This window comes from Streptomyces smaragdinus, assembly GCF_009604385.1.
Classification (GTDB): Bacteria; Actinomycetota; Actinomycetes; order Streptomycetales; family Streptomycetaceae; genus Streptomyces; species Streptomyces smaragdinus.
The window spans coordinates 168,844-217,429 of record NZ_WEGJ01000006.1; the positions used below are offsets into that span (position 1 = coordinate 168,844).

A 48,586-nucleotide genomic window follows, 5' to 3' on the forward strand; every position below is an offset into this window, starting at 1 on the left:
CGATCCTCTACTGCTACGAGAAGTTCGGCCCGGGCAGGCTCCCGGCGCACGAGGAGGAGCGGTACTGGGCGGAGTGCGCGCGGTCCGCGGAACTGCAGACCATCGATCCGGAGGCGGTGCCGCGCACCCGGGCCGAGGTGGCCGCGTACTTCGCGGAATGGCGTCCGCATCTGGCGGCGTCGGAGGCCTGCCAGGACATGGTGGACTTCATCCTCCCGCTCGGCGTGGCCCTCCCGCCGACGCTGGGCCGGGTCCGCCGGACGGCCATGGCGCCGGTGCGGTGGGTGCTGAGCAAGGGTGTGATCTCGACGTACCCGAAGTACGTGCGGCAGATGTTCAACCTGCGCCAGGGGCCGGTCATGGACGCGGTGGCGCGGGTGCTGAACAAGCTGTTCCACGCCGTGACGGCCCGCTCGCTCAATCTGCAGTTCCAGATGCTGTATCTGCTGACCCCGGCAGCCGCCCCGGTGATCGGCCCGGCGCTGCTGGGAATCCCGGCGAAGAACCCGGTCACGATGACGCCCCGCGAGGCGCAGGCGGCGTACGGCTTCGACATCCCCGCCGAGGCGCATCACGACATCCGGGCGCGGCAGCACGCACGGGTCTTCGAGCGGAACGAGAAGCCCAGCGACGAGGGGCTGGTCGAGTCGCAGCAGCACATCGGGAGCATGGACCCGTACGAGTCGGCGCGGGTCGGCTGACCCGCGGGCGGCCGGCGCCCCGCGCGGGGCGCCGGCCGGCTCAGGCGCCGCGCTTGCGGGCCACGGTCTTCTTCGCCACGGTCTTCTTCGCGGCCGTCTTCCTGGCCGCCGCCTTCTTGGCGGGGGCCTTCCGCGCGGTCACCGGCGCCGCGTCCGACACCCGCTCCCCCAGCAGCTCCCGCAGGAACTTGCCGGTGTGCGAGGCCGGTACGGCGGCGACCTGCTCCGGGGTGCCCTCGGCGACCACCAGACCGCCGCCGCTGCCGCCCTCCGGGCCGAGGTCCACGACCCAGTCCGCCGTCTTGATGACGTCCAGGTTGTGCTCGATGACGATGACCGTGTTGCCCTTGTCGACCAGGCCCTCGAGCACGTGGATCAGCTTGCGGATGTCCTCGAAGTGCAGGCCCGTCGTCGGCTCGTCCAGGACGTACACCGTCCGGCCGGTCGACCGCTTCTGCAGCTCGCTGGCCAGCTTGACGCGCTGGGCCTCACCGCCGGACAGCGTCGGCGCGGGCTGCCCGAGCCGGACGTAGCCGAGGCCCACCTCGGTGAGCGTCCGCAGATGCCGGGCGATCGTCGGGACCGCCTCGAAGAAGCCGAGGGCCTCCTCGATCGGCATGTCCAGCACCTCGGCGATGTTCTTGCCCTTGTAGTGGACCTCGAGGGTCTCCCGGTTGTACCGGGCGCCGTGGCAGACCTCGCACGGGACGTAGACGTCCGGCAGGAAGTTCATCTCGATCTTGATCGTGCCGTCACCGGAGCAGTTCTCGCACCGGCCGCCCTTCACGTTGAACGAGAACCGCCCCTGCAGATACCCGCGGACCTTCGCCTCCGTCGTCTCCGCGAACAGCTTGCGGACGTGGTCGAAGACCCCCGTGTACGTGGCCGGGTTGGACCTCGGGGTGCGGCCGATCGGCGACTGGTCGACGTGCACCACCTTGTCCACCAGATCGTCGCCGTCGACGCGGGTGTGCCGGCCGGGGACGCTGCGCGCGCCGTTCAGCTCGCGCGCCAGGTGGGTGTACAGGATGTCGTTGACCAGCGTCGACTTGCCCGATCCTGAGACGCCCGTGACGGCCGTCAGCACGCCGAGCGGGAAGGAGACGTCGATGTCCTGGAGGTTGTTCTCCCGCGCCCCGCGCACCGTCAGATGGCGCCCGGGGTCGAGGGGCCGCCGTACGTCCGGGGTGTCGATCTGCCTGCGGCCGGACAGGTACTGCCCGGTCATCGACTCCTCGTTGGCCAGCAGCTCCTTCAGCGGACCGCTGTGCACCACCTTGCCGCCGTGCTCGCCGGCGCCGGGGCCGATGTCGACGACCCAGTCGGAGGTCTTGATGGTGTCCTCGTCGTGCTCCACCACGATCAGCGTGTTGCCGAGGTCGCGCAGCCGGACCAGGGTCTCGATCAGCCGGTGGTTGTCCCGCTGGTGCAGGCCGATGGACGGCTCGTCCAGCACGTACAGCACGCCGACCAGCCCGGAGCCGATCTGGGTGGCGAGCCGGATGCGCTGGGCCTCGCCGCCGGAGAGGGTGCCGGCCGCGCGGTTCAGCGAGAGATAGTCCAGGCCGACGTCGACCAGGAACCGCAGCCGCTCGTTGACCTCCTTCAGCACCCGCTCGGCGATGGTCTTCTCGCGGGCGCTCAGGCGCATGGCGCCGAGGAAGTCGGCGCAGTCACTGATCGACATCGCCGCGATCTCGGCGATCGACCGGTCCTGCACCGTCACCGCGAGGACGACGGGCTTGAGCCGGGTCCCCTCGCAGGTCGGACAGGGCACCTCGCGCATATAGCCCTCGAACCGCTCCCGGCCCGCGTCGGACTCCGCCTCGCTGTGCCGGCGCTTGACGAAGGGCACCACGCCCTCGAAGGCCGTGGTGTACGAGCGCTCCCGGCCGTACCGGTTGCGGTAGCGCACCTCGATCTTCGTGCGGTGGCCATGGAGCAGCGCCTTCTGCGCGCGCTGCGGCAGCCCGGCCCACGGCACGTCCGTACGGAAGCTCAGCTCCTCGGCGAGGGCGCCGACGATCCGGCCGAAGTACTCCTTGGTGTGGCCGTGCGACCACGGGTGGATGGCGCCCTCGTCCAGCGACTTGTCCGGGTCGGGGATGATCAGCTCGGGGTCGACCTCCATCCGCGTACCGATACCGGTGCAGTCGGGGCAGGCGCCGAACGGCGAGTTGAAGGAGAAGGAGCGCGGCTCCAGCTCCTCGAAGGACAGGTCGTCGTACGGGCAGTACAGATGCTCGGAGAACATCCGCTCCCGCTCCGGGTCGTCCTCGGCGAGGTCGACGAAGTCGAGGATGACCATGCCGCCGGAGAGCCCGAGGGCCGTCTCCACGGAGTCGGTCAGCCGGCGCTTGGCGGAGTCCTTGACGGTGAGGCGGTCGACGACCACCTCGATGGTGTGCTTCTCCTGCTTCTTCAGCTTCGGCGGCTCGCTGAGCTGGATCGTCGCGCCGTCGACCCGGGCCCGGCTGTAGCCCTTGGTCTGCAGGTCGGCGAAGAGGTCGACGAACTCGCCCTTGCGCTCGCGCACCAGCGGCGACAGCACCTGGAACCGGCTGCCCTCGGGCAGCTCCAGCACCCGGTCGACGATCGCCTGCGGCGACTGGCGGGAGATGGGGCGCCGGCACTCGGGGCAGTGCGGCTTGCCGATGCGGGCGAACAGCAGCCGGAGGTAGTCGTAGACCTCGGTGATGGTGCCCACCGTGGAGCGCGGGTTGCGCGAGGTGGACTTCTGGTCGATGGAGACCGCCGGGGACAGGCCCTCGATGAAGTCGACGTCGGGCTTGTCCATCTGGCCGAGGAACTGCCGGGCGTAACTGGAGAGCGACTCCACGTAGCGGCGCTGGCCCTCGGCGAAGATCGTGTCGAACGCGAGGGACGACTTGCCCGAACCGGAGAGGCCGGTGAAGACGATGAGCGAGTCACGGGGCAGGTCGAGCGAGACGTTCCTCAGGTTGTGCTCGCGAGCGCCACGGACGATGAGACGGTCGGCCACGCCGGTCGGCACCTTTCTGGTCGGGCCACACGGAGTGTGTGGGAGGACGGGTCGCGGGCAGCGGACTGCGGGCGCCCCGACCTCAAGCGTATGGGGGAGGACCAAATTGATGTACGAGGTTCCCCGGACGGGAGCTTATAGCACGTGTATTCGATTTGCTGGAGAATCCCGCCGGTGCCCCGGCACAGTTCTCCTGCCCTCGACACGCTAGCCTTCGGGTCTGACAATGCGTCGCCCCGGAGCGAATGCGGAGGTAGCGCAACCGCACCCGACAGCGCGACCGGGCGACGGAACAGCAGCGTTCCCGGAGGCCACCAGTGATCCCCGATATCGCCCGCGACCTCGCACTTCTTCGAGATTCGACCGACCGGCTGGTGACCGCCGCGGCCCGCCTCGACGACGCCGCCCTCGCCGCCCCCAGCCGCCTCCCCGGCTGGACCCGGGGCCATGTCCTGACCCACCTGGCCCGTAACGCCGACGCCCTGGTCAACGTCCTCACCGGCCTCCCCATGTACCCGAGCGCCGAGGCCCGCGACGCCGACATCGAGGCCGGCGCCCCCCGCCCCCTCACCGCGCAGCTCGCCGACCTGCGGGAGACCGCCGGGAAGCTGGACGTCACCTTCGGCTCCCTCACCCCCGACGGCTGGGCGGGCCGCTGCGAGCTCCGCAACGGCGTCACGGACGTCCGGGCCCGCATCCCCTTCCGGCGGCTGCAGGAGACCGAGCTGCACCACGTCGACCTGGACACCGGCTACACCCTGGAGCAGGTACCGATGGAGTTCCTCGGCCAGGAGATCGATTTCCTGACCCGGCGCTTCAGCGGCAACGACACCGTCCCCGCCCTCGCCCTCACCGCCGCCGACGGCCGCACCTGGCGCACCGGCCGCGACGAGGGGGAACCGCTGCGGGTCACCGGCGAGGCGCCCGCGCTGATGGGCTGGCTGGCCGGCCGCACGGCGGGCGGCGGTGTGACGGCGGACGGCGCGGACCTGCCCGTACTGCCCCCGCTGTGATCGCTTCGTCCCCCACCTCTGAGAGACTGATGACATGTCCGAGAAGCAGTACACAGGCAAGGTGACCGTCGGCGGCCCCGCCCAGGTGCACGAACTCGAAGCGCTGATGATCTCCAAGGTCGCGGTCGGCCCGATGAACAACAACGCCTATCTGCTGCGCTGCCGCTACACCGGGGAGCAGCTGCTGATCGACGCCGCGAACGAGGCGCACACCCTGCTCGCCCTCGTCGGCGACGACGGCATCCAGTCCGTCGTCACCACCCACCAGCACGGCGACCACTGGCAGGCCCTCGCCGAGGTCGTCGCCGCGACCGGCGCCCGGACCTACGCCGGCCGCGAGGACACCGGGGGCATCCCGGTCCCCACGGACGTCCCCGTCGACGACGGCGACGTGATCCGCGTCGGCCGCGTCGAGCTCACCGCCCGGCACCTCGTCGGCCACACCCCGGGCTCGATCGCCCTGGTCTACGACGACCCGCACGGCCACCCGCACGTCTTCACCGGCGACTGCCTCTTCCCGGGCGGCGTGGGGAACACGCAGGGCGACGCGGAGCGGTTCGCGTCGCTGATCGCGGACGTGGAGTCCAGGATCTTCGAACCGCTCCCGGACGAGACCTGGGTCTACCCGGGCCACGGCCACGACACGACGCTGGGCGAGGAGCGCCCGCATCTGCGGGAGTGGCACGAGCGGGGCTGGTGACACCGCCGCTCACGCGGGTTCGAGGTTCCCCGCGGCGGCCAATTCGGTGGACCCCCGGGGGATCTTCCGCCTAGCCTCCCGGCATGTCGACTCCCGCGTATCCGCCCAGGCCCGCGCCCGGTGACAAGGTCGCCGTGATCTCTCCCTCGTTCGCCGGGCCGGCGGTGTTCCCGCGGCCGTTCGAGACGGGGCTGGGGCGGCTCGTCGCGGAGTTCGGGCTGCGGCCCGTGGAGTACGCGACGACCCGCGCCCACGCCACGCCCGCCGAGCGAGCGGCGGACGTCAACGCGGCCTTCGCCGACCCCTCCGTGAAGGCCGTCTTCGCCAGCATCGGCGGCGAGGACCAGATCACCGTGCTCCCGTATCTGGACTGCGAGGTGATCCGCGCCAACCCCAAGCCGTTCTTCGGCATGAGCGACAACACGAGCCTGCTGCTGTACCTGTGGAACACGGGCATCGTGGGCTACCACGGCGGTCTGATCATGACCACCTTCGGCCGCCCCCACGGCATCAGCCCGCTCTCCGCCGACTCCGTGCGCGCCGCGCTCTTCGGACCGCGGGAGTACGAGCTGCGCCCCGCGCCCGAGTTCAAGACCGTGGACCAGGACTGGGCGGCGGAGGAGACCTGGCGGACACCCCCGCCGATGGAGCCCGGCACCGGCTGGATCTGGCACCGGCCCGACCGCGTCGTGGAGGGCGTGAGCTGGGGCGGCTGCGTCGAGATCCTCGCCTGGCATCTGATGGCCGACAGCGAGATCCAGGAGGACCCCGCCGCGTACGACGGCTGCGTGCTGTTCCTGGAGACCTCCGAGGAGATGCCGCCCGGCACGGAGATCTACCGCACCCTGCGCAACATGGGCGAGCGCGGCCTCCTCCGGCGCTTCCCCGCGCTGCTCTGGGGCCGCCCGAAGACCTGGGCGTTCGACCGCCGCAACGAGCCCGCCGAGCGGGCGCGTTACGCCACCGAGCAGCGCGAGGCAGTACTGCGGGCGCTGGCCGAGTACGCCCCCGGCACCATGGCCGTCTTCGACGTCGACTTCGGGCACACCGACCCGCAGCTCACGCTGCCGTACGGCGGCCGGATCCGGGTGGACGGCCCGGCGCGGCGGATCTCGGTCACGTACTGAGTCCTACGGGGAGGGGGGCGCCCCTCGAGCCACCCCCTCCCCCGCCTACCGCTCCATCCGTTCACGCAGATCGCAGTTGGAGAAGACGGGCTCACGGCTGCACAGTTCCGTCATCCGGGCGGCGAACTCCTGCACTTCCGGCCGCCCGCTGTTGGCCATCGCCTCCTCGTACGACGGGAACTCCAGGAGCGTCACATAGCGGTCGGGGTTGTCCCGGTCGTGCAGCCACATGACGCGGCTCGGGCCGCCGGGGACGCCCTCCTGCTCCTTGCGGAACCGCTCGCCGAGGGCCTGCACCGCCTCCGGCTGGGTCGTTTCGTAGTCAATGATCTGGATGAACTCCACGGCTGCGCCTCCGCGCCCTGCGGCGCCCGCCGGCCGGACGCCTCCCAGGTCAACGCAACCACCGGCGAACAACCCGGACAAGTGGTGTTTTTCCTACGTACGGTGTCCTGATCGTCCGGCCGTCGTTGGGCGGGGCGTGAACGCCCCCACGCACGCCCCCTCGCTGACCAGGCTGGCCGCGGCCTCGCTCGCCGGGACGGCCGTCGAGTTCTACGACTTCCTCGTCTACGGCACGGCGGCGGCGCTCGTCCTCGGCCCGCTGTTCTTCCCCTCCTTCTCCCCCGTCGCCGGCACCCTCGCCGCGTTCGCCACGTTCGGCGCGGGATTCGTGGCCCGTCCGCTGGGTTCGGTGCTCTTCGGCCATCTGGGTGACCGGTACGGCCGCCGTCCCGTACTCCTGTCGTCGCTGCTGCTCACGGGGCTGGCGACGGTCGGGGTGGGCTGTCTGCCGACGTACGCCTCGATCGGGGCGGCGGCTCCCGCGCTGCTGGTGTCGCTGCGCTTTCTGCAGGGCCTGGGCGTGGGCGGCGAATGGGGCGGGGCGGTGCTGCTGATGGCGGAGCACGCGCCGGCCCGGCGCCGGGGGCTGTGGACGAGCTTCCCGCAGCTGGGCGCCCACGTCGGCTTTCTGCTGGCGAACGGGACGGCGCTGGCGCTGTCCGCCGGGCTGACGGACGCGCAGTTCCGCTCGTGGGGGTGGCGGGTGCCGTTCTGGGCGGCGGGGCTGCTGGCGGCGCTCGGGCTGCTGCTGCGGCGGTCGCTGCCGGAGACACCGGAGTTCATGGGGCTGGAGGAGCGGTCCCGGCTGCCGGTCGCGGAGGTGGCGCGGCGGCACTGGCGCCGGGTGCTGCTGGCGGCAGGGGCGGTGTCGGTGTCGTTCGCCATGTTCTACACGGTCACGACGTGGTCGCTGGCGTACGTGACGGCGGAGCGCGGGATGAGCCGCACCCCGGTCCTGGGTCTGATCATGGCGGCGACGACCCTCTCGTCGGCCGCGGGCCCCGTGGCGGCAGTGCTGGGCGACCGCTTCGGGCGCCGCCCCCTGTGCGTCTGCGGCGTCACGCTGATGGCCCTGTGGGTCGTCCCGATGCTGCGGCTGCTGGAGTCCGCCCGTCCGGCGGCGGTGTTCACCGCGGTCCTGGTGGCGTCCCTGGCCCTGACCCCGACGCTGGCGGTCACGGCGTCCTACCTCCCGGAACTCTTCGCCCCCCGCATCCGCTGCACGGCGGCGGCCGTCTCGTACAACCTCGCCGGCGTCCTGGGCGGCGCGCTCACTCCCCTGGCGGCCACGGCCCTGACCCCGCCGGCGGGCGTCCCGTGGGCGGTGGGGGCTTTTCTGACGGGGGTCGCGGCGCTGAGTCTGACGTGCTTCCTGTATCTGCCGGAGACCCGGCCGGCGCGGGTGGCGGTGCCGGCGACGGCATGAAAACGGCTCCGGACCCGTGGGTCCGGAGCCTCTGGTGGCGGGGGCGGGATTCGAACCCGCGGCCTCGGGGTTATGAGCCCCACGCGCTGCCTAACTGCGCTACCCCGCTGCGTCGTTGCCTCCACGGTAGGCGCCTCCGGGGCGGCGGGGCCACTGGTTTTCTCCGGTATTTCGCTACTCCTGTTGCGTAATTAATCGCACGCTCTACGCTCCTTTACGAAACGACCGTAGCGAAATCCAGGAGGTCCCGGTGGCGGCGGAACGAGGGCGCGGACGGCCCCGCAGCGAGGAGGCGGACGGGCGGATCCTCGAGGCGGCGCTGGCCTTGCTGCTGGAGCGCGGTTACGACCGGTTCTCGGTCGACGAGGTCGCCGCGTCGGCGGGCGTCGCCAAGACCACGCTGTACCGGCGCTGGCCGACCAAGGACCATCTGATCGTCGCGGTCGTCGCACAACTCCAGGACGCGGTGCCGGTGCACTACACGGGCGATGTCCGCGCGGACCTGACGCGCTATCTGAACGAGATCGTCTCCGGCCTCAACCGCATGCGGCTCGCCGGCCGTCCCGCCACGTCCGGCGACACCTCGGCGGGCCTGGTCGCCGAGGTCGCGGCGGCCGCCGCCCGGCACGCCGACGTCGGTGCGGCCGTCCACGCGATGTTCCACCGCCGCAACGCCGTGGCGCTCGCCCTGCTGGAACGTGCCCGCGACGAGGGCGAGCTGCGTCCGGACGTCGAGCCGGAGGTGCTGTTCGACCAGCTCGCGGGCGCACTGTACTACCGGCTGCTCGTGACGGGCCGCCCGCTGGACGCCGCGTACGTCGGCCGTCTGGTCACTGGCGCCCTGCGCGGGGCGTCGGCCTGACACTCCCTGCTATCGAGAGGCTCACCATGCCCCGGACTTCAGCCCCCACTGCTCCGCCGACCTCCGAACCCTCGACCGGCAACGCGCCGGACGCACCCCCGGCCGCGAACTGCGCTGGCTCGGGAAGGTCGGCCCCGGCTGGATCGCGGACGGGGAACACCGGTTCGTCATCGAGCCGCTCGGCCCGGACCGCGTCCGCCTGACCCAGAGCGAACGCTTCACGGGCGTGGCCGTGCCCTTCGTCGGGGGCATGCTGCACGATCAGACCCTCCCGCAGTTCCGGGCGATGAACGAGGCGCTGGCCCGGCGGGCGGAGAACGGCTGACCGCCGTCCGGAGCCGTGGGGTTGTCGGACCCCCGTGAGAGGCTCGTCGGATGGAATCCTCGAAGGTGATCGAAACTCTGTGGGACCGGATTCAGGCACGGGACTGGGCGGGCGTCGGCGAGCTGATCGCGGAGGACGCCGTGGTCGAGTGGCCGATGAGCCTGGAGCGCATCGTCGGGCGGGACAACTTCGTCGCGGTGAACCGCGAGTATCCGCAGGGCTGGTCGATCCGGGTGCTCAAGGTGGTGGCGGAGGGCGACGAGGTCGTCTCCGAGGTCGAGGTGCCGCACGACGAGCTCGGTGTCTTCCGCGCCGCGTCGTTCTGGACCGTCCGTGACGGACGGGTCATACGCGCGACGGAGTACTGGACGAGCCCGGGGGCGGACCCGCGCCCGCAGTGGCGGGCCGCCTTCGCCGAGCCGATGTAGGACGGCGGCCGAGCACCGTCAGGCTCTGCGGGCGACGCCCACGTACGTGGAGCTGTTGAGGTTCCCCCGGTGGGCGTTCGTCCCGTCGGGTTCCGGGTGCCAGTCCTCGGCGAGGACGAGGCCCGGGTCGACGAGGCCGAGGCCGTCGAAGAAGCGCTCGATGCGGTCGCGGGTGCGCAGGGCCGCGTTGTAGCCCCGGGACTTCGCGACCTCCTTGGCCCGGCGGACGTCCTCCTCCGCGTGGAAGTCCGCGGTGACGTGCGACAGCACCAGGTAACTGCCCGGGGAGAGGATCTCCTTGACCCGGTTCACCAGATGGTCGGCGTCGCCCTCGTCGGTGACGAAGTGGAGCAGCGCGATCAGGGAGACGGCCATCGGCCGGTCGAAGTCGAGGGTCTTGGCGGCCTCGTGGAAGACGGTGTCGATCTCCCGCGCGTCGGCCCGTACGAACTCCAGGGCGCCCTCCGCCGTCCCGCGCATCAGGGCGTCGGCGTGAGCCAGCACGATGGGGTCGTTGTCGCAGTAGACGATCCGCGCGTCGGGGGCGACGGACTGGGCGATCTGGTGGAGGTTGGGCTCGGTCGGTATGCCGGTGCCGATGTCCAGGAACTGCCGTACGCCCTGCTCGGCGAGCCACCGGGTGGACCGGTGCATGAAGGCCCGGTTCGCCCGGGCCATCAGGGGGATGCTCGGGTCGAAGGCGAGCATCTGTCTGGCGAGTTCCTCGTCCACCAGATAGTTGTCCTTGCCGCCCAGCATCCAGTCGTACACCCGCGCGGGATGCGGCTTGGTGACATCGATCTCGGGGCGGGCGCCGTTGCCGTCCGATGTGGGCATCCTGAACTCCGTGGTGAGGGCGGTGCGGTGATCAACCGCTCGCCAGCATAAAGGAGTTCGGGGGAATCGGGCAGCGGCTCCGCGGGGGTCCGGGCTACGCCGACGACGCCAGCAGCGCCGTCAGCGCCCCCACCGGGTCCGGGTCCGGGGGGCCCGCGGGCCAGAAGTCGCCCGAGCCCGGGTCCGCCGTGTACGGGTACCAGCGTCTGTCGTGGCCGTAGCGGAGCTGGAGGCCCCGGGGCTCGTCCGTGAGGTGGTTGCGGTGGGGGCGCAGGGGTGGGAGGTCCGCTGCAGTGAAGGCCGGGCGGGCCCGGTCGAAGGGGCCCGCCGGGGGGTCCCAGGGGGTGTCCAGGAGGCGCAGGCCCTCGAGGCCGCCCTGGCGCCAGGCGGCCACCGCGCGGGCGATCTCCGTGGGCGTGCGGCCGGTGGCCGCCGCGAGGCGCGTGTGCAGGGCCCGGCCCGCGCCCGTCAGGCCCGCGGTGGGCAGGCCTGCCGCCAGCCGGATCGCGTCCTCCCACGGCGTCAGCGGGGCGTCGGTCAGGCCCCGGGCGAGGCCCGCGTGCGCCCGGGCCGCCGCGTCCGCCGCGAGGATCTCCAGCGCGGGGGCGTCCACGGCGGAGGGGGCGCCGGGGAGCGCCGGGCCCTGGCCGGGCACCGGGGGCAGGGGCAGCGGCGGGGGCAGGGCCGCCGGGCGCGATGCCGCGAGGACGGCCTCCCGGGCGGGGGTGCCCGTGACGCCGCCCGGCGCCCGCGCCTCCCGCGCGCCCGCGAGGGCGTTGCGCCGGCCGAGGTCGGCGAGGAGCTCCGTCTCCCCGCGCCCCCGGACCAGCAGCAGCACGAACGGATCGGCGTCGAGCAGCCGCGCCGCCTGATAGCACAGCGCCGCCGCGTGCTTGCACGGGTGCCCGTTGTCGGGGCAGGAGCAGTGCGGGTCGAGGTCGCCGGGGCCCGGCAGCAGCCGTACGCCCGCGGTCGCGGCGGATTCGGCGAGGGTCTGCGGCATGTCCCGGTCGAGCAGGGCCGCGAGATGGCCCGCGCGGCCGGCGGCCGTGGCCAGGAAGCGGTCCCACTCCGCGTCGGTGAACGTCCGCAGCCGTACCTCCGCCCGGTACGGCCGGGTCCGGCTGCCCTGGACGGGCGCGGCGATCCGCCCGGGGGTGACGGTGATGTCCAGGACGTGCCCGCCGCGCGCGTACGTACGGCCGCGGCTGAGGCGTCCCGTCTCCAGCGAGGTGTCCTCCAGGGCGTCGATCCACGCCTGCCCCCACCACGATTCGGCGAACGGGGCCCGGCTGCCCTTGCGCGAGAGGAACGGCGGGAAGTCCCGCCGCCGGTCGCCGGCCGCCCGGCCCGTGGCGCTCACGCCGTCCTCCGCAGCGCGACGAGCTCCGCCAGCTCGCCGTCGGTGAGCTCGGTGAGCGCCGACTCGCCGGCCTGGCCGAGGACGGCGTCGGACAGGGCCCGTTTGGCGTGCAGGAGTTCGTCGATGCGGTCCTCCACCGTGCCCTCCGTGATCAGCCGGTGCACCTGGACGGGCTGGGTCTGGCCGATCCGGTACGCGCGGTCGGTGGCCTGCTCCTCGACGGCCGGGTTCCACCAGCGGTCGTAGTGGATCACGTGTCCGGCGCGGGTGAGGTTGAGTCCCGTACCGGCGGCCTTCAGCGACAGCAGGAACACGGGGACCTCCCCGTTCTGGAAGCGGTCCACGAGCTGCTGGCGGCGGTCGACGGGCGTGCCGCCGTGCAGCAGCTGGGAGGCGATGCCCCGGGCGGTGAGGTGCCGTTCGAGGAGGCGGGCCATCGACACATACTGGGTGAAGACCAGCACGGAGCCGTCCTCGGCGAGGATCGTCTCGAGGAGTTCGTCGAGCAGCTCGAGCTTCCCGGAGCGGCCGGCGAGCTGATGGGTGTCCTCCCGCAGGAACTGCGCGGGATGGTTGCAGATCTGCTTGAGCGCCCCGAGCAGCTTCATCACCAGGCCCCGGCGCGCCATGCCCTCCGACTCGGCGATGTCGTCGAGGGCCTCGCGGACGACCGCCTCGTACAGCACGGCCTGTTCCCTGGCGAGGGCGACGGGGTGGTCGGTCTCGGTCTTCGGCGGGAGCTCGGGGACGATGCCGGGGTCGGACTTGCGGCGGCGCAGGACGAACGGGCCGACGAGACGCGAGAGCCGGCGCAGCGCCTCCTCGTCGCCCTCGCTCTCGATGAGGCGGGCGTGGCGGGCGCGGAAGTTCTTCAGTCCGCCGAGGAGGCCGGGGGTGGTCCAGTCGAGGATGGCCCAGAGCTCGGAGAGGTTGTTCTCGACGGGGGTGCCGGTGAGGGCGATCCTGGCGGGGGCGGGGATGGTGCGCAGGGCCTTGGCGGCGGCCGCGTAGGGGTTCTTGACGTGCTGCGCCTCGTCGGCGACGACCAGGGACCAGTCGTGGGCGGCGAGTTCGGGGGCGCTGGCGCGCATGGTGCCGTACGTGGTGAGGACAAAGCCGCCGGTCGCGTCGGTGAGGGAGCGGCCGGGGCCGTGATAGCGGTGGACGGGCAGGCCGGGGGCGAACCGCTCGATCTCGCGCTGCCAGTTGCCCAGGAGGGACGCGGGGCAGACGACGAGGGTGGGCGCGGGAGCGGCGCGGTGGACGTGGAGGGCGATGACGGTGATGGTCTTGCCCAGGCCCATGTCGTCGGCGAGGCAGCCGCCGAGGCCGAGGGAGGTCATCCGGTCGAGCCAGGTGAGGCCGCGCAGCTGGTAGTCGCGCAGCGGCAGGTCGCTGGTCAGCGGCTCGGGCGGGCGGGTGAGGCGATCGCGGAGCTCCGCGAGGGTGCCCTGCGGCTGTACGGCGATCCGCTCGCCGTCGGCCTCGGTCTCGCCGGTGAGCGCGAGGGCGAGGGCATCGACGGGGTCGAGGAGGCCGAGGTTGCGCCGGCGGGCCTTGCGTACGAGGGCGGGGTCGACGACGACCCACTGGTCGCGCAGCCGCACCATGGGCCGGTTGGCCTCGGCGAGGCGGTCCATCTCGTCGTCGGTGAGCGGCACCCCGGAGAGGGAGACCTGCCAGCGGAACTCGAGGAGCTTCGCGGCGTCGAAGAAGCTGACCTCGTTGGACGCGGAGCCGGGCGCGGGGCGGACGACCGCGGTGGCCGTCAGCCCGCGGACCAGGGTCTTCGGCCAGTGCACGGCGATGCCGGCGGCGGCCAGACGCTGGGCGGCGGGGCCCAGGAGGTCGTGCAGCTCGTCGGGCTCGAGCAGCATGGCGTCCGGCACGGGCTTGGCCAGCAGCCGCTCCAGGGGCGGCCAGAGGCGGGCGGCGCGGCGCAGCGCGAGCACGGTGTCGACGCGGGCGCGGGGGCCGAGGATGTCGCCGGCGGCGCCTGTCCACAGCTCGGCGGCGTCGGCGAGGAGGGTGGGGTCGGCGAGGCTGTGCACCTGGACGACGAGGGTGACGGGCCGGGCGTCCGGTTCGTACAGCTCCTCGGCGGCCATGTGCAGCCGCAGGCCGATCCGGACGCCCGCGTCGGCGCCGGCGGCGACCTCGGCGGCCCAGTCGGCGAGCCGGGGCAGGGCGTGCGCCTCGGCCGCGGCGTAGGGCCCGCCGGCCAGCAGCGGGGCGCCGGGGGTGCGGGGCAGGGTGTCGGCGACGGCGTCGAGGAACGCGCGGATCAGGGCCTCGGGGTCGGGCAGCAGGGGTGGTCCGTCGCCCGGCAGGGGTGTCGCACGGCCCTCCCAGGGCAGGGCGGCGGCGACGGCCCGTACGTGCACGAGGTCGTCGGCGTCCAGCGGGCCCGCGCGCCAGGCGTCGGTGCCGTCGGCGGTGAGGCCGGGGAGGAGGCGGCCGCGGGCGGCGAGCTGCAGGGCGTGCAGGGCGGCGGCGCCCCAGGCGGCCGCGGCGGGGTGGGCGGCGCGGTCGGAGCGGGCGGCGGTGAGCAGCGGCAGGGCATCTTCTACGGTGAGCAGCCGGGCGGGGACCGTCTCGCGGCGGACGTCGCCGCCGTCCGGTCGTACGACCTCCAGCTCGCCGTCGGCGTCGGGGAGCGGTCCACTGTCCGGGCACCACAGGGCTATCCGTCCCCGGCGGGGCGGATCTGCGGGGAGGAAGACGGCGGCGCTGACCACGTACAGAAGTCTAGGGCGGGGGTCCGACGCTCAGGACCGGTCGGGGAGCTTCCGGGAGGCCCGCAGGCTGGCGACCGTCGTGACGACCAGGACGCCGCAGATGACGCCGAGGGACACCGGGATGGAGATCTCGGGGACGTGCGCCCCCGATTCGTGCAGGGCGTGGAGGACCAGCTTGACGCCGATGAAGCCGAGGATGACCGACAGTCCGTAGCTGAGGTACACCAGCTTGCGCAGCAGGCCGCCGATGAGGAAGTACAGCTGGCGCAGGCCCATCAGCGCGAAGGCGTTGGCCGTGAACACGATGTACGGGTCCTGGGTCAGGCCGAAGATCGCGGGGATGGAGTCCAGGGCGAACAGGACGTCCGTGGTGCCGATGGTGAGCATCACGATCAGCATGGGCGTCAGCAGCCGCTTGCCGTTCTCCCGGATCAGCAGCCTGGTGCCGTGATAGCGGTCGGCGACCGGGAAGCGGTGCTCGATCGCCTTGATCAGCTTGCTCTCCTCGTACTCCTCGTCGTGCTCCTCGGCGCGGGCCTCCTGGATCAGCTTCCAGGCGGTCCAGATCAGGAAGGCGCCGAAGACGTAGAAGACCCAGGAGAACGACGTGATGATCGCGGCGCCGGCGGCGATGAAGCCGGCCCGCAGCACCAGCGCGATCAGTACGCCGACCATCAGCACGCGCTGCTGATAGATCGTGGGCACGGCGAACTTCGCCATGATGAGGACGAAGACGAAGAGGTTGTCGACGCTCAGCGACTTCTCGGTGATGTAGCCCGCGAAGAACTCCCCGGACGCCTGCCCCTCGCCCGCGAGCAGCAGGCCGAGGCCGAAGAGGACCGCGAGCACGACCCAGACGACCGTCCAGATCCCGGCCTCCCGGGTGGAGACCTCGTGGGGCTTGCGGCCGATGAGGAAGTCGACGGCGATCAGGGCGCAGAGCCCCACCACCGTCGCGGTCCACAGGATCGGCGAGACGTCCACGTCTTCCTCCGGAAGGGTAGGGAGGAGCGCGTCGCCCCAGGTCATCAAACCTTATAGCCTTACCCAAGAAAAGGTAAAGTTTCAGGTAAAGACGCAGGTCGGAGCGTTTTACGATTCCTTGGTACGGAGCCTTCCGTCAGCGCGGCAACGCCCGCCGCGCGGCCGCGACCTGCGCCAGCACCTGGGTGAGCACCTGGCTGCCGGGCGGCACGGTGACCGGCTCGTACGTCCAGGCGTGCCCGATCCACGGGTCCGCCAGATAGTCCTCGGGCACCGGCGTGATCCGCAGCAGCTTGCGCCACATCGGGTCCAGCAGCGGGCCGTACCCGCCGGACTCCTCGCGGTCGGCGACCATCATCAGATGGACGCCCACGGAGGCGCCCTCGTCGGCGAGATACCGCAGCTGGGTGACCGCGCGGTCGTCGAAGCCGTGCGGGAAGTCATGCACGATCAGCAGCTGGTCGGCGGTGTCGATGTCGGGCGGCAGGGAGTCGGCGGCGCCGCTGCGGATCGCCATCTGCACCAGGTCCACCCGCTGCGTCAGCTTGCCCAGCACCGACTGCACGCCCGCGGCGCCCATGGCCGGCATGTCGGCCAGCACCCCGGAGTTCAGCAGCGGCGTGAGCGCGCCGGACGCGGTGCCGGCCGGGTCGATGACGTGCACGGCGAAGTCGCCCGCCGGGTACGAGGCGAGCAGCCGGGCGGCGATCGACACGGCGAGGGAGATGCCCTGGCCGCGGACCTGGTCGGAGTCGGCGAGGCCGAAGGTGTCGCGGGTGCCCGTGTCGACCCACAGGCCGCGCTCCAGCGGCAGCCGGATCAGCATCGGGATCCGCAGCCCGCCGGCCTCCTCCAGGGAGAGGTCGCCCATCCGCAGGGCCATCGGATGCTCGGTGGGCACCTGGTACGCGTGCCAGCAGGGGTTGTCCCAGCGGGCGTACGGGGGCGGCAGCGCCGGCTCGACGACGTCCGCCTCGGCCTGGAGCTGGGCGATGTCGCGGTCGAGGGTGGCGCGGGCCTGGTCGACCAGCTGGACGTGCCGGGCGCGGGCCGTCTCGCGGGCGGCGTCGGCGGCGGGGCCGATCCGGGTGCGGGGGTCGGACAGGACGCCCTCGAGCTCCCGCTCCATCCGCGAGTCGGCGAAGTCGACGGCGCTGCGGTACGCGGCGACGGTGCGGGCCAGGTCCTCGAACATGCCCCAGACCTGGTTGTACAGCCGCTCCTCCATGGACCAGCCGGTGGCGTCGCCGGCCACGGGCACCCGGGGCCCGTCGCCCTGCGGCGGGGCGAGGGGCGGCGGCGGGGGGGTCGTGCTGCGGCCGGGGTGGCTGTAGTTGACGCCGGAGCCGGCCGTCGGCGGGGGCTGCGGCGGTGACACGGGCTGGGGCGGGGTGTCGTCGCGGCGGCCGGGGTGGCGGTAGTTGACGCCGGTCGCGGGAGAGGACGGGGAAGGCGGGGGCGTCGGGGAGGCCGGAGCGCCCCCCTGGGCGCCCGGGCGGGCGCCGTTCGACGCGGTCACCGGGGCGGCGCCGACCGCGCGGGCCAGGCCCTCGGCCACGGCGTCGTTGATCCGGGCGGCGAGGTCGGCGGCCTGCGGCAGGCCCTGGTCGGCGAGCATGGCGGCGAGGCCGCCGGCGTAGCCCTGGCCTATCGCCCGGACCTTCCAGGCGCCCTGCCGCTCGTACAGCTCCAGGGCGAACACCGCGGACTCCGAGTCGAGCCCGGTGACGGTGAAGCTGGCGATCTCCGTCCCGTCCAGGGTGGTGATCGCGGCGTGCGGGGCGGCCAGGGCGCCGAAGCGCTCCGGGCCGCCCACTCCGCCGGGCAGCGCCATCAGTACGTTCACCCGGCACACGTCGTCGGGGAGGGCGCCGAGGTCCACCGCGAGCCGGTGCTCGGCGGCGGCCTGCCGGGGCAGCTCCAGACCGGGCAGGACGGGCGCACCGGGGTGCCCCACCCATTCCGGCCGGGGCACCTGGCCCCGCTCGTCGGCGAGCGTGACCCCGGCGATCACCGGATTGCCCGCCGTCAGCCGGATCTCCAGCCGTGCCCCGGGCAGCGGATGGTTCTGCCCATGCACCAGCTCGGCCGTCATTCCTGCCCCTCCCCTGGGTGTTCCTGTCCCGGTCCTACAGATGCGGCAGGATCGCCGGCATGAGGTCCTGGAACGTACGGCCGGCGGCCGGCGTGCCGATGGCCGTCATCGTCCAGCCGCCGCCCTGGCGGGTGACCTTCGCCATGATCTGCGCCGTGGCGTTGGTGCCGCCGGTCAGCGTGTAGCGGGCCAGCTCCTGGCCGTTGGTCTCGTCGACCAGCCGGCAGAAGGCGTTCTGCACCTCGGCGAACGTCTGGCCGGTGAAGGAGTTCACGGTGAAGACGATCTGGTCGATGTGCACCGGCACGCGCTGCAGGTCCACCAGGATCGACTCGTCGTCGCCGCCCTGGCCGGCGCCGCCGACGAGGTTGTCACCGGTGTGCCGGACGGAGCCGTCGTCGCTCACCAGGTGACGGAAGAAGACGACGTCGACCGGCTGCTTGTCGGCGAAGAGCACCGCGGAGGCGTCGAGGTCGATCTCCCGGGTGCGCGAACCGAACAGACCCCTGCGCGGCGCCGCCTGCCAGCCGAGTCCCATCCGGACCGCGGACAGACTGCCGCCGCCCTGCTTCTCCAGGCTGATCGCCTGTCCCTTGGACAAGTTGACGCTCACGCGGGTCCCCTCCTCGATCGCTTGGGCCTGCGGCCCGGGTTTCGCACCCACCCTATGGGGCAGGACGTACGCCGCGCCGGGGGGGTTTCGTCTTTTGTGGCGTTCTTGAAACAACGCGCGCCCCCCGACGCCCACACAACCCGGACGACCTCAGTTAATACGGGTCCGGGCGCATGGAACGCGGACATTCGGCATCAGGCCAGCCCCGCCTCCTTCATCTGGCGCAGCTCCTTCTTCATCTCGTGCACCTCGTCCCGCAGCCGGGCCGCCAGCTCGAACTGGAGCTCGGCCGCGGCGCCGCGCATCCGCTCCGTCATGTCCTCGATCTGCTGCGTCAGTTCGGCCACGGGGGTCTCGGTGGGCGTGCCGGCCTCGGCCGCGGCCTTCTTCGCCCTGCCGCCGAGCGCCGGGACCGGCGCCCGGGTGCCCGCGCCGTCCTTCTTCGCCGCCGCGGGGCGCGACGAGCGGTAGCCCGTGCCCAGCAGCTGCTCGGTGTCGACCTCCTCGCGGGCGATCTGCGCGACGATGTCGTTGATCTTCTTGCGCAGCGGCTGCGGGTCGATGCCCTTCTCCTTGTTGTACGCGACCTGCTTCTCGCGCCGCCGGTTCGTCTCGTCGATCGCCTTGGCCATGGCCGGGGTGATCTTGTCGGCGTACATATGGACCTCGCCGGAGACGTTGCGCGCGGCGCGGCCGATGGTCTGGATCAGCGAGGTCCCCGAGCGCAGGAAGCCCTCCTTGTCGGCGTCGAGGATGGCGACCAGCGACACCTCGGGCAGGTCGAGGCCCTCACGGAGCAGGTTGATGCCGACGAGGACGTCGAACTCGCCGCTGCGCAGCTCCCGCAGCAGCTCGATACGGCGCAGGGTGTCGACGTCGCTGTGCAGATAGCGGACCTGGATGCCGAGCTCGAGGAAGTAGTCCGTGAGGTCCTCGGCCATCTTCTTGGTCAGCGTGGTGACCAGGACGCGCTCGTCCTTCTCGGTCCGCTTGCGGATCTCGTGCACCAGGTCGTCGATCTGGCCCTCGGTGGGCTTGACCACGACCTCCGGGTCGACCAGACCGGTCGGGCGGATGATCTGCTCGACGACGCCGTCGCCGCGGGACAGCTCGTACGGCCCCGGGGTGGCCGACAGATACACCGTCTGGCCGACACGCTCGAGGAACTCCTCCCACTTCAGCGGCCGGTTGTCCAACGCGGAGGGGAGGCGGAAGCCGTGGTCGACCAGCGTGCGCTTGCGGGAGGCGTCGCCCTCGTACATGGCGCCGATCTGCGGCACCGTGACGTGCGACTCGTCGAGGACCAGCAGGAAGTCGTCGGGGAAGTAGTCGAGCAGCGTGTACGGCGGGCTGCCGGTCTCGCGGCCGTCCATGTGCAGCGAGTAGTTCTCCACGCCGGAGCAGGTGCCGATCTGCTGGAGCATCTCCAGGTCGTACGTGGTGCGCATGCGCAGCCGCTGGGCCTCCAGCAGCTTGCCCTCCTTCTCCAGCTGCCGCAGCCGCTCGGCGAGCTCCTGCTCGATGCCGAGGACCGCCTTGTGCATCCGCTCGGGGCCGGCGATGTAGTGCGAGGCCGGGAAGACGTACAGCTGCTCGTGGCTCTTGATCACCTCGCCGGTGAGCGGGTGCAGCGTGGAGAGGGCCTCGATCTCGTCGCCGAACATCTCGATGCGGACGGCGAGCTCCTCGTACACCGGGAAGATCTCGACGGTGTCGCCGCGGACCCGGAAGGTGCCCCGGGTGAACGCCTGGTCGTTGCGCGTGTACTGGATGTCGACGAAGCGGCGCAGCAGCTGGTCGCGGTCCAGCTCGGCGCCGACCTCGAGCGGCACCATCCGGTCCACGTACTCCTGCGGGGTGCCCAGGCCGTAGATGCACGAGACGGAGGCGACGACGATCACGTCGCGGCGGGTGAGCAGCGCGTTCGTCGCGGAGTGGCGCAGGCGCTCGACCTCCTCGTTGATCGAGGAGTCCTTCTCGATGTAGGTGTCCGTCTGCGGGACGTACGCCTCGGGCTGGTAGTAGTCGTAGTACGAGACGAAGTACTCCACCGCGTTGTCCGGGAGGAGCTCACGGAACTCGTTCGCCAGCTGGGCCGCGAGGGTTTTGTTCGGCGCCATCACCAGGGTGGGCCGCTGCATCCGCTCGATCAGCCAGGCGGTGGTCGCCGACTTGCCCGTGCCGGTCGCGCCGAGCAGGACGACGTCCTTCTCGCCGTCGCGCAGGCGCTGCTCCAGCTCCGCGATCGCGGCGGGCTGGTCACCACTGGGCTGATAGGGGCTGACCACCTTGAACGGGGTCGCCATACTGCGTTCGATCTCGGATACGGGCCGCATGGCTCCACGGTACGACCTGCCACCGACAAAGCCCCCTGCGACCGGAACGTTCGGTACGGACCGGGACGAACCGGCGTGTCACCCGGCCCCCCGGCGCCTTCGGCGGTGACCCTCTGCATGTGCGAGATCACCGACAACAGCCGACACGGCGAGTGAAACGGACGCGTACGCGCGCCACGACCTGTCTGGCGGGCACCGTCGCGGCGCTGGCCGCGCTGCTCGCCGCCGTTCCCGTGGCCGCCGCCGGACACGACGGGCGCGTGGTCACCGTCGCCCACCGCGGCGCCTCCCACGCCGCGCCCGAGAACACCCTCGCCGCCGTCGACCTGGCCCGCAGCCTGGGCATCGCCTGGGTGGAGAACGACGTGCAGCGCACCAGGGACGGCACGCTGGTCGTCCTGCACGACCCGACGCTGGCCCGCACCACCGACGTCGAACAGAAGTTCCCCGGCCGGGCGCCGTGGAAGGTCGGCGACTTCACCTGGAAGGAGATCTCCGCCCTCGACGCGGGCGCCTGGAAGGGCCCGCGGTGGCGGGGGCAGCGGGTGCCGAGCCTCGCGCAGTACCTGGACCGGGTCGAGCGGACCGGCCGGAACCTGGTGCTGGAGGTCAAGCAGCCGCAGGACCATCCGGGGCTGGCCGCCGACATCGTGCGCACGCTGCGCGACCTCGGCTGGCTGGACCGGGCGCACGTGGCGCGGCGGCTGCTCGTCCAGTCCTTCGACGCGGGGTCGATCCGGACCGTGCACCGGCTGCGGCCCGATGTGCGCACCGCCTTCCTCGGCACGCCGGCGGTCGCCGACCTGCCCGCGTACGCGCGGTTCACCGACCAGATCAACTCGCTGCACACCACGCTGTCGCCCGGGTACTGGGCCGCCGTGCACGCGCTGACCGGTCCGCACGGGCGGCGGCTGGAGGCGTACGCCTGGACCGTGGACGACCCGGCGCGCGCCGTGACGCTGGCGCGCTGGGGCGCGGACGGGATCATCACCAACCGGCCGGATCTGGTGGCCGCGGCGCTGCGGAGGGCCGGATACCCGGGCTGAAACGCGCGGCGGCGCCCCCTCCCGGAGGAGGGGGCGCCGCCGTACAGCGCTCAGGAACGCGGCTCGAACGCCGAGCGCTCGAACAGGGGCGGCTCGGAGGGCTCCTCCTTCTCCTCGTCACCGCCCTTGCCGCGGTGGCGCCACTCGCGCTCCAGCGGGTCCATGCCGACGAAGAGGCCGACGAAGACCAGCAGCAGCACGGGGCCGATCAGGATCGGCGCCAGGATCTCGGCGGGGGTACGGCCGGTGAGGGTGCCCGTGGCGCTCGTCAGATGGACGCTCAGGGCCTCCATGCCGGTGTAGTGCATGCCGCAGACGGCGATGCCCATGATCAGGGCGGCGCCGATGGCGACACCGAACTTCTTCACCGTCATGGCCAGCCACAGCGCCGCCGTCGCGGCCACCACGGCAATGATCACCGACAGGGTGACGACGCCCGCCGAGTACACCTGCTTGGCGCCGTCCATCCGCATGCCGGCCATGCCCATGTAGTGCATACAGGCCACGCCGACACCGGTGATCACGCCGCCGGTGGTCAGGGCCACCGGGGTGCGTCCCCGGTAGCCGACGAGGAACACACCCACGCCGGTGACGACAACGGCGACCAGCAGGCTGGCCAGGGTCAGGGGCAGGTCGTAGTTGATCTGCACGTCCCGGGCGGTGAAGCCCATCATGGCGATGAAGTGCATGGTGAAGATGCCGGTACCGATGGCGACCGCGCCGAGCGCGAGCCAGCCGAACCGGCGTGACTGGTCCATCGTCAGCGCGCGCATCGTGCATCTCAGGCCCAGGGCGCTGCCGAGCATCGCCATGCAGAACGCCGCGAGAGGCGTGAGGAGGCCGTAGCTGAAACCGTCGACCGGTACCGCATCTTGCACGGGGTGACTCCCAGATTCCGGACAGGGTCCGTGGGGGGACAGAGGGGGGACAAGCGCTTGCTAGGGGCGCCCGGCGACGAGTGGGTCCGGGGGGGGAACCCCTGGAAGTCACCGGCTGGAGCAACCGATGATGTTAGTGGCACTGGTGTACGGAACACTCAGTTTTGGACAACGGGACGAAAGCCGTGGCGGAAATCATGCGTCTTTCGATCACTTCTGACCGGGGGCACCGCGAGCAGCCCGGAGGGTGTCAGTGGGGCGCCCTAGGCTGACCGGCATGGACGCTTCCACGCTCGGTTGGCTGGTAATGGACACCTCAATCGGCCCCCTGCTGCTCGCCGGCACAGAGTCGGGGCTGGTCAAGGTGGGCTTCCACACGGACGAGCGGGCGGCGGGTCCCGTATTGCGGCGACTGGGCGAGCGGCTGGACGCCGTCCCGGAGCCCGGTGCCGTGCCGTGTATACCCCAGGCGGCCCAGCAGTTGGCCGAGTATTTCGCAGGACGGCGGAAAGTGTTCGATCTCCCGCTCGATTGGTCCCTGTCGTCGGGCTTCAATCTCCGGGTTCTGCGGGCGCTCGACGCCACAGTGCCGTACGGGGCGGTCGTGGGGTACCAGGATCTGGCCGAGCGGGTCGGGGAGCCGGGCGCGGCGCAGGCCGTGGGACGGGCCATGGGGTCCAATCCGCTGCCGGTCGTGGTGGCCTGTCACCGGGTGGTGGAGAGCGACGGAGGGCTCGGCGGCTTCGGCGGCGGGCTCGAGACCAAGCGCCGGCTGCTGGCCCTGGAGGGCGTGCTCCCGGAGCCTCTGTTCTAGTCCTTCGCGCGCAGCTTTCCCCGAACGCACGTTCTGAGACACTTCCGGGCGTGAGCACCCTCGAACCGACCCGCCCGCAGGACCTCGCCGCGCTGACGGCCGGCCTGCCCCGCGTCCGCCGCCGCACCACGATCGTGCTGCTCGTCAGCCAGGTGCTGGGCGGTCTCGGCGTGGCGATCGGCATCGCCCTGTCCGCCCTGCTGGCCGAGGAGGTGTCGGGCTCCGAGGCGATGTCCGGTCTCGGACAGACCTCGACGGTCGCCGGCACCGCCGTGCTCGCGCTGCCGCTGGCCTCGCTGATGAGCCGCCGGGGACGGCGGGCGGGGCTGGTGCTCGCGTATCTGATCGGCGCCGCCGGGGCCGCGCTGGTGGTGCTGGCGTCCGTGATCGGCAGCTTCGCGCTGCTGCTGACCGGGATGGCGGCCTTCGGCGCCGGCTCCTCCGCCAATCTGGCGGCCCGGTTCGCCGCCGCCGACCTCGCCGAGCCGGCCCGCCGGGGCCGGGCGATCGCCACGGTGGTCTGGGCGACGACCATCGGCGCCGTCCTCGGGCCGAACATCGCCGCCCCCGCCGGACGCAGCGTCTCCGGCGCGGGCGTCCCCGAGTCGGCCGGCCCGTTCGTCTGGGCCACCGGGGTGTTCCTGGTCGCCGCGGCGGTGATGGCGGTGGCGCTGCGCCCCGACCCGCTGCTGACGGCCCGCGCCCTGGCCACGGGGGACGGCGCCGGACCCGAGGACCGGTCGCTGCGCGCGGCGCTGGCGGCGGTGCGCGTCTCGCCGATGGCCCGGCTGGCGCTGCTGACGGTGGCCGTCTCGCACACCACGATGGTCGCGATCATGGTGATGACGCCGCTGGACCTCGTCCACCACGGCGCGGACATCGAGCTGATCGGCCTCGTCTTCTCCAGCCACATCCTCGGCATGTACGCGTTCTCGCCGGTGATGGGCTGGCTCGCGGATCGCCTGGGCCGGATATCCGTGATCGGCCTGGCGGTCGCACTGCTCGCCCTGGCCGCGCTGCTGGCCGGCACCGCGCGGGGCAACCATGTGCAGAGCGCCGTCGGCCTGTTCGTCCTCGGCCTGGGCTGGTCGGCCGGCCTGGTGGCCGGATCCGCACTGCTCACCGACTCCGTGCCGCAGGCCGCCCGGGCCGGGGTACAGGGCCTGGCGGACCTGTCGATGAGCTCCCTCGCCGGCGCCGGCGGAGCCCTGGCCGGGGTGGTCGTGGCACAGGCGGGTTACGGCTGGCTGAACACCGTAGGAGCGGCGTTGCTCGTCCCGGTGGCTGTGCTCGCCGTACTCACTCGTGGCAGGATGCCGCGGACGGCAAAGGAATGATCGACTCCAGGGAGGGGTGCGGGCGTGAGCAAGCAGATTGCCCTGCTGCGCGGGATCAATGTCAGCGGCACCAACAAGATTCCCATGGCTCGGCTGCGTGAAATCCTCACCGAGCGCGGCTACGCGAACGTCGTCACCTACGTCGCCAGCGGGAACATCGTCTTCGACGACCCGGGCACGGCCCCCGAGAAGACCGCCATGTCCATCGAGCTGGCCATCTCGGAGGAGTTCGGCCTGCAGATCCCGGTCATCGTCCGCACCCGCGACGAGATCCTGGAGCTGATCGAGAGCAACCCGCTGCCGGACGCAACGGCGGAACCGGCCAAATTCCTGGCGGTGTTCCTCTCCGCGGTGCCGCGCGACACCTGGTTCCAGACGGACGACCCCGAGAAGTACGAGCCGGACCAGTACGTGGTCGGCGACCGGGTCGTCTACGTCTGGTGCCCCAACGGCCTCGGCCGTTCGAAGCTGGCGGCGAACTTCGCCAACAAGAAGCTGGGGTTCACCGCCACGGCCCGCAACTGGAACACGGTGCTGAAGCTCCGCGAGCTCACCGAGGAGCACTGAACCGTACCGGGAAAACGGCTGTCACCCGGCCCCCCGTGCGCCCTACCCTCGGTCGGGTATGGATGAGAAGAGACTGATCAGGACCTCCAAGCGGCTGTCGCACTGCCTGCGGCACGATCCCGCGCACTACGGCGTCGCGCTGGACGGCGCCGGCTGGGTGGAGGTGGACGTCCTGCTGAAGGCCCTGGCCGCGCGGGGCATCCGGGTGAGCCGGGCCGACCTCGACGAGGTGGTCGCCGGCAACGACAAGAAGCGCTTCGCGTTCTCCGCCGACGGCCGCCGCATCCGCGCCAGCCAGGGCCACAGCATCACCGTCGACCTGGGCTACGAGCCCGTGGAACCGCCGGCCGTGCTTTACCACGGCACCGTCGGCAGCGCGCTGCCACAGATCCGGCGTGACGGCCTGCGCCCCATGAACCGCCACGACGTCCACCTCTCCGCCGACGTCGCGACCGCCCGCCGGGTGGGCACCCGGCGCGGAAAACCCGTCGTCCTCACGGTGGACGCGGCCCGGCTGCACGCCGACGGCACCGAGTTCCGCCGCAGCGCCAACGGCGTCTGGCTGGTGTCCCAGGTGCCCCCGGAGTACCTCGGGACACTCCCGTCCGCGTAAGACCCGCCCCGGGCCGTCACCTTTCGCGATCAACCCGCTAGGGTCATGCGCATGCCGATCCCCGCGGTCATCCCGATCCGGTACGAACCGGGCTATCGCACCGAGCACATCGGGCGCTACGACGAGGGCCAGTTCTTCGCCTCGGTCACCGCCGCCTACACGGACGACTTCCGCCCGGGCGCCGACGACTGGCTGCGCCACCGGCGCTGGTACGCCGTGCTGCACCGGTTCGACGCCGACGGCACGCACACCGGCTCGGACATCTGGACGCCCGGCCCCGGCGTACCCGCGGACGGCCGGCTCGACGCGCGGCTGGAGCAGCTGCTCGGCAGCCTGCCCGGACTGGAGTTCGGGGACATCGCGATCCGCCCGTTCGAACTGCGGCACGACGGGATCCGGTTCGGGCTGGTGCCCGAGTGCCACGACGAGAAGGCCGCCGAGGCCGGCGAGCCCGACTGGGCGGAGCTCTATCCGGACCGGCTGGGCTTCAGCACGCCCTGGAACGGGGAGTACAGCACATGAACCTTTCCTCCGAGGTACGCGAGGCCATGGACGCCGGCCGCCCCGTCGTCGCCCTCGAATCCACGATCATCGCCCACGGCCTCCCCCGCCCCCGCAACGCCGGGGTCGCCGTCGAACTCGAGGGCATCGTCCGCGCCGCGGGCGCCGTACCGGCGACGATCGCCGTGCTCGACGGCGTCCCGCACGTGGGGCTGGACGCGAAGGGGCTGGCCCGGGTCGCCGAGGACGACGCCATGCGCAAGATCGGCGTGCGGGATCTCGCGCCCGCCCGGGCCCTCGGGGCGTCCGGGGCGACGACGGTCTCCGCGACGGCGTTCCTCGCGGCGTCCGCCGGGATCCCGGTGTTCGCGACCGGGGGGCTCGGCGGTGTGCACCGGGACTGGGTGACGACGCAGGACGAGTCCGCGGACCTGGGCCTGCTCGCGCGGACCCCGATCGCGGTGGTGTGCGCCGGGGTGAAGTCGATCCTCGACGTACCGGCGACGCTGCAGCGGCTGGAGACCCTGGGGGTGCCGGTCGTGGGGTACGGGACGGACGAGTTCCCCGGGTTCTACCTGCGGTCCTCGGGGCATCCGGTGGACTGGACGGTGCACGGTCCCGAGGAGGCCGCCGGGGTGCTGCGGGCGCAGGGCGAGCTGGGCGTGCCCTCGTCGGTGATCGTCGCCAACCCGGTGCCGGAGGCGGAGCAGCTGGACCCCGCCCTGCACGACCGGGTGCTGGCGGAGGGCCTCGCGGCGGCCGTACGCGAGGAGGTCACCGGGCAGGCCGTGACGCCGTTCCTGCTGGCGTACCTCACGCGGCACACCGCGGGCGCCTCGCTGGAGGCGAACCTGGCGGCGGTACGGGGGAACGTGCGCGTGGCGGCGGAGATCGCGCGGTGTCTGCGGCCGTAGGGCTGCTGGTGGTGGGCGACGTCGTCACGGACGTCGTCGCCCGGCACACCGGGCCGCTCGCCCCCGGTACAGACACCGCGGCGCGGATCACGACGCTGCCGGGCGGCGCCGGCGCCAACGCGGCGTCGTGGGCCGCCCGGTGCGGTGCCCCCGCGGTGCGGATGCTGGGGCGGGCGGGGCGGGACTCGGCCGGCTGGCACGCGACGGAGCTGCGGCGCCACGGGGTCGAACCCCGGCTGAGCGTGGACCCCGGGCTGCCCACCGGGACGGTGATCGCCCTGGTCGACGGGGCGGACGGCGCCGAGCGGACGTTCCTCACCGACAGCGGGGCGTCGGTCGCCCTGACCCCGGCCGACTGGGACGAGGACCTGCTCGCGGGGGTGGCGCACGTCCACCTCTCCGGCTACCTCTGCTTCACCCCCGGCGGCCGTGAACTGACCGCCCTCGTCGCCGCGTCGGCGCACGCCCGGGGCGCCACACTGAGCGTCGACCCGGCGTCGACGGGATTCATCGAACGCCTCGGGGTGGACGTCTTCCGCTCCGCGATCCGCCCCGCGGACCTGATCCTGCCCAACGCCGCCGAGGCCCGGCTGCTCACCGGCGCGGCGGATCCCGCGCGGGCCGCCGGGGAGCTGAGCGCGGTGCACGGCACGGCCGTCGTCACCCTCGGCCCCGGCGGAGCGCTGGTCGCCCGGGACGGCGGACCGGCCGCGCGGGTCCCCGCCGTACCGGCGGATCCGGTGGACACGACGGGGGCGGGGGACGCGTTCACGGGGGCGTATCTCGCCGCGTGGCTCGGCGGGGCGGAGCCGGTGGCGGCGGCGCGGGCCGGATGCGCGGCGGCGGCCGTGGCGGTGGGGACGGTGGGCGGGCGGCCGCCCCCGGACCGGCTCCGGCCGCCGGGTCAGGACCAGCCGTAGCGCAGCCGCAGCCGGTGCTCCACCAGATGGAACCGCTGCCGGTCCAGGGCGCACGCCTCCCGGCGCATCCCCTCGGGGTGCACCCGCAGCACCCGGTCCAGGTCCACCCAGGAGTCCCGCCCGCTGCGGTCCCACGGCCCGGAGCCCAGCGGCACCCACTCCCGGTCCTGGTCGTGCCGCTTGGACGACAGCTGTACGGCGAGCAGGGTGCCGCGCGGCTCGCGCGCGACCACCAGCACCGGGCGGTCCTTGCCGCGGCCGTCGTTCTCCTCGTACGGCACCCACGTCCAGACGATCTCGCCCGGATCCGGGTCGCCGTCGGGGTCGGGGGCGTACGCGGTGTGGACCGGGCCCACGCGGCGGGGCTGTATCTCCGTGGTGGCACCGGGGCCGTGCCGGCCCGGGAGCGCTGCGTCGTTGATCGATTCCGTCACAGCCCCGCACGTTAGCGTGGCACCGGGAGCGGGCGTCAACCTCCCCCGCTGTGACTACCGATGGGTAGGGCGGACCCTGGAGGGAGAGAAGGGGTGAGGTGACGATGCGCCGTACCGGAGACGAGCCGCTGCACGCGCGCAGTCCGCTGCGGATGCGCTTCTGGCTCGCCGTGTGGGGCACGCTGCTGATGACGGTCATCACGGTCGGCTTCGCCGCCACCGACCGGCCGGGGTGGGCGGCGGTAACCGCCGCGCTGGCCGCGGTGACGGTGATCGACCTGTTCGTCATCCGGCGCCATCGGCGCCAGGGGCCGCACTACCAGCCGGGGCCCGATGTGCCGCCGTACCGGCCGGCGGACGACGACGAGCCCGGGCTCAGCCGTTCCAGGCCGGCCGGCGGGGATCGTCGACACGGACCAGGACGTCCGCCGCCCTGACCGGGTCGACCTCGTCCTCGTACCGCGCGAAGGCGGGCAGCGTCCACCGCTCGGCGGCCGGGGTACGGCGGGCGAGGGCGGCTGGGGTGAGACCGAGATGGACGGTCAGGTCGAACGGGAACCAGTGCCCCAGCAGCAGCGGCCCGTACAGCACGACCACCGTGCCGGGCTTCAGCTCCGTGTACGGGGAGCGCGTGGCGCGGTCCGTCACGGGGTCCCACAGATCAGGCAGGATCCGTCCGCTGCCGCCCGGCTCCAGCGGCGCGAACACCTCGCGCCACAGCGCCGGCACGTCCAGCCGGCCGTCGTAGTACGCGTCGGGGTCCTCGCGGCCGAACTCGTACCGGAGCGAGGCGGGGCGGAGGAAACCCTCCGCCCCGACGAGCCGGACGTGCCGGCCGAGCGGCGGCAGCTCCCGCGCGAGCTCCCCGGCGAGTTCACCGGCGCCGGCGGCGGGGGCGGCGTCCAGCGCGATGCGCAAGAACGCCCCGCCGTCGGCGGGCTCGCAGTCGGCGATCCGCCGGGCCAGGGCGGCTGCGAGCTGCGGCCGGGAGATCGCCGTGAGTCGCACCGGCGCCGCGGTCAGCCGCTCTTGCGGCGGAACTCGCGCTTGCCGCCGGCCGGGCCGTGCGCCCCGTGGATCTTCGATCCGTCCTTGCCGGAGCCCGGGCCGCCCTTGCCCTGGCCCTGCTTCTTGCGCGCGAGCGCCTCGCGGAAGCGTCGCTTCATGTCGTCCTCGGGGGGCTGCTCCTCACCGGTGGTCTCGGTCTGCGGATCGCCTTCTGCGGTCATGATGGCCCCCAGATCTGTAGGTTCTTGCACCCCAGCCTCGCACGTCCGGGCACCGGATTGCGAGGGAATACGCTCCGGCCGCGCCCGCGAGTGACCCCGCGCGGCCCCGAAGCCGGACGAACCGGAATCCGGTGTACTGATCATGCCCCGGGCGGCATGATCAGGTCATGTCCACCCGCCCCGTGCTGCTCCTCGACGTCGACGGCCCCCTCAACCCCTTCGCCGCGAAGCGGCACCGCCGCCCCCGCGGCTACACCACGCACCGCTTCCCCGTACCCGAGGTGCCGAAGCCGCTGCGGGTGTGGCTGCGCCCCGAACACGGGCCGCGACTGCTGGCCCTCCCCTATGACCTGGTCTGGGCGACGACGTGGATGCACGACGCCAACACCCATATAGGTCCCGTCCTCGGCCTGCCCACGTTGCCCGTCATCGAGTGGCCCGAGCTGCACACCGTCGAGCTCGACGGACTGCAGTGGAAGACCCGGCACATCCTGCGCTGGGCCGCCGGCCGCCCCTTCGCCTGGGTGGACGACGAGATCACGGCCCGCGAGCAGCGCTTCTTCGCCGCACACCACGAGGGCCCGGCGCTGGCGCACTTCGTCGACCCCCGGCGCGGCCTCGTGGACGAGGACTTCGCGGCGCTGGCGGCGTGGGCGGACGGCCTCGCGGGCCGGCCGGACGATTTGGTGGACCCGGGGGCGTAGCCTGCCCCCGGGCCCCATGGTGCCGCCCATGTGCGCACACCGGCACGCTTGAGGGATCGGGTCATTCTCACGACGTCGTGTTCTGCCGTTGAACTACGGCCGCACGCAGCGCGGCCGACGGGATTTGAACCCGTATCCGACGATCATTGCCCGTACCCGGTCGATCCGGTGTTCGGCGGCGAATGCTGAGCCTGGAGCAAGAGTCTGAGATTGATCGCGGTCTGCCTCTGCCGATTGGGCTACCGCGGCCCGGAAGTGCCGCGGGGTGGGCTCGAACCACCACTGGAACCGCGTCGTCACGACAAGCCTCAGTTTCAGCTTGCGCTCCTCGCGCACCCCGTCCCGCGTGTTCTGTGCGGGCGGGGAGTTTGTGGGATCTATCCGAAAAGGTACCCGAACACCGCGTCGCCGACCCGCTGATCGGTGACCTCGGCGCCGTTGGCCTCCTCACGGGCGAACTTGACCGCCTGCTGGAGCTTCTCCACCCGGTCCAGCAGCTCGTGCACCCGGCGGGCCGGGAAGGCGCCGGAGAACTTCACGGTGGTCCAGTAGCCGACGGGTATGTCCTCGTAGTACACCTCGACCTGCGCCGGGTGCTTCTCCGTGGCCTCCGCCTTCACATGGTTGCGCGGGACCTTCTTCGTCCGCACCGTACGCACCGGGTCCGTCGCCCAGGAGTCCGTCGACACGTCCTCGTGCCAGGTCTCCGCCGCGTCCAGCACGGGGAGTTTGCGCACGAAGGTGTTGAGGTCCGTGAGCTGCTTCTCGAGGAACAGCAGATACGACACGGGGACGTCGGCCACCAGCGTCTGTCCGTCCACCGTGACGTCGGCCCTGGCCTCGCAGTTCGCCCAGTCCTTGGTGGCGGTCACGTCGAAGAGCCGGGTGAGCACCTTGGCGGTCTCGCGCAGCACCTCGTCCGTGCGCACCTGAACCCGCGTGGACTCCGGGGGCAGTTGCTCGCCCTCCTCGTCCTTCGGCTGATACGTGCGGGAGATGCCGGAGAGCAGCGCCGGCTTCTGCAGCTTGTGATGTGCCGCCGTGAGGTCCTGGTGGGACTTGGACTTGACGCCCTTCTCGACGGCGATGATCTGATTGAGTTTCGCCACCCGAGAACCGTAGCGTGAACCCGTTCGCCCCTCGATCGGTTTATCCACAGGCCCGATGAGTTGATCGTACTAATCGCTCGTAATTCGCTGGCCCGGCCCGTACGGACGGCAGCACAGTAGGGGCCATGTCCACACTCCGTGTCAGCGCCGAGCGGCTGACCATCCACGAGCATCCCAACGCCGACGCCCTCGAGCTCGCGCAGGTCGGGCTCTACCGGGCCGTGGTCGCCAAGGGGGCGTTCCGCACCGGCGACTTCGCCGTCTACATCCCCGAGCAGTCCGTGCTGCCCGACGCGCTGATCGACGAGCTCGGGCTCACCGGCCGGCTCGCCGGGTCCGCGCACAACCGGGTGAAGGCGATCCGGCTGCGCGGCGAGCTCAGCCAGGGCCTCGTCTGCGTGCCGAAGTCCCTGGCCGGTGTGGATCTGGCGCGGGCCGCCGGGGACGAGGAGGACTTCGCGGAGCGGCTCGGGATCGTCAAGTGGGTGCCGCCGGTGCCCGTGTCGATGAGCGGTGACGTGGAGTCCGCGCCGGATCTGCTGCCGTGGATCGACATCGAGCACCTGCAGCGCTACCCGGACGTCTTCGCCCCGGGCGAGCCCGTCGTCGTCACGGAGAAGCTGCACGGCACCGCGTGCGCCCTCACGTACCACGCCGGATCCGGCACCACACAGGTCACCTCCAAGGGGCTCGGCTCGCAGGGGCTGGCGCTGAAGGACGACGGCAAGAACCTGTACTGGCGCGCGGTCCGCGCCCACGGCGTCCCCGAGGCCGCCGCCCGGCTCGCGCAGGCGTTCGGTGCCACCCGCGTCGGCGTGTTCGGCGAGGTGTACGGGGCGGGGGTGCAGGACCTGGCGTACGGCGCGGACGCCCGCCGGGGCGGCCCCGCGTACGCCGTGTTCGACGTGGCGGTGGAGGCCGGAGGGCAGGTCCGCTGGCTGGACCCGGCCGAGACGGCGAAGGCCCTGGGCGAGGAACTCCCCCGGGTCCCCGAGCTGTATGCCGGCCCGTTCGACGCCGGCCGGATCCTGGAGCTGGCCACCGGCCGTGAGACCGTCTCCGGCCGCGACCTGCATCTGCGCGAGGGCGTCGTGGTCCGCGCCCGCACCGACCGCTGGAGCCCGGAGCTCGGCGGCCGGGCGATCGCCAAGGTCGTCAGCGGCGCCTATCTGACGCGCAAGGGCGGCACGGAGTACGAGTGATCACAGCCGCACCATGACCTCCGTCAGCGGTTTGCGCCCGATGTCCGGGACCCGGGCGTCGGGCGCCGCGTAGCCGACGGGGACGACGTACGCGGCGCGTTCCTCCGCGGGGCGGTCGCAGACCTCGTTGAGGAAGCGCATCGGGCTCGGGGTGTGGGTGAGCGTGGCCAGGCCGGCCTGGTGGAGGGTGGCCAGGAAGAGTCCGACGGCGATGCCCACCGACTCCTTCGTGTAGTACGGGCGCGGTGTGCCGGGCCCCTTGTGCACCTCGAACACCACGACGACCGCCGGCGCCGTCTGGAGGAACGGCTTGCGCCAGTCCGTCCCCAGCGGCGCGAGCGCGGCCAGCCACTCCGCCGAGGCGCGGCGCTCGTAGAACTCCCGCTCCTCGGCCTCGGCGGCCTCCCGCAGCCGCCGCCTGCGCTCCGGGTCGGTGATCACGACGAAGCGCCAGGGCTGCACGTTGGCGCCGCTGGGCGCGGTCGCGGCGGCCCGGACGGCCGCCTCCAGGACGCCGTCGGGGAGAGGTCGCGGGGAGAAGTCCCGCACGGTGCGGCGGCGGGCCATCGTCTCGGCGAAGGCGCGGGCGCGGCCGGCGGCCTCCTCGAGCGGTACGGGGTGGGGCTCGTACGGGACGGTGGGGATCATGGGGTCAGCACAGCACAGGGAAACGGGCGGAGGACAGGGCCCCGTTTCGCAGGATTGGGCATCACCCGTCGAAGCGCGCCGCCTTCAGGAAGTCCGGCCGCGGATCCAGCGCGGCGGCCAGCCGGAAGTGCCGCTGGGCCTCGGGGGCCCGGGCGGAGCCGCAGCGCTCCAGCGTGCGGGCCAGGGCGAAGTGCGCGTACGCGTTGTCGGGCTCGCGCTCCAGTACGACCAGGAACTCGGCCTCGGCGGAGCGCAGCTGGGCGGAGTGGAAGTACGCCCGGGCGCGCAGCAGCCGCGCCGCGGTGTTCTCCGGGTGGGCCTCGATCACCGGGGCGAGCAGCTGCACCGCGCCGCGCGGGTCGCGGGCGGCGAGGAGCTGCTCGGCCGCGCGGAAGTCGATGACATGGGTCTGGGGCGAGCGCTCCTCGGCCACGGCGGGCTCCTTCGGTCGTACGCGGACACGCCTCGGGGGCCGGTCGTACCGGCCTCTCACGCGTACAACGCGATCTTGCCCCGCCCTATTCCGCGACCCGCTTCAGCAGCGTCTCCCAGAGGGTACGGACCTGGGACTCCAGCTCGTCCAGCGGACCGTCGTTGTCGATCACGTAGTCCGCGATCGCCAGCCGCTCCTCCCGCGACGCCTGCGCCCCCATCCGCGCCCGCGCCTCGGCCTCGGTCATCCCCCGCAGCTCCACCAGCCGCCGCAGCTGGGTCTCCGGCAGGGCGTCGACGACGACCACGGCGTCGTACAGCGGCGCGAGCCCGTTCTCGGTGAGCAGCGGTACGTCGTGCACGGTGACGGCATCGGGTCCCGCGGCCTTCTCCAGCTCCGCGGACCGCGCCCCGACAAGCGGATGCACGATGGCGTTCAGCGCCTTCAGCCGCTCGGGATCCCCGAACACGACGGCCCCCAGCTTCGGCCGGTCCAGCGACCCGTCGGCGGCGAGCACCTCGTCCCCGAACTCCGCCACGACGGCGGCCAGCCCGGGCGTCCCCACGGCGACGACCTCCCGGGCGATCTTGTCGGCATCGACGACGACGGCCCCGTACGAGGCCAGCAGCCCCGACACCTCACTCTTCCCGGCACCGATCCCGCCGGTGAGTCCGATCTTCAGCATGGCGGCAGGGTACGCGACGGGCCCACTGCTCATCGACCGTACTGATCGGGCACCGGCCGCCGCGGGTCGTCGATGTCAACCGTGATCACGACATCGGTGGTGGAGCGGAAGGTGGCATACCGTCCCGACAGCTCGATCGGCTCCGAGAACGGATTCGAGTCCCAGAAGAAGATCATCCACACCAGCGACTCATCCGCGCGCACACGAACGACATGGCCGTTCGAACCGTGCGCTCCCTCACCGCCCCAGAGCTCGTCGCCGCCTTCCAGAGGCATGACCGCCAGCCCGCTGCCGACCCCCGACAGCGATTCGGGATGGTCCGCAACGGCCTTGTGAAGGTCGAAGCTTTTCAGGACGCGCATGCCGCCCGGAACAGACGGATCCAGGTCCACGCCGTAGCCGTTCTCGTCGCCGGAGAAGTACAGCGCGTCCCAGTCGGGCAGCCGATTGGCCGCCCAGAGATCGTCGATGAGACTCATCGGCCCGGATATCCCTTCCCCGAACCGGCGATATGCTCCGGCCGCTCGTTCAGCCCCTGCCGTGGTACCGGTTCGCCGTTCGGCCCCGAGTTTATCGGCTTGTGCATACGGTCGTGGAACGCATCGCCCCAGGTGTCGAACCTCTTGCCGGGGTACGGATCGTCCGGGCCGACCCGCTCGACGGGGACGCGATACTCGCCGCCGAGCGCCTCGTTGGCGGCCCTCGCCGCATCCAGCCGGCGATTGTCGTAGCTGACCAGCTGCCCGTCGACCTCCATCACATGGAGCCGGACGCCGGGACGCTCCCAGTCCCACCGTCCGTCGATCATCTTCTCGGCGTAGTTGTTGGGTGACACGGACCGCTGTGTGAAATTGATGTCGTCCGGATTCACCCACTCCACCCCGTCCCCCGGTGTCAGCCCCAGCGGGTCGATCCAGGTGTGCGGGTTGTGGACGTACGTCGCCGGGTTCGGGGCCGGGGTGAGGCCGAGGGGGTCGGGGGTGGTGTAGCGGGCCGTGGCCGGGTCGTAGTAGCGGTGGTGGTTGTAGTGGAGGCCCGTTTCCGGGTCGTAGTACTGGCCGGGGAAGCGCAGCGGTGTGTACGCCCGGGCGTCGGCGTTCCAGGTCGTGGTGCCCCACAGCGTGGACCGGGTGTGCCAGGCGATCTCGCCGTCCGCCGACACGAGCTCGGTCGGGGTGCCGATCAGGTCCGTGGCGACGGCGAAGAACCGCCGGTCGATCTCCTGCTGGGTCGCCCCGTCGAGCATCCGTTCGGTCTGGGTCAGCGGGATCCGGCCCTGGTGGTCCCAGGTGGTGGTGACGGGGTGCGGGAGGGTGCCCGGCTCGCTGCTGGTCTGCTCGCACAGCACCGACCCGTCCCAGGTGAAGTCGGTCTCCTCGGCGACCGAGCCGTCCCCGGCCAGGCGCCGCTTGGCGATCCGCCGCCCCAGCGGGTCGTACGCGTACCGCCATTCGACGCCGTCCGGCGTGGCGACCGAGGTCAGCCGGTTCTCCGCGTCGTAGGCGTAGCGCCAGGTGTCGGGCTTGCGGGAGAGCCGGGTACGGGTGCGCAGCACCAGCCGGCCGGCCCCGTCGTACTCGTACCGGTTGCGGCCGGCCCGGGTGATCCGGGTGCCGGTGTAGGCGCGTTCGCCCTGCGCCTCGGCGTCGGCGTGCCGGTCGGGCCAGGACGCCGCGGTCTGGTTGCCGGCCTCGTCGTACGCGTAGGACTCGCTCCAGCCGGCGGCCGTCACGCCGGTGACGCGGCCCGATTCGTCGAGGTCGAAGCGGCGCGGGCCGCGCAGGGTGTCGTCGATGCCGGTGACGTGGCCGTCGGCGCGGTAGGTGTACGCGCGCCGGTTGAGTGTCCGCTCCCCCGCGGCGAGTTCGTGCGCGGCGAGTCGTCCGGCGTCGTCCCAGGAGGTGGCCAGGCTGAGCGTGTCGCCGATCTCGCGGCGCAGTTCGCGGCCCAGGACGTCGCGGGTGAACGACACCTCCTGCCCGCCCGCGGTGAGCCCGGCGAGGCGCCCCGTCTCGTCGTAGGTGTACGCCGTGACGGAGCCGCTCGGCGTGACGCGCCGCACCCGGCGGCCCCGCTCGTCGTACCGGTACGTCATGGCCCGCCCGTTGACCAGCTCCGTCTTGATCCGGCCGGTGCGGTCGTACTGGCAGATCAGCTCGGCGTCCGGACCGGTCGCCTGCGCGAGCCGCCCCGCCGGGTCGTAGGCGTACGTGAACACGGCTCCGGCGGCGTCCTTGCGGGTCACCCGGCCGAGTTCGTCGCGCTCGTAGCGGATCTCCTCGCCGAGCGGCGTGGTGAACGCGGTGAGCTGCCCGGCGGCGTCCAGTGTGTAGCCGACCGTGCGGCCGTCGAAGTCCGTCTCGGAGACCACCCGGCCGACCGCGTCGTAGGTGTACGCCCAGGTCGCGCCCTGCGCGTTGGTGACCCGGGTGAGCCGGGTCTGTGCGTCGTGCTCGAACGTGTGGCGGACGCCGTCCGGGTCCGTACGGGCCGTCAGCACGTCGAACGGGCCGTACTCGTACCGGGTCGTCAGCCCCGTCCGGTCCGTCCGGCTGGTGCAGTTGCCCTGGCCGTCGTGCGTCCAGGACTCGGCGGTGCCGTCGGGGTACGTGCGCCGGACCAGCCGGCCGCTGACCGTCCACCGCAGCAGCGTGGTCGCCCCCGTGGGGTCGGTGACCGCGGTCGGGCGGCCGAAGCCGTCGCGGGTGTAGCGGGTGACGCCGCCGAGCTCGTCGGTGATCGCCAGCGGCAGGCCCGCCTCGTCGCACCGCACGGTCGTCGCGGGGCCCGGCGTGTCACCGGCGCCGGGCGGGGTGACGGCGACGAGCCGGCCGCGTCCGTCGTACGTGTAGCGGGAGGCGCGTCCGGCGGGGTCGACGGCGGCGACGCAGTTGCCGCGTTCGTCGTACTCGCGCCGGGAGCGGGAGCCGTCGGCGGCGGTCAGCTCGACCGGCAGCCCCAGCTCGTTGTGCCGCATCCTGCGTTCGCCGCCGTCGGGGAGGACGAGGGTCCGCGGGAGGCCCTCGTCGTCGTACGTGTGGGCGGTGGTGCGCCCCAGCGGGTCGGTGACGGTGAGGACGCGGCCGTGCGCGTCGTGGCTGAAGCGGGTGGTGTGGCCGAGCGCGTCGGTGATGGCGAGGGTGCGGCAGCGGTCGTCGATCCGGTGCCGGGTGGTGTGCCCGGCGGCGGTCGTGACCGTGGTGATCCGCTCCCCGGTGACCGGGTCGGGTTCCCCGTAGCCGATGGTCAGCTGGTAGTGCCCGGACTCGCCGCCCTCGGCGACGACCCGGTCGCGGTCGTCGTAGGTGTACGAGTAGCTCCGCCCGTTGGAGTCCGTCCAGCCCGTCATCCGCCGGCGGTCGTCGTACGCGAAGACGGCGGTGGAGCCCTCGGTCTTGGCGGACCGGACCAGATCGCCGCGGTCGTCGTACTCGTACGCGATCACCGGCTGGTCGGCGCCCCCGGGACCGGCTCCGGCCAGCGCCAGAGCGGTGACGCGGCGGTCGGTCACCGTGACCTTCAGGTGGTATCCGGCGGAGTGCGCCAGCGCCTGCGGGGTGCCGTCGGCGGCGCGGTCGACGGTGATGCGGTTGCCGTTGCGGTCGGCGGTCTCCGCCAGCCAGGCCGTGCCGTCCTCGCCGGGCTCGGCGCCGGGCGGGGCGGCGAAGTGCTTCACCAGGCCGGTGTCGGGGTCGGTGAGCCGGTAGTCGCCGTCCTCCGCGCGCTCCAGCCGGCTGCGTACGGGGCCGTGCTCGGGGCGGGTGGGGGTGCCGGGGACGGGGTGCGGGTAGGGCCGGAGCTTGCCCTCGGCCGTGACGTGGATGACGCCGGCGGCGTCGACCTCGAGGCGTTCGTCCACGGTGGACGACCAGGCGGGGCCGAAGAACCGGCCGGCCCGGTACCCGGACTCCACCCGCCGGGTGAACGCCAGCGGGAGCACGCCGGGCAGCACGACGTCGGTCTGCGGCAGGAACATCCGGCCGGTGGCCAGGTCCACCGGGTCGGTGTCGTCGGCGTCGGGTGCGCGGTGCGGGTCGTGGCCGCCGGGGAGGTCGTCGTCCAGGGTGCGGCGGGCGGTGCGGCCGGCGTCGGCCAGGTCGTCGCCCTTCTCCGCGAGCCGGGCCAGGTCGGCGGCCTCGTCGGCGAGCCGGGTGGCCTTGACGGCGGCCCCGCCACCGCCGGTGGCTGCGGTGAGGGCGAGGTCCGGGACGAGCCGGCCGAGTCCCTCGGCGGGGTCCTTCATGAAGTCGGTGACCATCTGGCGGCCCGCGCCCCAGGGGTCGTTGGCGACCTGGACGAGACCCGCGGCGGTGTTGTTGAGATTGGTGACGTACTCGGCGGGGTGGGTGAGGTTGTACGGGTCGGTCGGGTTGACCGACCGGGCGAAGGAGATGATCCCCGCCGCCCCCTTGACGATGCCGCCCGTGAAGTGGGTCTGCATCGCCTGCAGTTCCTCGAGTCCGTCCATCGCCTGCTCGCCGTACGACGGCTTCGGCGGGGCGGCGTCCCGCGCCGTGCGGATGGTGGCCGCGGCGGTGTCGGCGGCGGAGTTGCGCTGGCGGCGGGCCTCGCCCAGGATCTCCTGCGCCTCGTTCATCAGCGCGATCCCGGGGTTGGCCGACCCGGGCTTCGGCGGCAGCGAGGACGGATCGCGGGATTCGGCGGGCTGCGCGTTGTAGCGGTCGACCGCGTCGTTGTACGAGTTCACCGTCGACTCGTACGAGTCCGACGCCCGCATGCCCTCCTCGAACTTGTCCAGCGCGAGCTGCGCCTGCCCCTGCGCCCAGGTCACCGTCCCGGCGAACTGGTCCAGGGCGCTCGACGCCCGGACGAAGGCGTCCGCGGCCGTGAACCACTTCGGCGGCTCGATGCTGACCGTGTCGCGGAACGCGTTCGCCGCGGCACCCTTCAGATGCGCCGAGTCCAGGCCCTTCAGCCCGTTCCCCACGCCGGTGAACGACTGCCCCAGCTTGCGCAGATTCGTCGCGGTGGAGCGGAGCTTGTCGGGGCTGCCGTAGACCAGCTTGGTCTTGTCCTCGGTCTCCCCGAGCTGCATCTCGTCGACCTGGGCGCCCATCTGGTTGGCCAGCGAGCGGGAGTTCTCCCGCACCCAGTCCGCCCCGGACTCCCAGCCCACGTCGTCCAGCCGGTCCGCCGTCCAGTCCCCGGCGTCCTCGACCCGGTCCCCGACCCACTCCGTACCGTCCTCGATCGCGTCCTCGATCGAATCCGGCGTGATGTCACTGACGAAATCCCCGATACCCACCGGTAAGCTCCCCCAGCCCTCGCGACCCTGGTCTCATCCGGCCTCTGGCAGCGCCGTGGGGAAACACGTGAAACGGGGGCCGGGCGGTTCCGGAGGGACGGCTACCGGGGTCCGGCGGGGGTCAGTCGCTCTCGCCGTCGCCCTCGCGCTCGGCGAGGAAGCGCTCCAGCTCGCGGCCCAGCTCGTCCGCCGACGGAAGGTCCTCCGCCTCCGCGATCAGGCTGGGGCGCGTTTCACTGCCCGCCACCGCGTCGTACTGGTGCTCGAGGCCGCGGACCAGGGCGGTCAGCTCCTCGTCGCCCTCCTCCACCTGGCGCTCGATCTCCGTCTGCACGCGCAGCGCCTCCGTGCGCAGGCCGTGCGCGATGCCGGGGAGAACCAGGCCCGTGGCGGCGGTGATCGTCTCCAGGACGGTCAGCGCGGCGTCGGGGTAGGTGGAGCGGGCGAGGTAGTGCGGGACGTGGGCGGCAACGCCCAGGACGTCGTGGCCGGCCTCGGCCAGCCGGAACTCCACCAGGGCCTCCGCGCTGCCGGGCACCGCGGCCTCGTCGAAGTACGGGCGGTGGCCCGGGGTCAGGTCCGTACGGTTGCCGTGCGGGGTGACGCCGACCGGGCGGGTGTGCGGGACGCCCATCGGGATGCCGTGGAAGTTGACGGCCAGGCGTACGTTCAGCCGGCGGACCATCTCCTCCACCGCGCGGGCGAAAGCCTCCCACTCGACGTCCGGCTCGGGGCCGGCCAGCAGCAGGAAGGGCGCGCCGGTGGTGTCACGCACCAGATGCAGCTCGATGGCGGGGGTGTCGTACGCCGACCAGTGGTCGCCCTTGAACGTCATCAGCGGCCGGCGGGCCCGGTAGTCCACCAGCCGGTCGTGGTCGAAGCGGGCCACGACCTCGGTCGGCAGCCCGTCCAGGATCCGCTCGACGATCTGCTCGCCGGTCTCACCCGCGTCGAGGAAGCCCTCGAAGTGATACAGCATGACCAGACCGGCCGAATCGTGGTCGGTGATGGCCTCGACGGCCGCGAGCCCGCTGGGGTCCCACTCGTACATACCCATGTACGTAGTCAACCCCAGCGGGCCCGCCGTGATTCCCGCAGCCCCGGACCCACCCGCGAAATCGGGCCGGGTCCGGGACCCCGGGGGCTCAGCCCATCTTCACCACATCGACGTCGGAGGCCTTCACGAAGGCGTTGCGACCACCGATGATCACGTTGAGGTACTGGGTGTCACCCACGACCATCGTCCGGTCCAGCGGCAGCGAGCCGTCGAAGGTCTGCGCATAGTAGTAGCCGTTCGGAGCCTCGCTGCCGCCCGCGTACGCCTGCCCGGCCTTCAGGGTGTACGGCAGCTTCTCCGGCACGTTCGCCGGCATCCCCGCGGGGAACTCCGACGCCTCCGGGTACGCGGAGCCGTACACCTGGACCTCGGCCTTGCCGGCCTTGGGGCGCACGGCGTAGCCGGACTGCGGCACGGTGGTGCGGGCGTCCTCGGGCGACTCGAACCACGCCTTGCCGCCCTGGTACCAGATCGCCGTCCAGCCCGGCTTGCGCTCGGCCACGACGTACGACAGCCCGGTGTGGGCCCACGCGCCGGTGTCCTGCGCGCAGTTGGTGCCCGCCGAGCCGTCGGGGTGCTCGCCCGGGTCGGACCAGCGCGGGGCGTCCTTCGAGGGCGCGGTGTACAGCGGCAGGACGTTGCTGGCCTGCGGCGGGATGTCGCTGTTGGTCTCGCAGTCGCGGATGGACTGGATGTTGGCCTTGAACACCGGGTGGATCGTCACCAGATCGCTGTCCGGGGAGCCGGTCGGCCGGATCGGCGCGCCCATCATGGTGAACAGGCGGTTCCAGTCGTAGTGCGGTCCCGGGTCCCAGTGCATGCCGGCGACCCCGGAGGCGCGCAGGGCGGGCACGTTGTCATGGCCGAGGATGTGCTCGCGGTCGAGCGGGATGTCGTACGTCTGGGCCAGGTACTTCACCAGCTTGGCGGTGGCCTCGTACTGCTGCGGGGTGAACCAGTCGCCGGCGGCCTTGCCCTCGAGCTCGATGCCGATGGACTGGGCGTTGACGTACCAGTTGCCGGCGTGCCAGGCGGCGTTCTTGTTCTCGACCAGCTGCGCGACGTGGCCGTCCTTCGCCCGGATCACATAGTGCGAGGACACATACCGGTTCGGGTCCTGCATGATCTTGATGGTGTCGTCATACGTCTCCTCGGTGTCGTGTATGACGATGTACTTGATCTTGTTGGTGTGGGGACGGTCCGAGATGTCGTAGTTGCCGTACGACCCGAGGTCCTCGGGAGCGCCGGTCTGCGCGTACGCGGCAGGCACCCACTCGCAGTCCAGCGACGAGGGGCACTCGACGCCCGGCCCCTCGGCGCCGGCGCTGGAGGCGGGGCCGAGGAGGGCGAGGCTGAACGCGCCGGCGGCGACGAGGGACAGGGCCGCCTTGGCTCTCTGATGGGGCGTCATGAAGAGGTCTCCCGGGGCAGTGGTACGTGGTGCTGATCTGGCGCACACACTGTGACCTGCGCGGACGTGCGTCAAGGGCCATCTCACGAGGGGCCGTTGCAGCCCGTCGCCGGTCAGTGGACTAGACCTGCGCCAGGGCGTCCCACCTGCGGGCTGAAAGTTTCCGTCACCCGATGACGGCGGCGTCGTTACCAGAGTTTTACCTGTGGCTCACCGGCCGATCCGGGCACCGGCCGGAACCTGGATCAGGCCCCATACGTCCCTCTGTACAAGTCGACGAGGGGGCTCGCGGTGGCTGAGAGCGGTGAACTGCTCGACGGACGGTACGAGTTGCTCGACAGGCTCGGCGCCGGCGGCATGGGCGAGGTGTGGCGGGCCCGCGACACCCGGCTGGGGCGCGAGGTCGCGGTCAAGGTGTTCGCGCCGCCCGGCGAGGCCGACGAGGCGGACCGGGCGGAGATGCTGGCGCGATTCGGCCGTGAGGCGCGGGCCGTGGCGGTGCTGGAGAGCCCGTACGTCGTGGCGCTGTACGAGCACGGGGTGGCCGGCGACGTCCCGTATCTGGTGATGGCGCTGGTCCGCGGGCGCAGCGTCGAGCAGGTGCTGAAGGACGAGGGGCGCATCCCCTGGCGGCGGGCGCTGGCCTGGACCGAGCAGGCGTGCCGGGCCCTGGAGGCCGCGCACACGGCGGGGATCGTGCACCGGGACATCAAGCCGGCGAACCTCATGGTCACCGGGGACGGCGACGAGATCCGGGTGCTGGACTTCGGCATCGCCCGGTTCGTCGAGGCCGCCGACCAGCGGCTGACGCGGACGGGGGCGCTGCCGTTCGGCAGCGTGCTGTACATGGCGCCGGAGCGGTTCCGCGACGACGCCGGGGACGGGCGGACGGATCTGTACGCGCTGGGGTGCGTGCTGTTCGAGGTGCTGGTGGGGCGGCCGCCGTACACGGGGTCGTCGGCGCAGGTGATGTACAACCACCTGAACGACACGCCGCTGCGCCCGAGCCGTGCGGTACGGGGGCTGCCGGCGGCGGTGGACCGGCTGGTCCTCTCACTGATGGCCCGGGACCCGGCGGACCGCCCGGCGGACGCCCGCGCGGCGGCGGAGGCGGTACGGGAGGTGCTGGACGGGGCGTCCGAGACCCCCGCCGCGCCCCCGGACCCCGAGCCGGCGCCCGCCGCGCCCGTCCGCCGCACCCCGATGCCGCCGCCGGTGCCCATCCGCACCCCCGCCCCCCGCCCGTACCCGGCGCCGGTCTGGCCCCTCCCGCCACCGCCCGCGGTCCGTCCGCAGCGCCGGGTGGTGCGGACCGTCCTCATCGGGGCGGGCGTGCTCCTGGGGGTGGGCCGGCTGGTCACCGGGGGCGACGGATCGGCCGCCCCCGAGCCACCGACGAACGTGCGCGAGACCAGGCCGTTCGGCCCGTACGCGCTGGGCGCGATGGCCTACAGCTCCCCCTCCGGAGGGCAGGACACGGACCTGATACGGGTCGTGCAGGCGGCCTTCCGGGACGGTGACGGGCACGACAACGTGACCGTCGACCCGGTCACCCTGTCGGGCACGGACGTGTCGGGCAACCCCACGAACGACTGGCTCAATGAGAACTCGGGTCTGGTCGGCGTCGTCGCCGGCGACCCGGGGACGGACCTTCCCGACGGCACGTACGACCGGCTGCCCGTGGTCCGCGCCTGCCGGCCGGACCAGGCACCGTACCGGTCCTACGCCGAGGGCGGCGGCGAACTGAACTCGGTGATCTCCACCGAGGGCATGGGAGCGGTCCTCGCCCACCGGCTGGCGGCCCGCGACGGCGTCGACCGGGTGCTGGTGGCCGGTGACCTCGGGGCCCCGGCGGCGCGCACCCTGATCGACACGCTGCGGTCGCTGGACATCGAGGTACGGAGGGAGTCGATCACCGCGGACCAGGACGACGCGAAGGCGCGGCTCGCCTCGGCGGTACGCGACGCCCGTGCCGACGCGGTGTACGTGGAGACCTCGGCCCCCGACAGCGATTCCTGGCTGCGCGCGGTCGACGCCTCGGGCTTCACCGGGATCCGGGCGTTCTGGGACTGGTCCGCGCCCTCGTGCACCGGCCCCGTGAAGCCCCCGCCCGCGAAGCGCCCGCCTGCGGGCTGGCTGCGGGTGCGCGGCTACTACAGCGCGGCCCTGGACCCCGACCGCGAGCGCGCCGCGCAGGTCGAGCGGCGGCTGGGCAAGGGGCTCGCCGCGAAGCCGTACACGGTGGAGGAGTACGACGCGACCCGCGCCCTGGTCACCGCCTGGCAGCTGGTGCAGCCCAGCGACCTCACGCTGGACCAGAGCGACTGGCCGCGCCAGACCCTCGGCGACATGCTCCCCCGGGCGATCGTCACGGACGCCCTGAACGGCCGCTGGAACACCCTGGCGGACGCCGCGGCGCATCCGTCGGCGTGGCTGGACCGGTCGACGGGGAACGGCGGCTGGAAGCAGCTGGAGGAGGCCCGCGGCTGACCGGGCACGCGGAAGGGCCCGCCCCCCGAGGGGGACGGGCCCTTCCCAAACGCTTGACCGAAGGTCAGCTCTGGCCGCCGGCCAGCTTCTCGCGAAGCGCGGCGAGCGCCTCGTCCGAAGCCAGGGCGCCGGAGTCCTCGGCGCTCTCCGAGGAGTACGAGCCGCCGCCGACCGGCGCGGCACCGCCGGCGTCGCCGCCCTCGGCCGCCGCCTGGGCGTCGGCCTCACGCGACTTGACGACCTGCGCCTGGTGCTGCTCGAAGCGGGTCTGGGCGTCGGCGTACTGACGCTCCCACTCCTCGCGCTGCTTGTCGAAGCCTTCCATCCACTCGTTGGTCTCCGGGTCGAAGCCCTCGGGGTAGATGTAGTTGCCCTGGTCGTCGTACGTCGCGGCCATGCCGTACAGGGTCGGGTCGAACTCGACGTCCATCGGGTCGGCACCGAAGGACTCGTTCGCCTGCTTCAGCGAGAGGCTGATGCGACGGCGCTCGAGGTCGATGTCGATGACCTTGACGAAGATCTCGTCGTTGACCTGGACGACCTGCTCCGGGATCTCCACGTGGCGCTCGGCCAGCTCGGAGATGTGGACCAGGCCCTCGATGCCCTCGTCCACGCGGACGAACGCACCGAACGGAACCAGCTTGGTGACCTTGCCGGGGACGACCTGGCCGATCTGGTGCGTCCGGGCGAACTGCTGCCACGGGTCCTCCTGCGTCGCCTTCAGCGACAGGGAGACACGCTCGCGGTCCATGTCGACGTCGAGAACCTCGACGGTGACCTCCTGGCCGACCTCGACCACCTCGGACGGGTGGTCGATGTGCTTCCAGGACAGCTCGGACACGTGGACCAGACCGTCGACGCCACCCAGGTCCACGAAGGCACCGAAGTTGACGATCGAGGACACGACACCCGACCGGACCTGGCCCTTCTGCAGGGTGGTGAGGAACGTCTGGCGGACCTCGGACTGGGTCTGCTCCAGCCAGGCACGGCGGGAGAGGACCACGTTGTTGCGGTTCTTGTCGAGCTCGATGATCTTCGCCTCGAGCTCCTTGCCGACGTACGGCTGGAGGTCGCGGACACGACGCATCTCGACGAGGGAGGCCGGCAGGAAGCCACGGAGGCCGATGTCGAGGATGAGACCACCCTTGACGACCTCGATGACGGTACCGGTGACGATGCCGTCCTCTTCCTTGATCTTCTCGATCGTGCCCCAGGCCCGCTCGTACTGAGCGCGCTTCTTGGACAGGATCAGGCGGCCTTCCTTGTCCTCCTTCTGGAGGACGAGGGCCTCGATCTCGTCGCCCACGGCGACGACCTCGTTGGGGTCGACGTCGTGCTTGATCGACAGCTCGCGGGAGGGGATCACACCCTCGGTCTTGTAACCGATGTCGAGCAGGACCTCGTCCCGGTCGACCTTCACGATGACGCCGTCGACGATGTCGCCGTCGTTGAAGTACTTGATCGTCTCGTCGATCGCGGCGAGGAAGGCTTCCTCGGAACCGATGTCGTTGACCGCGACCTGAGGAGTGGTCGCGGGGGTCTCGGTGCTGCTCGTCATGTGGGAAAGGGCTCCGGTACGGACATTGAGGTCGTAGGCACTGCTACGCCGAGAGCCCGTTCCATCGCACCACCGAAGCCGGACAGCCTTGAAGGCGCCCTCCGGCAGAGCCTGTGAAGGCTCCCCGGGAGCGCCTCGAGAACCGAGGGGACATACAACTGATGCGAGCGCGACCTGCTCCGTCTGAGGTGCGCAGGCCCGCAGCGCAACTTGTAGCATACGGGGGCAGCCGGGCAGGGTCAATGCGCGAAGAGGTGCACCTGGGGCAGCGGGGCCTATTTCCGGCATGAATACCCACGGGCACCCAGGAGTGGCGCCCCGTCACGGCCGCATTCGAGCAACTATGCGAAGAGCTCCTTTCGGAGCTCCGGGACGAGCGGAAAGGGTACGACGGTACCTCGGTATGAACCAACCCCCCGGCGGCGACGCCGCCACCGTCGACGAGCTCTCCGAGGCCACCCGGCGGCCTGTCGGCGCAGGTGAGAGCGTGGGCGCGAACCGGGGCTGGTGGGATCGGAACGCGGACGAGTACCAGAACGAACACGGCTCCTTCCTGGGGGACGACCGGTTCGTCTGGGGTCCGGAGGGGCTGGACGAGGCCTCCGCCGGTCTGCTGGGACCCGCCGCGTCGCTGGCCGGGCGGTCGGTGCTGGAGATCGGCGCCGGTGCCGCGCAGTGTTCGCGGTGGCTCGCCGCCCAGGGGGCGCGGCCGGTGGCACTGGACCTCTCCCACCGGCAGCTTCAGCACGCGCTGCGGATCGGGGTCTCCTTTCCGCTGGTCGAGGCCGACGCGTGTGCGCTGCCTTTCGCCTCGGGCTCCTTCGACCTGGCGTGTTCGGCGTACGGCGCGGTGCCGTTCGTCGCCGATCCCGTGATCCTGCTCCGTGAGGTCCGGCGGGTGCTGCGGCCGGGCGGGCGGTTCGTCTTCTCCGTCACGCATCCCGTCCGCTGGGCGTTCCCCGACGAGCCGGGGCCGGAGGGGTTGTCGGTGTCCGGTTCGTACTTCGACCGTACGCCGTACGTGGAGCAGGATTCCGCCGGGACGGCGGTGTACGTGGAGCATCACCGCACGCTGGGGGACCGGGTCCGGGATGTGGTCGCCGGGGGGTTCCGGCTCGTGGACCTGGTCGAGCCGGAGTGGCCGGCGTGGAACAGCCAGGAGTGGGCGGGGTGGTCGCCGCTGCGGGGGAATCTGATTCCGGGGACGGCGATTTTCGTGTGCGAGCGATGAGTCCGTCGCGCGGCGGTGTGCTTCGGTCTTCGGCTGGCGGTTGCGTCGGCTGACGCGCATCCGGCCTTCGGCCGGAGGCCTCAAACGCCGGCCGGGCTGAGGGTGGGTGTCTTGGCCTCGGGGTCGGTGTCTGGTCTGCCGGGGTGCGCCTGCTTCGGTCTGGGGGTCGGGGCCGCCCGACACACCTACGCGCGTACTGCCGCGTCGTGGTCCATCCAGGCGCGTTTCCCGTACGCGCGCAGGCGTGTCGAACGTCCCCTTACTTCCGTCGGCGGCTACCGGATTGTCCACGGTCACCGCCCCCTCCAGCCCGCCAACCGTGGGGAACTCCCCCGAAGCACAGGCCCTCGAACGGTCGCCCCCGCAGTCGCCGGCCCGGCGGCGCGCAGCGCCGACGCCTCACTCCACACCCCCGGGGCCGCGCAGCGCACCCGCCCGAAGCCGCGCCAGCGGCTTCCCCCACTCCGCATCCGAAGCCGCGCCAGCGGCTTCCCCTCACTGCGAGGCGCGCAGCGCCCCGCCCCCCGCTCCCTGCCCCAAGGCGCGCAGCGCCGCAGAAACACTCCGCATCCAAACCCCCGCCCCCGGCCCACCCCCACCAGGGCCACGCCACACCCACGACGGACTACGCCAGCCCCACCACCG

The 48,586-nt window shown here is 72.3% G+C and carries 42 protein-coding genes and 2 tRNA genes (1 of these 44 cut by a window edge); 20 read left to right on the forward strand and 24 right to left on the reverse strand.

The features are described from left to right. Positions 1–701, forward strand: partial view of an oxygenase MpaB family protein gene (locus SRB5_RS12750; protein ID WP_153451932.1) — the 3' portion only. 403 nt of this gene lie to the left of the window's left edge; only the last 701 of its 1,104 coding nucleotides appear in the window; its start codon lies beyond the left edge, outside the window; its stop codon occupies positions 699–701. Positions 702–741: 40 nt separating this feature from the next. Here the strand turns inward: SRB5_RS12750 and uvrA are convergent, their stop codons facing one another. Beyond that, positions 742–3,702, reverse strand: a complete 2,961-nt coding sequence (gene uvrA / locus SRB5_RS12755) for an excinuclease ABC subunit UvrA (RefSeq protein WP_323377825.1) — start codon at positions 3,700–3,702, stop codon at positions 742–744. Between the two features lie 320 nt (positions 3,703–4,022). On the opposite strand from uvrA, the gene SRB5_RS12760 reads away from it, so the two are divergent. The 3 genes from SRB5_RS12760 to SRB5_RS12770 all read left to right on the forward strand — a co-directional run bounded on the left by SRB5_RS12760 (position 4,023) and on the right by SRB5_RS12770 (position 6,542). Continuing rightward, the gene (locus tag SRB5_RS12760) at positions 4,023–4,715 is read left to right on the forward strand and encodes a maleylpyruvate isomerase family mycothiol-dependent enzyme (protein WP_323377845.1); all 693 of its coding nucleotides are present in this window, start codon (positions 4,023–4,025) and stop codon (positions 4,713–4,715) included. Positions 4,716–4,749: 34 nt separating this feature from the next. Next, positions 4,750–5,415 carry an MBL fold metallo-hydrolase gene (locus tag SRB5_RS12765; RefSeq protein WP_153451933.1) on the forward strand — a complete coding sequence of 222 codons (666 nt, stop codon included), beginning with the start codon at positions 4,750–4,752 and terminating at the stop codon, positions 5,413–5,415. Positions 5,416–5,498: 83 nt separating this feature from the next. Beyond that, positions 5,499–6,542, forward strand: a complete 1,044-nt coding sequence (locus SRB5_RS12770; RefSeq protein ID WP_153451935.1) for a S66 family peptidase — start codon at positions 5,499–5,501, stop codon at positions 6,540–6,542. A gap of 45 nt (positions 6,543–6,587) precedes the next feature. Here SRB5_RS12770 and SRB5_RS12775 read toward each other — a convergent pair whose 3' ends face one another. Beyond that, positions 6,588–6,887 carry a hypothetical protein gene (locus tag SRB5_RS12775; RefSeq protein ID WP_228389994.1) on the reverse strand — a complete coding sequence of 100 codons (300 nt, stop codon included), beginning with the start codon at positions 6,885–6,887 and terminating at the stop codon, positions 6,588–6,590. Between the two features lie 163 nt (positions 6,888–7,050). Here SRB5_RS12775 and SRB5_RS12780 point away from each other — a divergent pair, with 163 nt between their 5' ends. Beyond that, positions 7,051–8,313 (forward strand): MFS transporter, encoded by a 1,263-nt coding sequence (locus SRB5_RS12780; protein ID WP_153452042.1) that lies wholly within the window; start codon positions 7,051–7,053, stop codon positions 8,311–8,313. A 32-nt stretch (positions 8,314–8,345) separates the two neighbouring features. Here the strand turns inward: SRB5_RS12780 and SRB5_RS12785 are convergent. Further along, positions 8,346–8,422, reverse strand: a tRNA-Met gene (locus SRB5_RS12785). Between the two features lie 141 nt (positions 8,423–8,563). On the opposite strand from SRB5_RS12785, the gene SRB5_RS12790 reads away from it, so the two are divergent. Together SRB5_RS12790 and SRB5_RS12795 are read left to right on the forward strand one after the other, a co-directional pair. After that, the gene (locus SRB5_RS12790; protein WP_153451936.1) at positions 8,564–9,175 is read left to right on the forward strand and encodes a TetR/AcrR family transcriptional regulator; all 612 of its coding nucleotides are present in this window, start codon (positions 8,564–8,566) and stop codon (positions 9,173–9,175) included. Between the two features lie 375 nt (positions 9,176–9,550). After that, a complete protein-coding gene (locus SRB5_RS12795; protein ID WP_153451938.1) occupies positions 9,551–9,928 on the forward strand; it encodes a nuclear transport factor 2 family protein in 378 nt (125 codons plus the stop codon). An 18-nt stretch (positions 9,929–9,946) separates the two neighbouring features. On the opposite strand, the gene SRB5_RS12800 is transcribed toward SRB5_RS12795, so the two are convergent. From SRB5_RS12800 to uvrB, 7 genes are all read right to left on the reverse strand, one after another. Beyond that, on the reverse strand, positions 9,947–10,765 hold the full coding sequence (locus tag SRB5_RS12800) for an SAM-dependent methyltransferase (RefSeq protein WP_153451940.1): 819 nt from the start codon (positions 10,763–10,765) through the stop codon (positions 9,947–9,949). Positions 10,766–10,859: 94 nt separating this feature from the next. After that, on the reverse strand, positions 10,860–12,128 hold the full coding sequence (locus SRB5_RS12805; protein ID WP_323377826.1) for an SWIM zinc finger family protein: 1,269 nt from the start codon (positions 12,126–12,128) through the stop codon (positions 10,860–10,862). Next, entirely contained in the window at positions 12,125–14,866 is a 2,742-nt protein-coding gene (locus tag SRB5_RS12810; protein ID WP_323377827.1) for a DEAD/DEAH box helicase, read from the reverse strand. Before SRB5_RS12810 ends, SRB5_RS12805 begins: the two co-directional genes overlap by 4 nt. Before the next feature lie 30 nt (positions 14,867–14,896). Beyond that, on the reverse strand, positions 14,897–15,850 hold the full coding sequence (locus SRB5_RS12815) for a TerC/Alx family metal homeostasis membrane protein (protein WP_323377828.1): 954 nt from the start codon (positions 15,848–15,850) through the stop codon (positions 14,897–14,899). Positions 15,851–15,986: 136 nt separating this feature from the next. Further along, complete coding sequence (locus SRB5_RS12820) at positions 15,987–17,945, reverse strand: TerD family protein (RefSeq protein WP_153451946.1); 1,959 nt, start codon at positions 17,943–17,945, stop codon at positions 15,987–15,989. Between the two features lie 34 nt (positions 17,946–17,979). After that, a complete protein-coding gene (locus tag SRB5_RS12825; protein ID WP_323377830.1) occupies positions 17,980–18,558 on the reverse strand; it encodes a TerD family protein in 579 nt (192 codons plus the stop codon). 194 nt (positions 18,559–18,752) lie between these two features. Beyond that, positions 18,753–20,894, reverse strand: coding sequence for an excinuclease ABC subunit UvrB (uvrB, locus tag SRB5_RS12830; RefSeq protein ID WP_153451947.1), 2,142 nt, complete (start codon positions 20,892–20,894; stop codon positions 18,753–18,755). Between the two features lie 152 nt (positions 20,895–21,046). Here uvrB and SRB5_RS12835 point away from each other — a divergent pair, with 152 nt between their 5' ends. Further along, positions 21,047–21,940 (forward strand): glycerophosphodiester phosphodiesterase, encoded by an 894-nt coding sequence (locus tag SRB5_RS12835; protein ID WP_323377831.1) that lies wholly within the window; start codon positions 21,047–21,049, stop codon positions 21,938–21,940. Positions 21,941–21,990: 50 nt separating this feature from the next. Here SRB5_RS12835 and SRB5_RS12840 read toward each other — a convergent pair whose 3' ends face one another. Further along, positions 21,991–22,818 (reverse strand): MHYT domain-containing protein, encoded by an 828-nt coding sequence (locus tag SRB5_RS12840; RefSeq protein ID WP_407703912.1) that lies wholly within the window; start codon positions 22,816–22,818, stop codon positions 21,991–21,993. A gap of 277 nt (positions 22,819–23,095) precedes the next feature. Between SRB5_RS12840 and SRB5_RS12845 the strand changes: the two genes are divergently transcribed. Genes SRB5_RS12845 through SRB5_RS12875 form a run of 7 tightly spaced genes read left to right on the forward strand, consistent with a single transcriptional unit; the run spans position 23,096 to position 28,484 of the window. Beyond that, positions 23,096–23,632: a methylated-DNA--[protein]-cysteine S-methyltransferase gene (locus SRB5_RS12845; RefSeq protein ID WP_153451949.1), complete on the forward strand. Its 537-nt coding sequence runs from the start codon at positions 23,096–23,098 to the stop codon at positions 23,630–23,632. A gap of 50 nt (positions 23,633–23,682) precedes the next feature. Next, positions 23,683–24,969 carry an MFS transporter gene (locus SRB5_RS12850; protein ID WP_323377832.1) on the forward strand — a complete coding sequence of 429 codons (1,287 nt, stop codon included), beginning with the start codon at positions 23,683–23,685 and terminating at the stop codon, positions 24,967–24,969. Positions 24,970–24,993: 24 nt separating this feature from the next. Beyond that, positions 24,994–25,536, forward strand: a complete 543-nt coding sequence (locus SRB5_RS12855) for a DUF1697 domain-containing protein (RefSeq protein ID WP_323377833.1) — start codon at positions 24,994–24,996, stop codon at positions 25,534–25,536. A gap of 58 nt (positions 25,537–25,594) precedes the next feature. Next, the gene (locus SRB5_RS12860; protein WP_153451950.1) at positions 25,595–26,149 is read left to right on the forward strand and encodes an RNA 2'-phosphotransferase; all 555 of its coding nucleotides are present in this window, start codon (positions 25,595–25,597) and stop codon (positions 26,147–26,149) included. Between the two features lie 51 nt (positions 26,150–26,200). Next, a complete protein-coding gene (locus SRB5_RS12865) occupies positions 26,201–26,671 on the forward strand; it encodes a hypothetical protein (protein ID WP_153451952.1) in 471 nt (156 codons plus the stop codon). Then, positions 26,668–27,564, forward strand: a complete 897-nt coding sequence (locus SRB5_RS12870) for a pseudouridine-5'-phosphate glycosidase (protein WP_153451954.1) — start codon at positions 26,668–26,670, stop codon at positions 27,562–27,564. The genes SRB5_RS12865 and SRB5_RS12870 overlap by 4 nt, the downstream gene beginning before the upstream one ends. After that, a complete protein-coding gene (locus SRB5_RS12875) occupies positions 27,549–28,484 on the forward strand; it encodes a carbohydrate kinase family protein (protein ID WP_323377834.1) in 936 nt (311 codons plus the stop codon). The genes SRB5_RS12870 and SRB5_RS12875 overlap by 16 nt, the downstream gene beginning before the upstream one ends. Here SRB5_RS12875 and SRB5_RS12880 read toward each other — a convergent pair. Beyond that, on the reverse strand, positions 28,469–28,918 hold the full coding sequence (locus tag SRB5_RS12880) for a type II toxin-antitoxin system PemK/MazF family toxin (RefSeq protein WP_323377835.1): 450 nt from the start codon (positions 28,916–28,918) through the stop codon (positions 28,469–28,471). The genes SRB5_RS12875 and SRB5_RS12880 overlap by 16 nt on opposite strands. A 104-nt stretch (positions 28,919–29,022) precedes the next feature. Between SRB5_RS12880 and SRB5_RS12885 the strand changes: the two genes are divergently transcribed. Continuing rightward, positions 29,023–29,355 (forward strand): DUF6343 family protein, encoded by a 333-nt coding sequence (locus SRB5_RS12885; protein WP_228389995.1) that lies wholly within the window; start codon positions 29,023–29,025, stop codon positions 29,353–29,355. Here the strand turns inward: SRB5_RS12885 and SRB5_RS12890 are convergent. Together SRB5_RS12890 and SRB5_RS12895 are read right to left on the reverse strand one after the other, a co-directional pair. Then, positions 29,294–29,926, reverse strand: coding sequence for a nucleoside/nucleotide kinase family protein (locus SRB5_RS12890; RefSeq protein ID WP_323377836.1), 633 nt, complete (start codon positions 29,924–29,926; stop codon positions 29,294–29,296). The two genes, SRB5_RS12885 and SRB5_RS12890, sit on opposite strands and share 62 nt — an antisense overlap. An 11-nt stretch (positions 29,927–29,937) precedes the next feature. After that, positions 29,938–30,147, reverse strand: a complete 210-nt coding sequence (locus SRB5_RS12895) for a DUF5302 domain-containing protein (protein ID WP_153451959.1) — start codon at positions 30,145–30,147, stop codon at positions 29,938–29,940. 167 nt (positions 30,148–30,314) lie between these two features. Between SRB5_RS12895 and SRB5_RS12900 the strand changes: the two genes are divergently transcribed. Continuing rightward, positions 30,315–30,851 (forward strand): HAD domain-containing protein, encoded by a 537-nt coding sequence (locus SRB5_RS12900; protein ID WP_153451961.1) that lies wholly within the window; start codon positions 30,315–30,317, stop codon positions 30,849–30,851. A gap of 109 nt (positions 30,852–30,960) precedes the next feature. Here the strand turns inward: SRB5_RS12900 and SRB5_RS12905 are convergent. Further along, positions 30,961–31,097: transfer RNA gene (locus SRB5_RS12905), tRNA-OTHER, on the reverse strand. Positions 31,098–31,228: 131 nt separating this feature from the next. Continuing rightward, positions 31,229–31,960, reverse strand: coding sequence for a DUF7873 family protein (locus tag SRB5_RS12910; protein WP_323377837.1), 732 nt, complete (start codon positions 31,958–31,960; stop codon positions 31,229–31,231). 125 nt (positions 31,961–32,085) lie between these two features. Here SRB5_RS12910 and SRB5_RS12915 point away from each other — a divergent pair, with 125 nt between their 5' ends. After that, a complete protein-coding gene (locus tag SRB5_RS12915; protein ID WP_153451962.1) occupies positions 32,086–33,162 on the forward strand; it encodes an RNA ligase (ATP) in 1,077 nt (358 codons plus the stop codon). Here the strand turns inward: SRB5_RS12915 and SRB5_RS12920 are convergent, their stop codons facing one another. The 7 genes from SRB5_RS12920 to SRB5_RS12950 all read right to left on the reverse strand — a co-directional run bounded on the left by SRB5_RS12920 (position 33,163) and on the right by SRB5_RS12950 (position 42,662). Then, positions 33,163–33,810 (reverse strand): nitroreductase family protein, encoded by a 648-nt coding sequence (locus tag SRB5_RS12920; RefSeq protein ID WP_153451964.1) that lies wholly within the window; start codon positions 33,808–33,810, stop codon positions 33,163–33,165. It abuts the gene before it with no gap. A 61-nt stretch (positions 33,811–33,871) separates the two neighbouring features. Continuing rightward, on the reverse strand, positions 33,872–34,243 hold the full coding sequence (locus tag SRB5_RS12925; protein ID WP_323377838.1) for a tetratricopeptide repeat protein: 372 nt from the start codon (positions 34,241–34,243) through the stop codon (positions 33,872–33,874). Between the two features lie 85 nt (positions 34,244–34,328). Next, positions 34,329–34,928, reverse strand: coding sequence for a dephospho-CoA kinase (gene coaE / locus SRB5_RS12930; RefSeq protein WP_153451966.1), 600 nt, complete (start codon positions 34,926–34,928; stop codon positions 34,329–34,331). A gap of 29 nt (positions 34,929–34,957) precedes the next feature. Beyond that, entirely contained in the window at positions 34,958–35,407 is a 450-nt protein-coding gene (locus SRB5_RS12935) for a hypothetical protein (protein ID WP_153451968.1), read from the reverse strand. Next, positions 35,404–40,194, reverse strand: a complete 4,791-nt coding sequence (locus tag SRB5_RS12940; RefSeq protein WP_323377840.1) for a putative T7SS-secreted protein — start codon at positions 40,192–40,194, stop codon at positions 35,404–35,406. Before SRB5_RS12940 ends, SRB5_RS12935 begins: the two co-directional genes overlap by 4 nt. 121 nt (positions 40,195–40,315) lie before the next feature. After that, positions 40,316–41,245, reverse strand: a complete 930-nt coding sequence (locus tag SRB5_RS12945; RefSeq protein ID WP_153452057.1) for a PAC2 family protein — start codon at positions 41,243–41,245, stop codon at positions 40,316–40,318. 94 nt (positions 41,246–41,339) lie between these two features. Continuing rightward, positions 41,340–42,662: an N-acetylmuramoyl-L-alanine amidase gene (locus SRB5_RS12950; protein WP_153451969.1), complete on the reverse strand. Its 1,323-nt coding sequence runs from the start codon at positions 42,660–42,662 to the stop codon at positions 41,340–41,342. A 291-nt stretch (positions 42,663–42,953) separates the two neighbouring features. Here SRB5_RS12950 and SRB5_RS12955 point away from each other — a divergent pair, with 291 nt between their 5' ends. Next, the gene (locus SRB5_RS12955; RefSeq protein ID WP_153451971.1) at positions 42,954–45,152 is read left to right on the forward strand and encodes a serine/threonine-protein kinase; all 2,199 of its coding nucleotides are present in this window, start codon (positions 42,954–42,956) and stop codon (positions 45,150–45,152) included. 64 nt (positions 45,153–45,216) lie between these two features. Here SRB5_RS12955 and rpsA read toward each other — a convergent pair whose 3' ends face one another. Continuing rightward, on the reverse strand, positions 45,217–46,710 hold the full coding sequence (gene rpsA / locus SRB5_RS12960) for a 30S ribosomal protein S1 (protein WP_153451973.1): 1,494 nt from the start codon (positions 46,708–46,710) through the stop codon (positions 45,217–45,219). Positions 46,711–47,113: 403 nt separating this feature from the next. On the opposite strand from rpsA, the gene SRB5_RS12965 reads away from it, so the two are divergent. Continuing rightward, complete coding sequence (locus SRB5_RS12965; protein ID WP_153451974.1) at positions 47,114–47,941, forward strand: class I SAM-dependent methyltransferase; 828 nt, start codon at positions 47,114–47,116, stop codon at positions 47,939–47,941. The last annotated feature ends 645 nt before the right edge of the window (positions 47,942–48,586 follow it).

What these genes read in the sequence shown, in the direction of transcription:
- SRB5_RS12765 (WP_153451933.1), top strand. Translation starts at nt 4,750, where the DNA reads ATGTCCGAGAAGCAGTACACAGGCAAGGTGACCGTCGGCGGCCCCGCC.
- SRB5_RS12770 (WP_153451935.1), top strand. Translation starts at nt 5,499, where the DNA reads ATGTCGACTCCCGCGTATCCGCCCAGGCCCGCGCCCGGTGACAAGGTC.
- SRB5_RS12795 (WP_153451938.1), top strand. Translation starts at nt 9,551, where the DNA reads ATGGAATCCTCGAAGGTGATCGAAACTCTGTGGGACCGGATTCAGGCA.
- SRB5_RS12800 (WP_153451940.1), bottom strand. Translation starts at nt 10,765, where the DNA reads ATGCCCACATCGGACGGCAACGGCGCCCGCCCCGAGATCGATGTCACC.
- SRB5_RS12820 (WP_153451946.1), bottom strand. Translation starts at nt 17,945, where the DNA reads ATGACGGCCGAGCTGGTGCATGGGCAGAACCATCCGCTGCCCGGGGCA.
- uvrB (WP_153451947.1), bottom strand. Translation starts at nt 20,894, where the DNA reads ATGCGGCCCGTATCCGAGATCGAACGCAGTATGGCGACCCCGTTCAAG.
- SRB5_RS12845 (WP_153451949.1), top strand. Translation starts at nt 23,096, where the DNA reads ATGGACGCTTCCACGCTCGGTTGGCTGGTAATGGACACCTCAATCGGC.
- SRB5_RS12860 (WP_153451950.1), top strand. Translation starts at nt 25,595, where the DNA reads ATGGATGAGAAGAGACTGATCAGGACCTCCAAGCGGCTGTCGCACTGC.
- SRB5_RS12865 (WP_153451952.1), top strand. Translation starts at nt 26,201, where the DNA reads ATGCCGATCCCCGCGGTCATCCCGATCCGGTACGAACCGGGCTATCGC.
- SRB5_RS12870 (WP_153451954.1), top strand. Translation starts at nt 26,668, where the DNA reads ATGAACCTTTCCTCCGAGGTACGCGAGGCCATGGACGCCGGCCGCCCC.
- SRB5_RS12885 (WP_228389995.1), top strand. Translation starts at nt 29,023, where the DNA reads ATGCGCCGTACCGGAGACGAGCCGCTGCACGCGCGCAGTCCGCTGCGG.
- SRB5_RS12895 (WP_153451959.1), bottom strand. Translation starts at nt 30,147, where the DNA reads ATGACCGCAGAAGGCGATCCGCAGACCGAGACCACCGGTGAGGAGCAG.
- SRB5_RS12900 (WP_153451961.1), top strand. Translation starts at nt 30,315, where the DNA reads ATGTCCACCCGCCCCGTGCTGCTCCTCGACGTCGACGGCCCCCTCAAC.
- SRB5_RS12915 (WP_153451962.1), top strand. Translation starts at nt 32,086, where the DNA reads ATGTCCACACTCCGTGTCAGCGCCGAGCGGCTGACCATCCACGAGCAT.
- SRB5_RS12920 (WP_153451964.1), bottom strand. Translation starts at nt 33,810, where the DNA reads ATGATCCCCACCGTCCCGTACGAGCCCCACCCCGTACCGCTCGAGGAG.
- coaE (WP_153451966.1), bottom strand. Translation starts at nt 34,928, where the DNA reads ATGCTGAAGATCGGACTCACCGGCGGGATCGGTGCCGGGAAGAGTGAG.
- SRB5_RS12935 (WP_153451968.1), bottom strand. Translation starts at nt 35,407, where the DNA reads ATGAGTCTCATCGACGATCTCTGGGCGGCCAATCGGCTGCCCGACTGG.
- SRB5_RS12945 (WP_153452057.1), bottom strand. Translation starts at nt 41,245, where the DNA reads ATGTACGAGTGGGACCCCAGCGGGCTCGCGGCCGTCGAGGCCATCACC.
- SRB5_RS12950 (WP_153451969.1), bottom strand. Translation starts at nt 42,662, where the DNA reads ATGACGCCCCATCAGAGAGCCAAGGCGGCCCTGTCCCTCGTCGCCGCC.
- rpsA (WP_153451973.1), bottom strand. Translation starts at nt 46,710, where the DNA reads ATGACGAGCAGCACCGAGACCCCCGCGACCACTCCTCAGGTCGCGGTC.
- SRB5_RS12965 (WP_153451974.1), top strand. Translation starts at nt 47,114, where the DNA reads ATGAACCAACCCCCCGGCGGCGACGCCGCCACCGTCGACGAGCTCTCC.